This is a genomic window from Nitrobacter sp. CN101, assembly GCF_055390255.1.
Map to the genome: position 1 here is coordinate 1298198 of NZ_AP038833.1, position 56551 is coordinate 1354748.

Here is a 56551-nt window from a genome sequence, read left to right on the forward strand (position 1 = left end):
GGAGCGCGACCTGTTCTGGGCTGGCCGCAAGGCGGCGTTTCCGGCGGTTGGCCGCATCTCGCCCGACTATCTCTGCATGGACGGCACCATTCCGCGCGGCGCGCTGCCGCGGGCGCTGGCGCGCATTCGCGATCTCGGCGAGGAGTACGGCCTCGGCGTCGCCAACGTCTTCCATGCCGGCGACGGCAATCTTCATCCGCTCATCCTGTACGATGCCAACAAGCCCGGTGAGATGGACAAAGCGGAGGCGTTCGGCGCAGACATTCTGCGCTGCTGCGTCGAACTCGGCGGCGTTCTGACCGGCGAGCATGGCGTCGGCATCGAGAAGCGAGACTTGATGCCGCACATGTTCAGCGAAGTCGATCTCAACCAGCAGCAGCGGTTGAAATGCGCGTTCGACGCCCGGGGGCTTCTCAATCCAGGCAAGGTGTTTCCGACGCTGCACCGCTGCGCCGAACTCGGCCGCGTTCATGTGCACGGCGGCAAGCTGCCGTTTCCGGATCTGCCGAGATTTTGATGACAAGACGACGGTCTATCCGCATGCTCCGTCATGCCCGGCACTCAGGTCCGGCTTCGCCGGCCCGAGCACAGGCCCATTGTGCCGGGCATCCATGTTTTCCTGCGGACCAGGACGGGGATGGCTGGGAGCCCGGGCATGCCGGCCATGAAGGCTTCGCCGCATTGAGGCAGCCGTGAACATCCTGAAGATACGCGACGCCGCAGACGTTGAGGCCGCGGTGCGCACCGCCATTGCGGGCGAACAGCCGCTTGAGATCATCGGGCACGGATCGAAGCGGTCGATCGGCCATGTGATGACGACCAACGCGGTGCTCGATGTGTCGGCGCTGAACGCGGTGACGTGCTACGAGCCGAGCGAACTCATCATCACGGTGCAGGCCGGCGCACCGTTGGATGAGGTGCTGTCGCTGCTCGATTCCAAGAATCAGGAGTTTGCGTTTGAGCCGATGAATCCTGCCGTGTTGTTAGACTCCCGGTCTGGACGAGGGACCATCGGCGGCATGATTGGCGCCGGGTTAGCTGGACCGCGCCGTATCAAGGCCGGTGGCGTGCGGGACCATCTGCTCGGCGCTCACGCGGTTTCCGGCTTCGGCGACAGTTTCAAGGCCGGGGGCAGGGTGGTGAAGAACGTCACCGGCTATGATCTCTGCAAGTTGCTGGCCGGATCGTGGGGCACGCTGGCGATCATGACCGAGGTGACGCTCAAGGTGATGCCGAAGGCGGAGGCCGAGCGCACGTTGGTGTTGCGCGGGCTTGATGACCTCGCCGCCAACCGAGCAATGACGGCCGCGCTAGGTTCTCCTTACGACGTTTCGGGGGCGGCGCACGCGCCGCGCTCAGCTCTCAAGGCGGAGCGAGGCGCGCTGGCCGGTCTCGCATCCATGGGACAGGCTGCGACGCTGTTGCGGCTGGAGGGTATCGCCGCCTCCGTCGTTCATCGCGGAGCGGCGCTTGCAGTTGACCTTGCGTCCTTCGGCGCGGCCGAATTTGTTGAGAACGCTGAATCGGCGGCGCTGTGGCGCGAGATTCGGGACGTTGCGCCCTTCGCGGCGGATGGCCCACTGGGCGCTTGGCCGGTGTGGAGGATCGTCTGTCCTCCGGCATCCGGGGGAGTCTTCGGACAGACGTTGACGCGTGAGACCGGCGGCGAGGTGATCTACGACTGGGCTGGCGGATTGCTCTGGGCGACGCTGCCGCCCTCGGTCGATGCACATGCCGCATCGCTGCGTCGTCGGCTCGCTCCGCTCGGCGGGCACGCGACCCTGCTGCGGGCCGACGAGGGATTGCGCCGAGCTGTCGATGTATTTCATCCGCAGGCAAAAGGCGTCGCAGCGCTGGCCGAGCGGGTGCGGCAGAGCTTCGACCCCAAAAGCATTTTTAATCGCGGCAGGCTGACGCGGACGCCGATCTGATGAAAACCGAATTCACGCCCGCTCAACTGAGCGATTCCGATATTGCCGAGGCGGACAAGATCCTCCGTAAGTGCGTCCATTGCGGATTCTGCACGGCGACGTGCCCGACTTATGTGTTGCTCGGCGACGAACTCGATAGCCCGCGCGGCCGGATTTACCTGATCAAGCAGATGCTCGAAAAGAACGAGCCACCAACGGTTGAGGTCGTCAAACACATCGATCGCTGTCTATCGTGTCTTGCCTGTATGACGACCTGCCCCTCCGGGGTCAATTACATGCACCTGGTGGATCAGGCGCGTGTCAAAATCGAGAAGGAGTATGCGCGCCCGGTTTCCGAACGGCTGCTTCGAGCTGTTCTCGCTTTCGTGCTGCCGCGGCCGAGAATCTTTCGGGCCAGCATGACCCTTGCGCGCTTCGGACGGCCATTCGCAGCCCTGCTGCCGGGCTCGAAGGGGGGCGTGACGCCGACGTTGCTGCACAGGATCAAGGCGATGCTGGCGCTCGCGCCCGCGTCGCTGCCCTCTCCCGGAGCGGCTGCGGGAAGTGTGTTTCCAGCGACGGGTATGAGGCGTGGCCGCGTCGCTCTGCTGCAAGGCTGCGCCCAGCAGGTGCTGGCGCCGCGCATCAACGAGGCCGCGATCCGCCTGTTAACCCGTCACGGCGTCGAGGTGGTGCTGGTGGCGGACGAGCAGTGTTGTGGCGCGCTGACACATCACATGGGCGACGATCGGGACGCCCTGGCGCGTGCGCGGGCCAACATCAGAGCCTGGACCCGCGAAGCGGAACGGGATGGTCTCGATGCCATCCTGGTCACGACCTCTGGCTGCGGTACAGTCATCAAGGATTACGGTTACCTGCTGCGGGAGGACCGCGACTTCGCCGGGCCTGCCGCGAAGGTTTCAGGCTTGGCCAAGGATATCACGGAGTATGTCGCCAGCCTCGACCTGCCGCCGCCGCCGAGCCGCAGCGAGCTTGTCATCGCCTATCACTCCGCCTGTTCGCTTCAGCATGGCCAGAAAATCACGCAGCTTCCGAAAGATTTGCTTTTCAAGAATGGATTCATAGTGAAAGATATACCCGAGGGTCATTTGTGTTGCGGTTCGGCGGGGACATACAACATTCTCCAGCCTGACATTGCGGGCCGACTGCGCGACCGAAAGGTCGCCAACATCGCAAGCGTCAAGCCGGACATGATTGCTGCCGGAAACATCGGGTGCATGATTCAGATTGCCGGCGGAACGTCGGTCCCTGTTGTTCACACGATTGAACTTCTCGATTGGGCGACGGGCGGCCCCCGGCCAGGACTGAATTGATCGGCGGCAACAGGAGGATCACGATGGCTAAGAAAGCTAAGAAATCCAGCAAGGCGAAGGGCGTTAAGGCCAAGAAGAGCAAGAAGAAGGCTGTAGCGGCGAACAAGAAATCCACGAAGAAGTCCGCAAAGAAATCTGGCAAGAAGGCAGCGAAGACGGCTTCAAAAAAGAAGGCCGTGAAGAAGAAGTCGGCAAAGAAATCAGCGAAAAAATCCGCCAGAAAATCTCCAGGGAAATCCACCAAAAAATCCACCAAAAAATCTGCCAAGAGATCCACCGGTAAATCCGCAAGGAAACCGGCGGCGAAGCGCAGGGCCTCGACGAAAAAGGCAGTGGCCAAGCGCGCCGCGCCAAAGCCCACCCCTGTGCCGGACACGAGTTGGGCGATGGCTGAGCCTGCGGCTCCGTCCTATGGCCATACGGATCACCCCCCCGGGTCGGGAGAGGACGGCACTTAAAGCAGATGAGGTTGGTTGAACCGACCGCCTCGTCATTGCGAGCCGGAGACCGATTAATTGATTTGCGCCGGTTTGCGCGTGAAACGAGACAATCCAGAGGTTGAAGAAAGCTGGGTTGCTTCGTTGGCGTTGGGACGGCGCCACACGTCGCCATCGGCCGGCTCGCAATGACGTTGATCGAGCCTCAACGCACTATAGCGTTTTCGAGCGAAGTGGATGCCGGTTCGTGTGAAGAAAACGCGTCAAAGAGGCTCTTAGCATGATCCCAACCCGAAGAGCCGAGCAAAGTGGAAATCGGTTTCGAGAAGATCGCGCTCGATTCCAAAGATGACGAGAGGCTGATTCCAGTCCGTTCAACTTGCAGAACGGCGACTGGTTCTATCAGTCTCAGCTCGTTCAATGAGGGCAGATGGCTGCAAGGTTTGGGTTCGTGTTGGGTGCGGTCCTGGTCGCGCTGGGAGCCGCCGGCGCGTGGCCGGCGTCGGCGCAGGATGGATTTCCGTTCGGTTTCGAGATGACGCTGGATGCACCGCCGCAGCCCGGTTCAAAGCGGGTGCCATCGCTGGACATTGACGACAGTGGCGGGGTCAAGCTCGAATTGTGGTGCAAAGGCGGGCGAGGCCAGTTTTCGGTTGCCGGCAACACCGTCATCTTCGCCGCCGATCCGCTGGAGGATCGCTCCTGTCCGCCGGAGAAAGCTCAGGCCGATGACGATCTGGCTGCGGCGCTTTCCGCTGCCGTGACCTGGGAGCGACAGGACGATGAGATATCGTTTGTCGGACCGACCACGCTGCGCTTTCATCTCAATACCAACTAGAGCGCTTTCAAGCGAAGTGGATCCGGTTCGCGTGAAGAAAACGCGTCACAAAGGTAGAGTCCTTGCACCGTTTCCGTGAAGCGGTGGAGGATTCTAGATTGTGGGTTATTCCGGCGTGTACGGATCGCGATTCCTTTGCCGCGAAGACCGGATACCCGCTATTTCCAGGCCGATTTGTCGACGTCCCAGCGCTGGGCTTTGAACTGTTTCGCCAGCGCATCCAGCGTGCCGCTGTCATTGGTCTCGTTACTCTCGCCGTCGTCCGCTGACAGATCGTCGGTGAGACCGAGTCTCGGCCCATCGGTTTCGTCCGCAGTGCTAGTCGAGGGAGCGCCGACCCAGAGCATGATGCGATCGGATTCATCGGGCCTGTCAGGGCCTGGCAATGCTGTCACTTTGATGGTGTCGGTCAACCCGAGCGCCGGAACCAGCACGCTGGGGCGTTTGAAGGTCAACGTCAGTTTGCCGGTGTTGTCACTCCATTTTGCTGACGCCGGCTTTGCATTCAAAGTTTTTTCCAGCACACCGGAGACAGCGGTTGCGAGCTTGTCGCGATTGAGCTTGCCCTTGTCACGCCATTCCGCGGCCGGAAACCGGATGGTGCGCTCCATGTCGAACATCCCGGCGCTCCAGCCCGCGGCGACCACGCCGGGCGTTGCTTTCAACCGAGCGAGAAGGGAGGGCGCGCGCTCAGGATCGACGTTGATGTCGATGACCTGCGCTCCCGCCCGCAGCGCCTCGCAAGTCACCTCGAGGCTGTTCAGCAGCACCTCGACATTTTGTTCTCTCAAACTTTTGAGCAGGTCGATCGCGGTGTCGATCTTCACTTTCACGGCGATTGCTTCGGGAGATACCTCGGTGAAATCCTTCGGCGATGCGCTGATGCCGTCATCGGTCATCCGGGCATCGTTGAACTCAGCCTCGCTGAGGTCGGAATTGTCTGTTGAGGTCACGTCGGTAACTTTTTGGCCGACGCTGATCCTGCCCCCGAACTCGAAGGTATCGCCTGTGGGCTTGCGTGTGAGCTTCACCGTGACCGGTAGCTTGTCGGCGATGCTTTGGGTGCTGCCGGTCAGGGTCGAACCGTTCACCGCGAGGTTGGCGACGAAGCGGTCCTTGCGGCTCGAGCCTTTCTCCGCAGGGTAACACACATCGAGAACGGCGCCCGTGACCGTCTTGCCCTGGCGGGTCTCTTTAAGGATAACGTCCGCATTGCCCTCCATCAGTCCGTCGATGGAGGTGAAGTATCTCACCTCCGCGCCGGGCGTGGCTTTGGGAAGCGGCCGGTCTTGCGCCCGCAGAGGTCCCGGTAAAGCCATCGTTAGACTGATCAGGCACAGCCGCAGCGCGCGCATGGAGAATCCCCGCTTGTCGAATCGGCCCTTACCCTAAAACCCACTTCGCGAAAAAAGAAGGCCGCCCGGAGGCGGCCTTCTGACGAAGTCGTGCCGTTGAAGGAGCTCAAAAGCCCATGCCGCCCATACCACCCATTCCGCCGCCGCCCGGCTGCATAGCCGGAGGCTCTTCCTTGGGTAGTTCGGCGACCATGGCTTCGGTGGTCACGAGCAGTCCTGCGATCGACGAGGCATCCTGCAAGGCGGTGCGCACGACCTTGGCGGGATCGACGATGCCCTTGGCGATCATGTCGACATATTCTTCCTTTTGGGCGTCGAAGCCGAAGGTCTCGGTCTTGTTTTCGAGAACCTTGCCCACCACGATGGAGCCCTCGACGCCGGCGTTTTCCGCGATCTGACGGATCGGCGCTTCCAGCGCCTTCAGTACGATGTTGATGCCGGCCTGCACGTCCGAGTTGTCGTTGTTGATGCGGCCGACCGCCTTCTTGGCCCGCAGCAGCGCCGTGCCGCCGCCGGGCACGATGCCTTCCTCCACCGCGGCGCGCGTGGCGTTGAGCGCATCCTCGACGCGATCCTTCTTTTCCTTGACCTCGACCTCGGTCGCGCCTCCGACACGGATTACCGCGACGCCGCCGGCGAGCTTGGCCAGACGTTCTTGCAGCTTCTCGCGGTCATAGTCGGAGGTGGTCTCCTCTATCTGCGCCTTGATTTGTCCGACCCGTGCCTCGATGTCCTTTTTCTTGCCGGCGCCGTTGACGATGGTGGTGTTCTCTTTGTCGATCAGCACTTTCTTGGCGCGGCCCAGCATATTAACGGTGACGTTCTCGAGTTTCATGCCGAGCTCGTCGGAAATAAGCTGGCTGTTGGTCAGGATGGCGATGTCCTCCAGCATGGCCTTGCGGCGATCACCGAAGCCCGGTGCCTTCACTGCTGCCACTTTCAGGCCGCCACGAAGCCGATTGACCACCAGCGCGGCCAGCGCTTCGCCTTCGACATCTTCCGCGATGATCAGCAGCGGCTTGCCGGATTTCACGACCGCCTCGAGCACCGGCAGCAAAGTTTGGAGGCCGGTCAGCTTCTTCTCGTGCAGCAGGATGTAGGCGTCGTTGAGTTCGACCGCCATTTTCTCCGCATTGGTGATGAAGTAGGGGCTAAGATAGCCGCGGTCGAACTTCATGCCCTCCACGATATCGACGTCGGTCTCGAGCGACTTGTTCTCCTCGACGGTGATGACGCCATCATTGCCAACCTTCTGCATCGCTTGTGCGATCATCTTGCCGATCGAGGCGTCGCCATTGGACGAGATGGTGCCGACCTGAGCGACTTCGGCCGAGGACGCCACCGCCTTCGCGCGCTTCCCGATGTCCTTCACCACGGCGGCGACGGCGATGTCGATGCCGCGCTTGAGATCCATGGGGTTCATGCCGGCGGCAACTGCCTTCGCGCCCTCGCGGACGATGGCCTGTGCCAGCACCGTGGCGGTCGTGGTGCCGTCGCCGGCGAGATCGTTGGTCTTGGAGGCGACCTCGCGCACCATCTGAGCGCCCATGTTCTCGAACCTGTCCTCGAGTTCGATCTCTTTGGCAACGGTGACGCCGTCTTTGGTAATGCGGGGCGCGCCGAAGCTCTTTTCGATCACGACATTGCGGCCTTTCGGGCCGAGGGTCACCTTCACCGCGTCGGCGAGGATATCGACGCCGCGCAGCATGCGTTGGCGCGCGTCGCCGGAAAACTTGACGTCTTTGGCGGCCATTGAATGTTACTCCTGGTTTGTTGTGTGCCGCTTCCCTTGGGCGTCATTGCCGAGCATAGCCGTTCGAAGCACGGCGTCGCTTCGCGCCTATGCCGGCAATCCATCGTTTTGAAAGATGGATGCCGGGATCCAGTCCGGGCATGACGCTCCAATCGGAGCGGTTGATTGCGGAGGGACGCTAGCCGACGATGCCCATGAGGTCGGATTCCTTCATGACGAGGAGATCCTGGCCGTCGAGCTTGATCTCGGTGCCCGACCACTTGCCGAACAGCACCTTGTCGCCGACCTTGACATCGATCGGCGTGAGCTTTCCGGTTTCGTCGCGTCCGCCGGGACCAACGGCCACGACCTCACCCTGGGAGGGCTTTTCCTTTGCCGTTTCGGGAATGATGATGCCGCCTTTAGTTTTTTCCTCGGCATCAATCCGTTTGACCACAACACGGTCATGCAGCGGACGAAATTTGGTCTTAGCCATAACGCTCCTCCGGGGGGTTCGCAGGACTCTGAATTGCCATCGATGGATGCATGCGCTCTGAATTCAAGACGGCCGAGCGATTCGTATCTTTTTGGCAATCATATTCCGAGAGTGCTATTCGTGGGCGGGGATATGGCTTGGCAGCCATGCTGTCAAGCAAGCCTCTTAAGCCGTTGGTGAGGGCGTGTAGGATAGACGCAAGTATGTCGTAGCTTCTCCACCTTGGCGAGTGCGGGTGCTGCGATCTCATTTTTTAGGTCCGGCTGCTGGGGGCACAGCGGTCGGAAATTCGGTGGGGGTATTTATAATGGTCAAATCAGACGGCGGACGCGCGGCTTTGAACCTTGGGGCGGCCGCGGCCCTGGCGGTGTTTCTCGGCGGATGCGGGTCGTTCGGCTCGATCGGACTGTCGACGCAGCCGGCGCCCCCGCCGCCCGTCGAGCCAGAACTCCCGGCCACGGTCCGTGCCGAGGAACTGGTCGGACGGTGGGGTCTTGCGTCCTATCAAAATCCGAACGACCGGTCTCGGACCGAGGCCGCGGCCAGGGCGCAGTGCAAAAATCCTTACGTGATCAGCGCAGGCGGCAATGGCGGCGTCATCATGCATCTTGCCGACGAGGCGACGCCGCAGGAGTTGCGGCTCAAGGGTAGCCAGAGTGGCAAGAACTACATCGGGCCGGAAGGCCCCCCCGGCGGTCCAAAAGATCGCGAGATCGTCTCCTTCGACGGCCACGTGCTCATCACGCGCTTCATCGACTCGGATGCGGCGACGCGCTACGGCAACATGGTCTATATCCGCTGCACGCCTGCGGCCGCGTCGGCCCCCCGCCACACGGCGGCAAAGCCACAGGCCCATTAGCCGGGGCTACGCGCGATCGATTCAAACCAAATGCCCGGCGCGACGGCCGGGCATTCTCAATGAGGGATGTGACGCTTCCTGAGGCTAACCGAACAGCGCGTCGATATCGTCCTGGGACGCGTGTCCCTCGTCGCCTTCGAGCTTCGGACCGTTCAGCAGCTTCGCATCGCCGACGCGATCGTCGACGATCGGTGGAGCATGGGCACGGATGGCGTCCACACCTCCCCAGATATCCATCATGACATTGATATGATGCTCGATGAACTTCATCGTGCTCATCACCTTGGCAATGCGCTGGCCGGTGAGATCCTGGAAATTGCACGCCTCGAAAATCGAGATCACGCGCTCCTGGATCTCCTCGCTCAACAACCGAGCCTGCTCCGGCGATGCCGCCTTCGACAGCGCGCTGGCCGACTGATCGATCGCCTCAGCCGCCTCCAGGATTTGTTGGGTCGCTTGCTCGGTACCTCCTACCACGGCGCCAAGCTCGTCGGTCACCTTCGCCATCTCGTCGCCGCTGAAACTCTTGCCATGTAGAACCGCGATTTCCTGCTTGGTGCGGCTGATGGCGTCGTAGATCAGATCGAGTTCGGTCTTGAGCTTTTCGCATTGCTCGATTTGTGCGCGATAGGTTTGCAGCAGCATTTGTGCTTCGGCGACCTCGCGGCTGGTGGTCCCGTCATTGGCGGTTCCGGCCGCTTCGTCCGGGCCGTCGAGGCTCGGAGCTCCCATCTGTTGGCGGATCGCCCGCAACTCCGCCATGATTTCACGATGCACCGGCATTGGCGCATCGTCGACGACGGCTGTAATAACCGGCGTGCCGCCGTTCAGGATTTCCTCGACGCGGAAGCGCTTGCGTTGAACAGCCATCATATTCCCCGGCTTTTGGACTCGATTGGCTTTTACACCGGGGTGTTTTAACGCCCGGTTCATGCGGGAACTGTTCGCGACGAATCCGCACGAATCCGCAGCGCGCGGAGCGTTTTCGTTCATGGAAAATAAACGCTACGGGAAAGAACCCCGTTATATCGACGGCGTGGTGAATCAAGCCGCCGTTCCGTTTACCAAACCGACGCGGTTTTAATTCTTAATCGCTGTGCGGGAGGGATGCGCCATTGACGCGACTCCCAGCGACCATCCACGGCAAAACAGTGCAGAGTACGTCGATGTTCAGACACATATCCTTCGCGCTCCTTGCGGGCGTGTCGCTTGCCGGCCTCGGGATCCAGCAGGCTTTTGCAAGAGATCCACAGACCAGGTTCTTCACCCAGCCGACCGCCGTCTACGCCGATCAATCCACGCCGCAGCCGTCCGAGCAGCGCCTTGTATATGCCGAGCGGTCCAACATGGGCGGCGGCTTCATCGAGTCGCTGTTTGGAGATGTTCAGCAACAGGGATCGCGTTATCCGCAACAGCGCTATGATTCGCGCCCGCTCTATGCGCCGCAACCGCAGCGGATCATGCTGCAGCAGGACGCGAGCGAAGCCGCTCATCCCGCGTTCGATCCGAAATTCGAGAGGCAGCTCGTCGAATATCACGGCAAGGAAGCCGCCGGCACCATCATCATCGATACGTCGAGCAAGTTCCTTTACCTCGTGCAAGGCGGCGGCACGGCGCTTCGCTACGGAGTTGGCGTCGGCAAGCCCGGTTTTCTGTGGGCGGGCGTCAAGACGGTATCGGCGAAGAAGGAATGGCCCGCCTGGACCCCGCCTGCGGAGATGCTGAAGCGCCGCCCCGATCTTCCGCGCCACATGGAGGGCGGCCCCCAGAACCCGCTTGGCGCTCGCGCGATGTATCTCGGCTCATCGCTCTACCGCATCCACGGTTCCAACGAGCCGTGGACAATCGGCACCAATGTATCGTCCGGCTGCATCCGGATGCGCAACCAGGACGTCATCGATCTCTATGATCGGGTTCGGATCGGCGTCAGAGTGGTTGTGATCTGACGCCCGATCACCTTCCCAGATGACAACGGCCACCTAAGAGCCCGTTTCTGACGGAATCAGAAGCGGGGCTCTCAGATTTTGATCTGACGCGTTTTCTTCACACGAACCGGTATCCACATCGCTCGAAAAGGCTATAGGGAGCCGTTGTGCTGTTGAGGACCGGAGGCGTCAGATGTCCTCGCCTTCGTCGAAGTCATCGAAATCGTCGAAGTCTTCGGAATCGATATCGTCATGATCATGATCATGATCATGGTCGAGTGAGTCAGTCTGCGATGGGTTGCCGTGCCGTTGCGATCCGAGGTCGTTCACACCGGCATCGCGTGCCAGATTGCTTCCTGATTGATCGCCGGCGCCGCCCGACGGGTTGGACGACCTGCCGAGGCTGCCGGAATCGCCGAAGCTGCTGGCATGGGCTTCACCACCGCCCATCATGGAGCGGATGCTATTCAGAAGCAGACCGCCGCCCACGGCTCCCGCGGCGGCGGCCGCCGCCGTTCCGAGGAACGAACCGCCGCCTGCTTGCGGAGGCGGGGTGCCATAGGGTGAATGGCCAGGTCCCTGATCGTAGCGTCCGGCTTGTCCGGTCTGCTGCAACGCCTCACCGGTATTCCAGGCCGGGCGGCCAGAAGGCGCGGGGGGGACGTTCGGGACCGAGCCGCGCGGCGCGGGGCCGCCGAATAGGGTGTCGCGCATCTGATCGAGAAATCCGCCCCCCGAGACAGCCTGATTGCCGGCTCCGCCGGCCTCAAGCTGCTGAATGCGCTCGTCGGCGCGCTTCAGGGCTTCATCCTGCACCAAAGCCGTTTGCACCAGCGTGTAAAGCGCGTTGGGCGCGCGCCGCAGGCCCTCGGCGATAGCTGCCGCGGCGGCGGGATCGCGCGGCGTGTTTTCGACGCTGGCGAGGCGGGTGAAGAGGTCGTCAACCAACTGTCGTTCTTCCGGCGTCATGGCGCTCTCCCAAAAAGGTGGCTGTCGGGATGTAGTGGCATTCTGTGTCGCAAGTAGTGCCGCCGGAGAATATTTTCGCGGCGGACGGATCAGCCCAATGTCACCCGGTTGGCAACCAGCATATCCCCGAAGCTATCCCCGGCCAGGAATTCGTATTCCCGCTCGCGCTGGTCGGTGAGGGGATCGAGCGCGAGCAAGATTTCATCGACGAAGCCGGGGTGGCACATGATCAGACCACCATCCGGCAAACCGTTCAGAAATCCCTGCATCAGTGCGGCAAAGTCAGACTGCGCGAAGTCATAGGCGCCGGCGAAGGCCGGATTGAAGCGGATGCCGGCGCGCGCGGCATGGCGACGAAATCCGGCGCTTAAAAGATCCAGGAGCAACGCCTTCGGCGCGGCGAGTTGTTGCGTCAGCGGGTGTCGGCTGCGGCCACACTGCCGCACCCATGCGTCGGGTGTGGCAGTCTTGACGGCGGTCAGGAAGGCGCCGCGCACCTGAGGAAAAATCTGCACATGCTGATGGCCGTCGACATACTCGGGCGCGCGGCCGAATCGTTCCACAAACGCCCCGATCTGCGCCGTCACCTCGTCGAAAATCATCTCGGGCTCGAGCCGGCGCGACAGGCTGGCGCGCAGCATCTTCGAGAGCGGGAGAAACAGCCCCCCATCCAGCGGCCGGTAATGCAGGGTGAGCGGATGAAACGGCGCGGTCAAAGTGAGGTGCAGCCCGATCGCGCAATGCGGATGGCGCGCGCACGCCACCTTCAGCGCCTCCACCTCATCGCGTCCCGCGGCGGGGCCAACCACCATCACCGACGTCGCGTTGATACGCTCCCGCTCGATTAGATCGCGGATCGCGCGGTTGACGCCCGGACTGATTCCGTAATCGTCTGCGCACAGCCGAATCCGGCGTTGCGGTTCATCGCCGCTCATTCGGCGACGGTCCGGTGCGGCCCGCCGTCGGCCGGCTCGGGTTCGGCCTGCTTCATGCTTTGCTCGGCGACGACGTAGATCGGCCGTGCCTTCAGTTCCGAGAGAATCTTGCCGATGTATTCGCCGACGATGCCGATCATCAGGAGCTGCACGCCGCCGATCGTCATCATGCCGACGAATAATGACGGATAGCCGGGAACCGACTCGCCGTCGACCCAGGTTTCCCAAAGGATAGACAAACCGAACAGGAAGGCTGCAAGCGCCAGCAGCAGGCCGAGCAGGCTGGCCAGCCGCAGCGGCGCCACCGAAAATGATGTCAGCCCCTCGATCGACAGACCGAGCAGCCGCGCGGCATTGAAGGTGGTCATGCCGTGGGTCCGAACGTCGGGCTCGTAGTCGACGCGAAACTGGCGGAAACCGATCCAGCTCGCGAGGCCCTTGAAGAAGCGGTTTCGCTCCGGCATCCGGCGCAGCGCCGAAGCGGCGCGGGGCGATAACAGGCGAAAATCGCCGGCGTCTTCGGGAATCCGCTGGCGCGCGCCCCAGTTGATGATCGCATAAAAGCTGTGCACGCCGATTCGCCGCAGCAACGACTCGTTCGCCCGGTGCGCCTTCGCGGTGTAGATGACGTCGTAGCCGTCGTTGATCCAGTGATCCACCAGCCGTTCCACGAGATCGGGCGAATGCTGGCCGTCGCCGTCCATGAACAGCAGCGCGCCGCGCTGCGCGTGATCCAGGCCCGCCATCAAGGCGGCCTCCTTGCCGAAATTGCGCGACAGCGAAACCACCTGCACGTCCAGCGCGGTGGCGGGAAGCGCGCGGGCGAGGTCGAGCGTGTCATCGGCGCTGCCGTCATCGACATAAACGACTTCGCAGGCGAGGCCGAAGCGCTGCCTCAGCTTTACAGCAAGCGCACTGAGACGTTCGTGCAATTGCTGGAGCCCGGCGGCTTCGTTGTAAACGGGGACGACGATCGACAGACCTTGCGCGGACGCGGTGGTCTTATCTGCAGGCAGACCTGGAAGGCTGGTAGCTGGAGTCATCGGTCGGTTCCGACGGGGTCAATTCATTCCAGTTTGTATGGTAGTAAGTGCCAGCATGCGCTTCAACGGGCGGACGGCACGATTCTACGTCCGCAGGAACGCTTCCAGCTTCGCGAAAAGCGGGTTCTCGCGATCGAACACATAGTCAAGCGAGGCGATCGACACCGTTTCAGCACCGTGTTGCCTTAGAAAACCGGCGAGCGCGTAAAGCCGGTCCGGCGGGCAATGCAGCGTAACCATCCCGGAGGATGTTGGTCCTCCGAACGGGGAGACGACGCCGAAGCGATCATGTGCCTCTGTGAAGAGTGCAGTATCGCAGCCGGTGAAGCGGGTTCGCACCTCGCGGTATTGGCTCGCGCGGGCGCGGGCGGCGATGTGGTCGAGAATGATCCGCGTCGTTTCGCGTGCACCGCTGGACCAGTCCGCGTCGCGTGACGCGACCAGATTGGCCTGGCTGCGCAGGATCACGCCGTCGTCCAGCACCCTGAGGCCGTTGGCGGTGAGCGTTGCCCCGGTGGTCGTGATATCGACGATCATCTCGGCGGTGCCGACCGCTGGTGCGCCTTCGGTGGCGCCAGCGCTCTCGACGATGCGGTAATCCACCACGCCGTGCGAAGCGAAGAAGGCGCGGGTCAGGTTGATATATTTGGTTGCGATCCGCATCCTTCGGTTGTGCTGGGCGCGAAACCCGGTCGTCACGTCGTCGAGGTCGGCCATGGTACGCACATCGATCCAGGACTGCGGCACGGCGACAACCACGTTGGCGCTGCCGAAACCGAGGCCGTTGATCAGCGCCACCCGTTTGTCGGCGTCGACGATGCTTTCGCGGATCAGATCTTCGCCGGTGACGCCGAGATGCACCAGGCCGCGCGCGAGTTGTGACGCGATTTCGCTCGCAGAGAGATAGGCGATCTCGACGTTATCGAGCTCGGCGATAGTGCCGCGATAGTCACGTACGCCCCGCGGTTTCGAGAGCGTCAGCCCGGCGCGGGCGAAAAACGCCTCGGCATTTTCCTGCAAACGGCCCTTCGAAGGCACGGCTAGAACAAGTGGCGTGGTCATTGCGCGCTCCCGCCGATCCGGCTCGCGGAAGATACGTCTGCGGACCGCGTCAACGCCTCGATCCAGACCGCGAAGCCGACCGCCGGGATCGGTGCGGCTGCCCCAAGTCGCGTCATAAGGTCGTCGTAGCGCCCGCCCGCAACCAGTGGCTCGTCCTGGTCCTTGCGCTGCAGTTCGAATTCAAAACCGGTGTAGTAGTCGACACCGCGGCCGAAGGCGGTAGCGAAGCTGATTCTATCAGTTTCGACGCCCCGCGCGGCCATGAAGCCGGTACGGCTTTCGACTTGATCGATTGCACGGTGAATATCGAGCCCGGCGTCGGAGGCGAGCGCGCGCAATTGGTCGAGCGCGTCATCCGGATCGCCCGATATCGCAAGAAACCGCTTGATGATCGTCAACGCCTCGTGCGGCAGCGCGCCGCTCTTCAGGGTGGATTGTTCGAGGAAGCGGTCGGCGATCTCATCCAAAGAGCGGCCGCCGACAATGGTCGCGCCTGCGATCGACATCATGTCGGTCACCAGCGCTAAGGCCGCCTTGCGATCGGAGCCTGCGAGAGCCGCCAGCACGCCCTCGTATTCCTTGTGCCCCGGTCCGGACGCCAGCGTCAGTCGTTCAATATCCAGCGCGAGGCTGACCTTGCGGTTGAAATCCTTCATCAGCCGACGCCGCCATACCGGATAAAGGTCGAGCGAATCGATTAACGCGGTGAACAGCGCAACGTCGCCTGTACGGACGTCGACGTCGGCGATGCCGAAAGCTGCAACGGCTTCCAGACCGAGCGCGAGCATTTCGGCGTCGGCGGCGGCGCGGTCCTGGCGGCCGAATGATTCGATGCCGGCCTGCGGGAATTCGCTTGAGCGGCCGCCACGATAGCGAAACACGGGTCCGAGATAGCAGAAGCCCGCCGGCTTACCGGCCTTGCTGGACGCGAGATAGTCGCGCGCGACCGGGATGGTGAGGTCGGGACGAAGGCACAGTTCCTCGCTTCCCGAGTCGGATGTGAGGTAAAGGCTCTTGCGGATATCCTCGCCCGAGAGGTCCAAAAACGGTTCGGCCGGTTGAAGGATGGCTGGTTCGGCCTTGATATAGCCGGCCTGCATGAACGACGACAGCAGGGCCGCTGCCCGGGAGGCGGTTCCGGTCGCCCCAAAGGCGTGCGTGTCGGTCATCGGCATCGTCCAAGCTTGCGCGCCGCCCACGGGTGTCGCGCCTCCTGCCTAACATATTGAAATTCGATGTATATCGATGGCATGGCGAAGTCGCCGCGCCGCCGGTCAACATCATTGCGGCAGCCCATAGCACGGCGGGCGGTGAGTTTCGACCTCGTTCCGCCGGCTATTTGCCGAGAAGGTTGACGGCGACGGACGGCGCCTTGCGTCAGAATTTCATCGACGCGAACAGGCGTACGTTGCGGCCGGGCTGCAACACCTCGTCCTTTTTGTAGGACTGGTGGAAGCGGATGTCGTCGTTGAGCAGGTTCTCGCCCTTTAGGCCGACGGTGAGCGTCACCGGCCAGTCGCCGTTCGGCAACGTCGTGGTGTGATTGATTTCGGCGTTGAGCAGGTTGTAGCCCGGCGTCGGCGTTTCGAACGCGCCGAGGTTGTTTTGGGCGAAAGCGTGCAGCAAGTTGACGCGCGCGGTCCAGCTTGCGTCGCGATAATAGACCCCGCCACCGAGCCGCTGCGGCGGAATTTTCGGCACGAAACTGCCGTCGAGGAATACCGCGTGGACGATGTCGTATTGCGCCTCGACCCCGAACACGCCGTTCCACATCCGCGCCACGTCATGCTCGATCTGGATTTCGCCGCCGGTGAAGCGGGCGTCGCGCTGCGAATAGATGATCTGGTCGTAGGTCGCGCCCGGCTTGCCGCAGGATGCGAAACTCTCGCTACAGCGGACACCGGTGAAGTTCTTGAAGATGAAGTTCTGATAGCGGGTGTGATAGATCGACAGTTCGAAACGGGTATCGCCACGTGCGCGCTTGAAACCGAGTTCGACGGTGTTCGCCTTTTCCAGCGTCATGGTCGGATCGCCGATCTCGAACGTGCGCGGCGTATCGTGTGGTCCCTTGTAAAACAGCTCGATGGGATCGGGCGCGCGTTCGACATGCTGCACCGTGGCGCGCGCGACGATGTCGTGCGTTAGATCGTAGAGCAGCCCCGCGCTGGCGCTGACTGGCATGAAGCGTCGATCGACCGGAAACACCGTGGGTTGATTCGGCGGTGGCAGGAACGTCGGGGGAAACCGTGCGCCGGTGCCGTCGGTCTCGGTCTGCTCGATACGAAATGCCGCCTGTGTTCGCAGATTTCGCGTGACCTGCAATTCCTCGAACAGGAAGGCGGCGAGATTGGCATTCTGCGCCGGTGCGAGCAGGGGATCGGTCGCGCCGGCGACCGATAAATTGCGCCGGCTCCATTGCACGCCGCCGGAGCCACGCAATTCGCCCAGCATGGTGGCGAACGGCAGTTGCGTGACCTCGACGCGGGATTCCAACTCCTGGTTCTTGAATCGCGAACCGATCAGCGCGGCGGCGCCGACGCCGTTGATCTCGTTGTGCTTGTAGTCGGAGTAGCCGAGCCAATAGCGCACCGTATCGATGCCGCTTTCTCCCACGCGCCACTCGCCGCGGCTCGCCCATTTCTGCTGGTGCAGGTCGATGTGGTTCTTCACCCTGGCGGAATCGATGCCGGGGATGAAGTAGGTCATCGCCGTTTCCTGAAATGACATGCCGACGAAACCGCGATCGAAAATGTAGGAGCCGCCGACCGCGTGGCCATCGGAGCGATAGCTGGAATTGGCCTGAATGCCGCCGGGGATACGATAGTCGTTGGCCTGCCGGGCGTATGCGTCGGCATGGATCGCGACGTTGCTGCCGCCGGCATCGAGTTGTACCGCGCCGTCGCGGCCGGTGCTGACACTGTTGAGGCCGCCGCGTGCCTCGAATGCGATGCCGTTCTTCGGAATTGTCGTTGGGATGCGGTTGTTGCTGGCGCTGACCACACCGCCTGTCGCCTGCGAGCCAAAGCGCAACGTGCCGGGACCGCGAATGACCTCGACGTTCTGTGCCGATAGCGGATCAATCGTCACGGCGTGGTCTTCCCCGAGATTGGCCATGTCGCCGGAGCCGATGCCGTTTTCCTGGGTTCGCACCCGGAAACCGCCGAGGCCTCGGATCACCGGGCGGCTCGCCACCGGCGAGAACGACGTTGCCGAGACGCCGGGCGTGGTCCCGAGCGTGTCGCCGAGCGAAGCGGCGCCGCGCCCCAGCACCTGCTTCGCCGTGAGCAGGCTTGCTGAGGCGAGGGGCACGTCAGCGCGAGGTTGTTCCGGCACGGCGGGGAGCGGCGTCGGCGCCTGCACTGGCGTTCGCGTTCGAGTGACGCGCCGAACGGCGACGCGGACGCGGCGTTTGGCGCGCTTCGGCGCGTCGACGGTGATTCCGGGCAGCAGCTGCCCTTGTGCCCGCGCCTCCATGGTTGGGGAGCCGATCAGGCACACCATCCCCGCGACCACACCCAAAACTACCCCACGCATACTTTTACTTTTTCCTGCGATTAATTTGCAATTGCATATAAGATGCAGATGCAATTCACTTGCAAGTAGAAAAAATGGTCGGAAGCCGAGAGAGGCAGGAATACGTCATGGCAGGGGCTTGCTCCGACCATCGGCGGGACTGTCCAGTCGGGAGGGCCGAAATAGGCCGACCATTACGGGCGGCGGCCGAAGCAACCTGACTTTGTCTCGGTGCTTCCCTTATTCCGGCTGCCAGTCCCCCAGCACGGTCTGGACAAGGGCGAGGACGGCAACCGCGGCGGTATCCGCCCGCAGGATGCGCGGTCCGAGCGACAGGCGCAGAATATGGGGTTGGTTGAGGAGGCTTTCCCGCTCGTCTTCCGCGAAGCCGCCTTCGGGACCGACCAGAACGTCGATGCCTTGCGCGGCGCCGCGCATCGGCTCCAGGGTCCGCGCCGGATTTGCCGTCAGAGCGGCCTCGTCGCAGAATACCAGCAGGCGTTCGGGCGCGCGCCGGCCGAGCCAACGATCCAGGGACACCGGCTCCTCCACCGCAGCCAGGCTGAGGATGCCGCATTGCTCGGCCGCTTCGATGACATTGGCGCGCATCCGATCGCCGTTGACGCGCCCGACCTGCGTGAAGCGGGTCAGCAGGGGCTGCAGAGCGCAGACCCCCATCTCCACAGCTTTCTGAACCATGTAGTCGAGCCGGGCATGTTTCAGCGGCGCGAACGCGTAGCGCACGTCTGGCAGATGGTCCTGTTTCCTCGTCACGGCGACGATTTCAAGATTTTCCGGACGCTTGCGGCCTGAAATCGCTGCGTGCCACTCGCCGTCGTGGCCGTTGAAGACCAGAACGTTTGTCCCGGTCCCAAGGCGCAGGACGTTACCAAGATAGTTGCCCTGATTGCGGTTGAGCGGGATTCTGTTGCCCGCCGCAAGCGGTGCATCGACATAGAGCCGGGGACTGCGAAAGTCGGTATGAGGCATGCAAAGAATCCTGCGCGAGCACTTTACTAGAGCAGGGCGAGGAAAATTGCGTAGCGATTTCCGTTCCCATCAAACCCGATGAACAATTTGCCTTGAACAAAGCGGGCTGCGGCATCATTCCGATGGAAATGTGCGATATTGGGGACATTGCTGATTGCGGCGCGACCAAGCGTCGCGCTCTCGCCCAATTCGTCGGGTTGTTAGGAATCGGCCGCGATCGTACAAATCGGACATCAAGGCAGGTCGTTTGTTGGTAAAGGTTGGCTTGGGCGTTTGACCCTGCCGGAGGAATGCTGTGATCATTCTGCGCATGATCGTTCCGCTGACGCTCGCGGTTTTCGCCATCGGCACCACGGGAGCGCTCGGTCAGACACCGTTTCCGGCACCATTGCCTAATAGCGCAACCGGAACGGTCAACGATCCGGCTTTTCCGCCGGTCAACGGGGCGCCCGCGCAAAAGACTGCCGCGCCTCAGGACTCGCCGTTTCCCCCCGTCAACGGGGCGCCCGCGCAAAAGACTGCTGCGCCTCAGGACTCGCCGTTTCCTCCCGTCAACGGAACCTCTGCGACGGCAGGCGCGCCCGCTTCGTTTCCGTCCGGAGGCGCGGCGCCGATGGGTAGTTTTGGAGCGCCTGCGCGCCAGCAGGCGGGCCCGCCCGGTGGCGAGGATTGCATGAAGGAATTCATGCCGCTGCGTGACGCGGCTGAGAAACGCGGCAAGTTGATCCAGACCGCCAGCGCCCGTAAGGCGCCGCCCGACGAAGCCTGCAAATTGATCGGGCAATATTCGCAGGCGGAAGCCAAGATGATCAAATTCATCGATACGAATTCCCGGAGATGTGGAATTCCCGATAATGTCGGGACGCAGATGCGCAACAACCACAAGGCGACCGAGACGATGGAGCAGAAGGTTTGCGACGTGGCGAAGCAGGCGCAGATGCGCGGCCCGGCCGGCCCGAGCCTCAGCGAGGCTCTAGGGTCGGCATCCGGCGGATTGCCTGAGGCAACCACGCCGAAGAAGGGCGGCAGCACGTTCGATACCTTGAGCGGCAACGCTCTCACACGATGACGGGATTTTGATGAGCGATGCGGCTGCGCGCGTCGCGGACTCGGTCGGCAATTGGGTCGACAGCCGCGCGCCGTTGTGGGCGCGCCCCTATCTCAGGCTGTCGCGGCTGGACCGTCCGATCGGGTCGTGGCTGCTGTTGATGCCGTGCCTATGGTCGACGGCGCTGGCTTCGCACCTCGCCCGTGACGTGAGCCAGCTTCCTCTCACGATCGCGCTGTTTCTCATCGGCGCGTTTGCGATGCGCGGCGCTGGCTGCACCTGGAACGATATCACTGACCGCGATCTCGATGCGCGCGTGGAGCGTACGCAGTCGCGCCCTATTCCGGCGGGGCAGGTTACGGTGACGCAGGCGCTCGTGTTTCTCGTTGTGCAGGCGCTGGTCGGGCTGGTGGTGCTGCTGCAGTTCAACCACTTTGCCATTGCAACGGGAATTGCCTCGCTCCTCATTGTTGCGGCCTATCCTTTCATGAAGCGCATTACCTATTGGCCGCAGGTCGTACTCGGCCTCGCGTTCTCCTGGGGCGCACTGATGGGATTCGCCGTGGTGCTGGGCCACATCGATGCGGCCGCGCTGGCGCTGTATGCGGGGACGGTCGCATGGGTGATCGGCTATGACACGATCTATGCACATCAGGACGCAGACGACGACGCGTTCATAGGCATCAAGTCCACCGCACTGCTGTTTGGTGAGCGCACGCGCTTAGCGCTGGCGATCTTCTACGGGCTGGCCGTTGTTCTGATCGGCGTTGCCATGCATCTTGGGGGCGCGCACTGGCCGGCATGGATCGGCCTTGCGGCCTTTGCCGCGCATCTCGCTTGGCAGATCGCCCGGATCGAGATCGGCGACTCCCGGCTCTGCCTGTGGATTTTCAAGTCCAACCGCGATGCAGGACTGTTGTTGTTCGCAGGGTTGCTGGCCAGCGCGTGGCTATAGCCGGGACATGATCCCGAAGCGGTTCTAACGCCCTGCAATGAACGAATAGCCGAGGATGCTTTCTCGAACGTTTAGTGTCGCGCGATGATCTCGCGTTCGTCCCGATAGATTGCTGCGGGGTTGAGCAGATTACCGCTGCGACGCCGCATCAGGAAGGTCGGGCGTCGCCCGCTGATGGTATTGCTCCGTCGCCGACGTGGCGCAGGATCGCGCCTGTCGTCGGCCAACTGAGGAAGCGCGAGGATTTCGCTCCAGGCTTGCCACGCCACGGCACGTTCATTGGCGTCCTCGGTCACAAGAAGGGGAATGACAAGCGACGGATCGCGGTGAAGCAGCACGAGCGCTCGGCCGTCGGCCGTCTCGCGCACGGTGACGCCGATGAATTCGCTGACGCGTACGCTGATTGTCATTTTCATGCCGCGCACCGCGCGGTGCAGCGTCACGCACTCGCGATGAAGTTCGATCTGCCGGATGCCGCCGTCGGCTCGGCTGTCGCGCGCGGCGAAACTGACAGGCAGTGAAAGAGGGTCGAGCCGCAGGCTACGGCTCGACCCAGCGGGATTGATCCCGCCTGTTGCTGTTTGACGCCTCACGGCTTCACTCTCCCCGCCGGAATTATGTTTCCGGTCGATGGGCGAGAGCTTGCCAGAGCGCGGTCCGGATTTGCTTAAAAAGGCTGGTTAATCGAAGGTAGCCCGCCTACCATTCGCGCGCATGATTGACAGACCGTTGGTCGACATGCTTGACGGGTTCTTGCCGGGGCGCGGATAATCTTTAATACCCGCTTCATTGAATGCTTGAAGTCCGCGTAGAATAAGCACATCTCATGACCGACCCGCTTGCGCGCCGGTCTTGTCGAAGACCCGGGATTTTATTCGTGATATCTTCACCAAATTCATCGACGGAATCCGTCGTATCCGAACTGTTCGATCAATCCGCCCTCAGTGAACTCGCCGGGCGGCTGGTCGAGGCGGCGAAGCGCGCAGGCGCTGATGATGCGGATGCGATTGCCGTGCGGGGCGTCTCACAAGGTGTCGAGGTTCGCGACGGCCGCGTCGAGGAATCGGAGCGGTCGGAGGGCGATGACGTTGGACTGCGTGTGCTGGTTGGCAGGCGGCAGGCCACCGTCTCGACCAACGATGTCGGCGGCGACAATGTTGCGAAGCTCGCCGAACGCGCTGTCGCGATGGCGCGTGTCGCGCCCGAGGATCGCTATGTCGGACTCGCCGACCCGTCATTGCTGGCACAAAATTTCCCCGATCTCGATCTGCTCGATCGTGTGATGCCGTCGACGGCGGAACTCGAGCGCCGAGCGGTCGTAGCTGAGGCGGCAGGTCTTGCGGTCAAGGGCGTGACCAAATCCGGCGGTGCGTCGGCGTCCACCGGCATCAGCGGCATGGTGCTGGTGACGAGCACCGGTTTTCACGGAAGCTATCTGCGTTCGAGCCAGGGCATCTCGATGATGGCGATCGTCGGCGACGGCACCGGCATGGAACGCGATTACGATTTCAGTTCCGCGCTTCATGGATCTGATCTCATGTCTCCGGCCAGCATCGGCCGCAGCGCGGGCGAACGCGCGGTAGCGCGCGCCAATCCGCGCAAGGTTGCGACCTGCAAGGTGCCGGTGGTGTTCGATCCTCGCGTCGCGGGCTCGCTGGTCGGCCATGTCGTGAGCGCTGCCAATGGTGCGGCGGTCGCGCGCAAGACCAGTTTCCTGAAAGATCGGCTTGGCCAGCAGTTGTTCGCGAAAGGAATCCGGATCGTCGACGATCCATTGCGGATGCGTGGTTTGCGCTCGCAATCCTTCGACGCCGAAGGGGTCGCGACCAAGAAGCTCGCGGTGATCGACGACGGCGTTCTGACGTCATGGCTATTGGATTCAGCGACCGCGCGGGAGCTTGGACTGACCACGACCGGTCACGCCCACCGTGGCGTCTCATCGTCGCCGTCGCCGGGATCGTATAACCTGCATCTTGAGGCGGGAGAACTGACGCCGCGCGAATTGATTGCGGACGTCGAACAGGGTTTCTACGTTACCGACCTGATCGGCTCCGGCGTCAACGGCGTGACCGGCGACTATAGTCGCGGCGCTTCCGGATTCTGGATCGAGAATGGCGAGATCACTTATCCAGTCAGTGAGATCACCATTGCCGGGCATCTGATCGAGATGTTCAAATCGCTGACACCTGCCAACGATCTCGCGTTTCGCTACGGCACCAACGCACCGACCGTCCGCATCGAAGGGTTGACTGTTGGTGGGTTCTAGGGGGCCGATTCTGAACATTCGCATCGCGTTTCAGCGAGCGTCCTTGCGAATGTTGGAGTCAGAGAACCACTAGAAATTATAAGGTTCAAGCGGGATTCTGAATTTGACATTCGTATCGGGAGATTGCGGTTCAGGTGAGTAGCGAGTGTCAAATCCACTCCACTAGCTCCGACGGCCGCGCCGACCTTCTAGCGCGGGACCGCGCCTTACTGATCGAGACGGTGCGCGAGGCGGGATTGCTGGCGCTTGCGATGCGTCGCACCCAGCTGCGAACCTGGACCAAGGGAGTGTCGTCCCCGGTTTCGGAAGCGGACATCGCCGTTAATGACCTCATTGCCAGCAAGCTGCGCGCGCTTCCGGATTACGGCTGGTTGTCCGAGGAAAGCGCCGACGATCTCTTGCGGCTCGGCAAGAGGAGGGTGTGGATCGTCGATCCGATTGACGGCACGCGCGGCTATCTCGCCGGCCATGACGAATGGTGCGTCAGCGTCGCGCTGGTGGAGAATGTCTCGCCGCTGCTCGCGGCTGTGTTCGCGCCGGCTACGGACGAGTTTTTTCTTGCCGAGCGCGGGCAGGGCACGACCTGCAACGGTCTCCCGGTTCGGGCGACCCCCGGCGACGATCTGGATTTTTCAAGAATCGCAGGGCCGAAGCCGCTTCTGGAAAAACTGGACCTGCGGCCGAACGATGCCGCCCTTTGTCCGAGGATCAGTTCGCTGGCGTTACGACTATGCCGCGTGGCGAACGGCAGAATCGACGCGGCGTTTGCCGGCGGCCAGAGCCACGATTGGGATCTCGCCGCGGCCGATTTGATCGTGCATGAGGCGAATGGTAAAATGACCTCGCTCGGGGGCGAGCCGATCCTCTATAATCGTGCCGAGGTGACGCACGGCGTGTTGGTCGCGGCCGGCCATTCTCGCCACGCGCGCATTCTCGCGCATGTTCGGGAGCGTCCGCTGGCATAGGTTGGCTGCTTTGATGGTATTTGCCTGACGGCCGGCGACATAGTAGGACAACGGGCAATGCAGCCAGACAGTCCGCCCCAGCAGTTGCTCCATCTCGTGATCGGAGGCGAACTGACCGATCTCGCGCAAACGACCTTCAAGGACCTCGACGAGGTCGAGATCGTCGGCCTTTATCCGAATTACGCATCGGCCCATGTCGCTTGGAAGGCGAAGGCGCAGCAGACGGTCGATAACGCCCACATGCGGTATTTCATCGTGCACCTTCATCGGCTGCTCGATCCTGGTCAAGATACGAAGCCCGCCCGTTGAGAAAACTGCTTCGCAATTTGCTGCGCTCCCGCGGGTTTCAGCAGTTCGCAGGCCTTCTGGCCGCGGGCTTTTTATGGCTGGTTTGGCGAACCAACAGGTTCAGCTATGATCCCGAGGATGTTTACGACATAGTCGAGCCGCAGATGCCGGTGATCCTCGCGTTCTGGCATGGACAGCATTTCATGACGCCGTTCATCAAGCGGGCGGGGCATCGCGGCAAAGTTCTGATCTCGCGTCACCGCGACGGCGAGTTTAACGCGCTCGCTGCGGAGAGGCTGGGGATTGAGACCATTCGCGGCTCCGGCGACCACGGCTCCGCATTCAATCGCAAGGGTGGCGTCGGCGCCTTCAAGGAAATGGTCCGTGCACTCGATGAGGGCTACAACATGGCCCTGACCGCCGATGTGCCGAAGCGCTCGCGGATCGCCGGTCTCGGCATCATCATGCTGGCGCGTGAATCGGGGCGGACTATCATGCCGTTTGCAATGGCGACGAGCCGCTTCATCCGCCTGAATAACTGGGATCGCACGACGATTAACCTGCCGTTCGGACGCGGCGCCTTGGTTGGCGGGGAGCCGATTGCGGTTCCTGCCGACGCCGATGCGCAGACGATGGAGATGCTGAGGGCGCGGCTGGAGGCGACATTGAACGATGCGACGCGCCGCGCTTACGCGAGAGTCGGCCGGCCCGAACTCGAGGCTGGTCCCGAATACGAGGCGGGTCATGCCTAGTACCGCCGATTTGAAATTCCTGCACCATTTCATCTTCGGGAATTTCGAATCGAAAGCGGTACTAGAATCATAAAGTTGCTGGTACCCTTTGCTTTCCGAGGTTCGTTAAGGGGGTGTTGTGATGTCTCACGAACTTCGGAAAGCTGGTACCAGCCCGATGCCGGCGACGCTGCGCTTCTATCGCAGGCTGTCCGCCGCTGCCGGGCCGCTGACGCCCATTCTTCTGAAACGGCGTTTGAAACAGGGCAAGGAAGACCCGGCGCGCATCAATGAGCGTCGTGGCATCGCCCGACAGCCCCGCCCCGCAGGCCCGCTGGTCTGGATCCACGGGGCCAGCGTTGGCGAAGTGCTGGCGGCAGCGGCGTTGATTGAGCGGCTACGCGCGCTCGGAATGGGCATTTTGGTCACGTCGGGCACGGTCACGTCGGCGGCCGTCGCCGCGAAGCGGTTCCCGCCGGATATCATTCACCAGTATATCCCCTACGACTCGCCCCGCTTCGTGGAGCGTTTTCTCGATCACTGGCAACCCGGCCTTGCGCTCTTTGTCGAATCGGACTTGTGGCCCAATCTGATTCTGGCTGGTGCGAGGCGCCATATACCGATTGTGCTGATCAACGGGCGGATGTCGCGCCGCTCGTTCCCGCGCTGGCGGCGTGCGTCCCGAACAATCGCGGCGCTGTTGAGTCGGTTCGATATCTGCTTGGTCCAGTCCGAAATCGACGCGGAGCGCTTCACAACACTCGGGGGGCGCAACGTCGTCATCACCGGCAATCTCAAGCTCGACGTACAGGCACCGCCGGCCGACGAGGCCAAGCTGGAGCGACTGCTGTTCGTCACCCGCGGCCGTCCGGTGGTGGTGGCGGCTTCGACCCATCCGGGCGAGGAAGAGATGCTGCTCAACGCGCATCGAAACTTGGCCAATCATTTTCCATCGCTGCTGACGGTGATCGTTCCACGCCACCCGGATCGGGGCGAGGCCATCGCCCGAATGGTGGTGGCGTCCGGTGCGCAAGGGACGCGGCGCTCGCTGGAGCAATTGCCGACGGCGAGAACGGACATCTATATCGCCGATACCATCGGCGAACTGGGATTGTTCTACCGGCTGGCGCCAATCGTTTTCATGGGGGGGTCGCTGGTGCCGCATGGCGGACAGAATCCGATTGAGGCCGTCAAGCTCAATGCATCCATCGTGCATGGGCCGCACGTCTTCAACTTCCCAGATGTTTATTACGCGCTCGACCGCGCGGGTGGCGCATGGCGGGTTGACGACGGCGATGCGCTGACGAAGCAGTTTGGCTACCTTCTCAACGATTCCGCGGCCCGCGATGCGGCGGCGGCCGCCGCGGCTCAGGTGGTGGAAAGGCTCGGCGGGGCACTGGATCGCACGCTGACCGCGCTCGAGCCGTATCTTCTGCAGTTGCAATTTGAACGACGGGCGGCCGATGCGTGAGCCGGCCTTTTGGCACAGGCAATCATCATTGCTTTCGCGGTTGCTCATGCCCGTTGGCGCGCTTTACGGCGCGATCGCCGCGCGGCGGCTCACACGGACGGGTCTGCGCGCGGGGGTGCCGGTGATCTGTGTCGGAAACTATCATGTCGGCGGCGCGGGCAAGACGCCGACCGTGATGGCGTTGACTGGCATTCTCCGCTCGCTCGGTGAAACGCCGGTGGTGCTCAGCCGCGGCTATGGCGGACGGCTGCGCGGCCCGGTGCGCGTCGATCCGCACCGGCACGCGGCTGCCGATGTCGGCGATGAGCCGTTGATGATGGCACGGACGATCCCTGTGATCGTGTCACGGCAACGGAGGGCGGGCGTCGCGCCGGCCCGCGCGCTGGCGGCCAGCGTGATCTTGATGGACGATGGCTTTCAGAACCCGGCGCTCGCGAAGGATATCTCGCTGATCGTGATCGATGGGGATCGCGGCCTCGGTAACGGCCAGGTTTTTCCGGCCGGACCGTTGCGGGTACCGCTGCCGCCCCAACTGGCCCGCACCGATGCGCTGGTGATCGTCGGCATTGGTGTCGCCGCAGACGAAGTTGCAGCACGTGTGAAGGCGCGGGGAGGACCTGTATTTCGGGCACGGGTTGTCCCGGATGACGCTTCGGTTGCGGCCCTTTGCGGCAGACGTGTCCTAGCCTTTGCTGGAATCGGCGATCCCTCGCGGTTCTTCCGCAGTCTGCGGGACTGCGGCATCGATGTGGTGGCAGAGCGCGCATTCGCGGACCATTATCCGTTTTCGCAACGCGACGTGGCCGAGCTACAAGCCGCTGGCGAGCAGGATAGTTTAACGTTGGTGACGACGGAAAAAGATCTGGCGCGGCTGCGCAATAGTGAAAGTCTGGCCCCGTTCGCGCAGACAGTCGTGCCCTTCGCAGTCAGGCTAGCCTTTGACGATGAACCGGTGTTGCGGTCGTTCCTGACCGACAGGCTCAACCTTGCGCGGCGATAGAGCGTTTTCGAGCGAAGTGAATACCGGTTTGCGTGAAGAAAACGCGTCGAACGCAAATTATAGAGACCGCTTCTGATTCCATCAGAAGCGGGTTCTAGAGTTATGAGGACGTCTTGAATGCGCCCGGGTAATGGCGCTGCAAGACTGCGCTCGGGAGAGCGTAGGCTTCCTGCAAGTCGACGCTCCAGTATTTCAGCTCGTCGAGTGGAATGCGAGCGTCGGTGACAGCGCAACGGACGTAGGTTCCCGGCGAAATCACCCGGAAATCGCCATCGAGATACTGCACACGCGCTTCGCTCTGACTGGATTGACCAAATTTATTCAGCACTGCTTCTCTCCAGGATCACAATAATTCATTGCCATCCGGCCGCCTTTCGAAGTTAGGTCTCATCAGTAGCATATTGGACCATGCGGCAACATACACCAGCCTGCTGCCGGCGCTCACGCTTCAATTTGGCGAATGATCCTTTTAGAAAAGATTTCCTTGATCGGCAGGCTTGGTCGCGCGCCTGCCGGATGCCGGTTTGGGCTGGCTCTTGGGGCTCGACCCTGGACTGGATGATGTCGCTGCGGTTCGATCGGCGTCGGAGGTTGCGTTCACCTGTCCGTCAGCGAATTCCAGCGTGAGTCGTGCGCCGGAACCGACCGCCGCTGCGGACCGCAGGGCACGTCCGGCGTCGTCGCGAACCAGTGCGAAGCCCCGCGTGAGCACGCCCCGATAGGAGACCGCCGCCAGCAACTTGGCCGAATGCGTCATGCGTGTCTCATGCCGCTGTAGCAAGGTGACGACCGCCCGTCTCGCGCGCTCGAAAAGCCGCCGGGTGCGCTCGTCGTCGCGCGTGATCCGATCGCGCTGCGCTTGGGCGTTGGCGAATCTCGATGCCCTGAGCCGGACGGCCAGTCCCGCAAAGCGGTCGCGGCGGTGACGCAGCCCGACCTGCGTGCAGTGTGAGAGTCTCGCGCCGGTTGCGGCGACGGATTGTTTTGCGTGGGCGACCTGAGCGCGCAGCACGCGCAGCGTGAGTCCGCCAGAAATCCGCGTGAAGTGGCGATGATGCACGTGCGTGCTTGCGCGCAAGGCGCGCGGTAGCGCTGCCGCGGCGCTGTCAACCTTCTGGCGGGGAATGGCGAGCAGCTCGCTCGCCCCTGGTAGCGCGCGGGCGGCGGAGCGCAATTCGGTGCGCCGGTCGTCGTGACCTCGTTTCCACGCGACGAGGGCGCGGGCCGCGAGGCTAGAGACTTCGACCACCAGATCGGACCGGACCGGCACGGCCATTTCGGCGGCCGCGGTCGGTGTCGGCGCCCGCTGATCGGCGGCGAAGTCGATCAGCGTCACGTCGGTCTCGTGACCCACCGCCGAGATCAGCGGGATCATGCTGCCGGCTGCGGCGCGGACCACGATTTCCTCGTTGAACGACCAGAGATCTTCGAGCGAGCCGCCGCCGCGCGCGACGATCAGGAGATCGGGGCGCGGGATGTGTCCGCCGTCCGGCAGCGCATTGAATCCGTCGATGGCGGCGGCAATCTGTTCCGCCGAGCCTTCACCCTGCACCCGCACCGGCCATACCAGCACGCGGCGAGGAAAACGATCCTCCAGTCGGTGCAGGATGTCGCGGATCACTGCGCCGGTTGGGGAGGTCACCACGCCAATGACCTCAGGCAGCCAGGGAAGCAGCTGCTTGCGGGCTTCATCGAATAGTCCTTCCGCCGCGAGCTTCTTCTTGCGCTCCTCCATCAGCGCCATCAGCGCGCCGATTCCGGCAGGCTCGATCGCCTCGATCACGATCTGGTATTTCGACGAGCCTGGATAGGTGGTCAGCTTGCCGGTGGCGATGACTTCTAGACCCTCCTGCGGCTTGAACCGCATTCGGCCGTGGACACCTTTCCAGATCACCGCCTCGATCTTGGCGCTTTCGTCCTTCAGCGCGAAATAGCAATGGCCCGAAGCGTGCGGCCCGCGAAAGCCGGATATCTCACCGCGAACCCGCACATGGCCGTAGGTGTCCTCCACGGTGCGTTTCAGCGCCGAGGACAACTCGGAGACGGTATATTCCGGCGAGTTCGCCAAAAGCTGTGCTGGGTTTGCGGGCATCAGGCTCACTTCTGTTGCTCGTCCGCATTACCATGCTAAACCGCTTCGAAACCACACGAAAGGCTGGATCGGCGGTCGTTCATGAACATTCTTCTGCTTGGTTCCGGCGGCCGCGAACATGCGCTGGCCTGGAAAATCGCCGGTTCGCCGCTGCTGACGAAACTCTGGTGCGCGCCGGGGAATGCCGGGATCGCGCGCGAGGCCGAATGCGTGGTGCTCGATATCGCAGACCATGCCGCGGTGATCGCGTTCTGCAAAACCAACAAGGTTGATCTGGTGGTGGTCGGTCCGGAAGCGCCGCTCGCTGCAGGTATTGTCGACGATCTCGCGACTGCGGGCATCAAGGCGTTCGGCCCCTGCAAAGCCGCCGCGCAGCTCGAAAGCTCGAAGGGCTTCACCAAGGATATCTGCAACGCCAACAGCATTCCGACAGCGGCCTATGGACGCTTCAACGATGCCGCGGCGGCGAAGAGCTATATCCACGCGCAGGGCGCACCGGTCGTCATCAAGGCCGACGGGCTTGCAGCCGGCAAGGGTGTCGTGGTTGCGACGACGCTGGACGAGGCGCTGGCGGCGGTCGACATGATGTTCGAGGGCGGCTTCGGCGACGCCGGCGCCCAGATCGTGGTCGAGGAGTTCCTGCGTGGCGAGGAGGCTTCGTTCTTCGCGCTGTGCGACGGCGAACACGCGCTGGCGCTGGCGACGGCGCAGGACCACAAGCGTGCGTTCGATGGCGACCAAGGGCCGAACACCGGCGGGATGGGCGCTTATTCGCCGGCGCCCGTGATGACCACCGAGATGTGCCGTCGCACCATGGATGAGATCATCGTTCCAACATTGCGCGCCATGCGGGAAAAAGGCGCGCCCTTCAAGGGCGTGCTGTTTGCCGGCCTGATGATCACGGAACAGGGACCGAAACTGATCGAGTACAACGTCCGTTTCGGCGATCCGGAATGTCAGGTGCTGATGCTGCGGATGATGTCGGACATCGTGCCGGCGCTATTCGCGGTCTGTGACGGACAGTTGAAGCATTTCGATCTGCGCTGGTTTCCCGATCCGGCATTGACGGTGGTGATGGCGGCGAAGGGTTATCCCGGCAATTACGCGAAGGGAACGCGCATTGAGGGACTCGACGATGCCGCCAAAGTTGAGGGCGTGGAGATTTTTCACGCGGGAACCAAGGAGGAGGGCGAGCACATTCTCGCGAGTGGCGGTCGCGTCCTGAACGTCTGCGCGTCAGGCAAGACCGTCGCGGAGGCGCAAGCCCATGCTTATGAGGCGGTCGATCGCATCAAATGGTCTGAGGGTTTCTGCCGCCGTGATATCGGCCTTCGGGCGGTGGCGCGGGAGAGGGGCTGATAGATGCGAATCTTTACCGCCGCGCCTTAAAGAAATCCCGCAGCAGCGCCGCCGCCTGGTTTTCGCCGACGGACGGATACACCTCCGGCCGATGATGGCAGGTCGGTGCGGCAAAGAATCGGACGCCGGACTCCACCGCGCCGCCTTTCGGGTCTCCTGCGCCGTAATAGAGCCGCCGAATCCGCGCGAACGAGATCGCCGCCGCGCACATCGTGCAGGGTTCCAGCGTCACATAGAGATCGCAGTCCGTCAGTCGTTCGCTGCCAAGAACCTGTGCGGCGGCCCGGAGGGCCAGAACTTCGGCATGGGCGGTGGGGTCGCGATCGATCAGGGTGCGGTTTCCTGCCGATGCAATGACTTCATTTCCCCGTACGATCACGCAGCCGATCGGCACTTCCCCTGCTTTGCCCGCCTTTTCGGCGGCTCCGAGCGCTATGTCCATGAAAGATGGTGCGGTCATGCCTCGTATCCCGCCGCGAACCCTGTTAAGAGGCGCTCTCACTCAGTCGGACCTTGTGCCCGTAGCGAGATCATTCATGCCCCGCGATAACGATAAAGACAATGCGCGCCCGCGCGGCCGGCGTGATCGGCCCTCCGGCGGCAAGGACAAGCCCAAGAGCCGATCCGGCGTGGCGCGAGGTCCGGAAAAGAAGCTCGCCAAGCGCGGCTTGGCTGGCAAGTCCGACAGAGGCGATGGTGACAAGCGGCCTTATGCCGGTAAATCCGATGGCGCGAAGCCTTCTGGCAAGAAGCCCTATGCCAGGAAGCCGTATGCGGGTGCGGGCAAACCCTACGCGGGCAAGCGTGAGGATGGCGAGACCGCGCGGCCTCGGTTCAATCGCGACGACGGCGGCGCGAAGCGTCCCTACACGCCGCGCGGGGATTCACCTCGCGGCGAGCGCTCAGCCTTCAAACGTGACGATCGCGCGCGTGACAGTGGCGACACACGTCCTGCAGGGCGTTTTGCCGATAAGAAATTTGGCGAGAAGCGTCCCTACACCCCACGCGGTGAGGGGTTTCGGAAAGACGGCGACCGTCCGCAGCGTGCGCGGCCGCAAGGTGATCGGCCTTATAGCGCGCGTCCGCCGCGCGAGGGTGGCGGCGAGAAGCGTCCGTATACGCCGCGCGGAGATCGCCCCTTCGGCGACAAGAAGTTTTCACGTGGGACACCCGACCGCGGCCCGCGTGGACCGCGCAAAGAGTTTGGCGATCGTGAGGGCCGCGACAGGGGCGACGAAAAGCCGTGGCAGAAGCGCGACGCTGGCCCGCGTGATGATCGCGGCGGCGCAGGGCGTCCACGATTTTCGAAACCACGCGAGGATCGCCCTGAGCGCGCTGCGGGTGCCGATCGCGGCCCCCGCAAGTTTGATCGTCCGCAAGGCGACCGTCCGCGTTATGATCGTCGCTCCGATGATCGTCCTCGCTTCGATCGCCCGCGGCAGGATCGTCCCGATGGCGACCGTCCTCGTGGTGCCCGCAATGCTTGGCAGGAGCGGCCACGCCGCGACGATGGCGAGGATCGTCCCCGTCGCAATGATCGCGACGATCGCCCGCGTCGTGACAATGAGGACGACAGCAAGGTTTTCGCAAAACGTCCGGCGTTCGGGGGACGCGGCGCCTATCGCGAACGCAAGCCCGACGACGAGCGGCGCGGCGCGCGACCCGAGCCGAAGCCGAAGAAGGCCGGCGAACGCATCGCCAAGGTGATCTCGCGCGTGGGTCTCGCCTCGCGCCGCGACGCCGAGGAGTGGGTCACGCAAGGTCGCGTCGCCGTCAACGGCCGCATCATCAATTCGCCAGCGCTTGATGTGACCTCGCGCGATGTCATCACGGTCGATGGCCAGCCGTTGCCGGAGCGCGAGCGCACGCGGCTGTTCCTGTATCACAAGCCGCGTGGCCTGATGACGACCCACGCCGATCCCGAAGGTCGGCCGACCGTATTCGACAACCTGCCCGAGGGTTTGCCGCGTCTGATCAGTGTTGGCCGGCTCGATTTCAACACCGAAGGACTGCTGCTGCTGACGAACGACGGCGGTCTGGCGCGCGCGTTGGAACTGCCCGACACCGGCTGGCTGCGGCGCTATCGTGTTCGCGCCCATGGTGAGGTGACGCAGGCTCAGCTTGATCAGTTGAAAAACGGCGTTGAGGTCGATGGCGTCAAGTATGGTTCAATCGACGCCACGCTGGAACGCGATCAGGGCGCCAACGTGTGGCTGACCTTTGCGATCCGCGAGGGCAAGAATCGTGAAGTGCGTAACGTGATGGCGCATCTCGGGCTTGAAGTGAACCGGCTGATCCGTATCTCCTACGGGCCGTTCCAGCTTGCCGAGATCGCGGAAGGTGAGGTCGAGGAGGTCAAGACCCGCGTGCTGCGCGAACAGCTTGGTGAGAAGATTGCCGCGCTCGCCAACGCGAATTTCGCGGGCGCGGCCGCCGAAGCCGACACCGAACCAAAGCTCGGCCGCGACGGTACACCGTTGCGCAGCAAGAAAGACAACAAGGCAAGAACCAAGCGCGCGGTGATCGCGGATCGCAAGGGCCGCAGCGTCGTGGTGCAACGGACCGGCAGCGATGAGGCGCGGGCGCGCAACGAAGCTGAGGCCAATGGCTACGGTCCGCCTCGCCGGCCGAAGCGTGGCTATCACGGCAAGCGCGATCTGACGCCGCGGGACTGATCGATGCGCGTCGTCGGCGGGCGGCTGAAAGGCCGCAATCTCGCATCGCCATCAACACAACAGATCCGGCCAACGGCCGATCGGCTGCGCGAGTCGCTGTTTAACATCCTCGTTCATGCCTATGACGATCCGGTCGCGGATGCGCGCGTGCTCGATCTGTTTGCGGGCACCGGTGCGCTCGGCATCGAAGCGGCGTCGCGAGGAGCGAAGTTCACGCTGTTCGTTGATAACGGCGCCGAGGCGCGCGCGCTGCTCCGCAACAACGTCGAGGCGCTCGGGCTCGGTGGCGTGACGAAGGTCTATCGCCGCGATGCGACCAATCTCGGGCCTGCGCATCCCCTCACACCGTTCTCGCTTGTGTTTCTCGATCCCCCGTACCGGATGCAGCTTGCCGACAAGGCGCTCGCCTCGCTGCGCGATGGTGGCTGGCTGACCGACAAGGCGCTGCTCGTTGTCGAGGAAGCCAAGGCCGCGGGCTTCGCAGCGCCAGAGGGATTCGAGCAACTCGAGCGGCGCGCCTATGACGACACGGAGTTCGTTTTTTTGCGGAGCACATGACTGTTGCCCGAAGCGCAGGCTTGGTCGGATGTGCAGTCCGCCCGCCGCATCGCTATATTCTTATCGCCGTCCGAAAAGCTTCTCGATATCGGCGAGCTTCAGCTCCACATAGGTCGGGCGGCCGTGGTTGCACTGACCTGAATTGGGCGTGGCCTCCATCTCGCGCAGCAGCGCGTTCATTTCCTCCGGCTTGAGGATTCGTCCAGCGCGCACCGAACCGTGACAGGCCATCGTGGCCGCGACATGCATCAGCCGCCGTTCAAGTGGAAGCGCCTCATCCCATTCCGCCATGTGTTCGGCGAGATCGCGCAGCAACGCGGCCGCATTGGTCTTGCCGAGCAGCGACGGCGTCTCGCGCACGGCAACCGCGCCGGGTCCGAAGGACTCGATGGCGAGCCCGAACTTTTTCAGCTCAGTTGCACGGTCGATAAGCTTTTCGACGGTTGCCTCATCCAGTTCGATGATATCGGGAATGAGAAGGATCTGTCGCTGCACGCCGTCCCGCTCCAGCGCTGCCTTCAGCCGCTCGTAAACGATGCGTTCGTGCGCGGCATGCTGGTCCACGACCATCAGGCCGTCGCGGGTTTGCGACACGATATAAGTTTCGTGAATCTGGGTGCGCGCCGCGCCGAGCGGCCGATCGATCAGATCAAGCGGAAGATGAGCGTCAAAGCGCACGTCCGCGCTGGGCGCGCCCACATCAAACGCGGTTTGGCCAGCCTCGGCGAAGGTGGTTGCAGGCGGTCCGCCCATCCATGGCCGCGCCCCGGCAGGCGAGGCAGGCGATTGCCGCCAATCCCAATCGGCAGGGCGCGGGGACGTCGCGGGACGAAAAGCCGTGAGCACCGCGCCGTCGCTGTTCGCGGCCGTGCGCCGTCCTTCGCGCGCCAGACCTTCCTTCAGCGCATGCACGATCAGCGCGCGCACCAGCCCGGCGTTTCGGAATCGCACTTCCGTCTTCGCGGGATGGACATTGGCGTCGACCTCTTGCGGGTCTGTTGTGACGAACAACGCCACCACCGGATGACGGTCGCGCGGCAGGTAATCGGAATAGGCCGCGCGCACCGCGCCCAGAATCAGCTTGTCACGCACCGGACGGCCGTTGACGAACAGATACTGGCCGAGCGCATTCGCGCGCGTCAGCGACGGCGCGGCAGCGAACCCCTCGACGAGCACGCCCTCGCGTTCGGCGCGCACCGCGATGGCGGCGGAACGGAAGTCTCCGCCGAGAATGTCGCCCAGTCGCGTCAATCGTCCAGCCGCTCCCGGCAGCGCCGCCGTCCAGGTCGCTGGCGCACGCCCTTCGCCTGCGAGGGTAAATCCGATATCAGGCCGCGCCATTGCCAGCCGCCGGACCACCTCGCGGATCGCCTCGGCTTCCGTCCGATCGGTCTTGAGGAATTTCAGCCGCGCGGGTGTGGCATAAAAGAGATCGGCGACTTCAACGCGCGTGCCTTGTGTCAGTGCGGCCGGCGTAATCGCGGATTTTCGTCCACCTTCGACGGTGAGCGACCACGCATGCGGCTCGCGGGCGTCGCGTGTGGTGATGCAGAGCCTGGCTACCGCTCCGATTGACGGCAGCGCCTCGCCGCGAAATCCCAGCGTGCGGATGCCCAACAGATCTTCGTCATCCAGTTTCGAAGTGGCATGGCGATTGACCGCAAGTGCGAGGTCGTCCTTCGCCATGCCGGCGCCGTCGTCGGTGACGCCGATCCGTCGCTTACCGCCGCCGTCGGTGAAGACGTCGATGCGGGCCGCGCCGGCGTCAATCGCGTTCTCAACCAACTCCTTGACGACGCTTGCCGGACGCTCGACCACTTCGCCCGCGGCGATGCGGTTGACGACAGTCTCAGGAAGCTGGCGGACGGGCATGGTGTGGCTCGGTTCTGGTTGCGAGCGAGTTTAGGCGTTCGCAGCGCCGATTGCATGGGGGCAAATCCGGATGTCCCGGGTTGATTGAGGGGCTGCGTTCGGAGCGCGGCGGTCGCGTGCAACGCGCGTTGCTTCGCTTCCGCCGCATGGGTCGGCGGTACGACTGCGCGGGGTTAGAGCGTTTTCGAGCGAAGTGGAATCCGGTTCGCGTGAAGAAAACGCGTCAATCAAAAAGCTAGAGTCTTTCACCGTTTCTGTGCAACGGTGAAAGACTCTAGTCCTCGGAAGACGTCCGTCCACGCCTCGCCTTCACATCGCCGCGGCGCTTCTTGCTCTCAAGCCGGCGTTGCTTCGAGCCGAGAGTTGGCTTGGTAGCGCGGCGCGGGGTCGGTCGAATCGCAGCCTGGCGCAGCAATTCGATCAGGCGGTCGGTGGCGTCCGCGCGGTTGCGCTCCTGGGTCCGAAAGCGCTGGGCATGGATCACGATCACGCCATCCTTGGTCAGACGCTGCCCGGCGAGCCGGACGAGCCGCGCGGCGATGTCTGGGTCGAGCGCCAAGCGGCGAGTGTCGTAGCGCAACTGCGCCGCAGTCGAGAGCTTGTTGACGTTTTGGCCGCCAGGGCCAGAAGCGCGAATGAAGCTGATCTCAACGTCGTTTTCGTCGATGGCGATATTGCGGGTGATCCGCAGCATGGTACTCACCTGGATTCGCCTGTCCGACGGCAGGAATCAGGCGGCGGCACCATACCCCGTTTGTTGCCTGCCTGCGCAGTCAATGCGCGGCGGGTTGAGGCGCGGGCTGAGCTGCAGTCGGCTGCGCCGCTGCGGGTTGCGCTTCCGTCTGAGGTGAGCGTCCCACGATCACGGTGAGAAGCCCCTGTCCCCACAGCCTCTTCGCGACTGCTCTCGCCTGGTCGAGGGTGACGGCATCGACGATGGAATTGCGCTTCTCAATGTAGTCGATCGGCAGATTATCCGTCTGATATTGCAACAGACCTGTAGCGAGCTTCGAAGAGGTATCGAGCTCCAGCATCTGCGATCCCTTCAGATAGGATTTGGCTTCGTCGAGCTCCTTCGGCGTCGGTCCGTTTTCGGCAAAGCGCTGGATTTCCTTGTTAACGGCCTCGATGCTCTCGCCGGCGCGGTCCGCGCGGGTCCCGGTGGTGCCCGCGAACAGCGCTGAATGGTCCATCCACAAAAGAGATTGCGAGATGGAATAGGCGAGGCCGCGCTTTTCGCGCACCGCGCGATACAGCCGCGACGACAGCGAGCCGCCGCCGAGAATGTGGTTATCAATGTAGGCGGCCATGAAATCGGGGTCGTGACGCATGACGCCGGGGCCTCCGAACATGACCACGGTTTGCGGCACGTCGAGCGGAACGAATGCACTTTGCGGCGGCTTCGCGGCGAGGATGTCAGGAACGGGTGTGAGATCGCCCTTCGCGGGTAGACCTCCGAAAGTTTGATCCAGCATCTTTGCAAGAGTCGCCGACTCGATGTCGCCCACCACCGCGATCTTCAACTTGTCTCTCGCCAGCACCCGCCGCACGTAATTTCTGAGATCGTCGGTCTTGATCGTTGGAATGCTTTCGAGCGTGCCGTGCGAGGGATGACCGTAGGGATGATCGCCGAATGCGAGCTTGGAAAAATTGAGGCCGGCAAGTGCATTCGGATTGGTTGAGTTGTGGCGCAGGTGGGACAGGACCTGCGCACCGATGCGCTCGACGTCATCAGCGTCAAAGCGCGGCGAGGTTAAAGCGAGCTGCAGCAGGCCAAATGCTTCGCCACTGTGTTCCTTGAGCATTCGCAACGAGCCGCGGAGCTCGTCGCGCTGGATCGTAAAGCTGAGCTCGATGGCGCGGCGATCGAGCTGTTCACGAAAGGTCTTGGAGGGGAGATCCCCGGCGCCCTCGTCGAGCAGGCTGGCGACCATGTGGCCGACGCCCGGTTTGTCGGGCGGGTCCTGCGCCGAGCCGCCAGAGAACGCATATTCCATTGCCACCAGAGGTACGGTGGCGTCCTGAACGAACCAGGCCTCGATACCTCCCGGCGTCACCAGATGCTGGATTTTCGTCCCGGCGAACGAGGGACCAGCAGCAAAGCAGATCCATGCGAAACATACGGTGGCGAGCAGGCTGCGCCCCGCTCCTGTCCGGGGGCGTCTCACGATCGTTTCTCCTCGTGCGCCGGCGTCGAGTCCTTGATGAGGTACCCGGTGACCGAGCGCGTTTTTACCAGCCACTTCTGCGCGACGTCCCGAACCTGCGCGGCGGTCACCGCACGGATGCGGTCCGGCCAGTTCCTGATCTCGTCGACGCTCAATCCAACGGTTATGCCCGTGCCGTACCAGCGTGCCAGTGTCGTTTGGCTATCTTGAGCGTAGACGGCCTGCGCGATCAACTGAGTCTTGACGCGCTCGAGATCCTCCGCGGGGATCGGGTTTTTGATGAGATTCTCGATTACGGTATCGATGGCCTGCTCGACCTTGGCAAAATCGGCACCCGGTTTCGGCGCCACCGCGATCGAGAACTGACCCGGATCGAGCGCGGTGCCCTGATAGGTCGCGTTGGTGGCGACAGCCAGCTGTTTGTCGACAACGAGCGCGCGGTAGAGATAGGCGTTGCTGCCGTCGCCGATCAATTGCGCAAGCACATCCAGCGCGGGACTTTCTCCCGCCGCAGCGGTGGTCACGGAGGGCACGAGGTAGTACCGCCGTAGCATCGGCTGCTCGACGCGCGCGTCCGCAAGCGTGACCGTCCGCGGCGCGACCGGCAGCGGCTCCTGCGGACGGATACGAGCGCTCGGAATAGCGGGCTGCGGCGGCACATGGCCAAACGTCTTTTCGATTTCAGGACGAATGTTCTGTGCGTCCACGTCGCCCGCGATCACCAGCGTTGCGTTGTTCGGGGCGTAAAATCGTTTGTAGAAGGCAAGCGCATCCTCGCGGGTGAGCTTCTCGATTTCATGACGCCAGCCGATCACGGGGCGGCCATACGGATGGTTGAGATACAGCGCGGCCATGATCTGTTCGGTGAGCCGCGCGTCCGGATTGTTGGCGACGCGCATGTTGTATTCCTCGAGCACGACGTCGCGCTCGGGCAGCACGTTTTCATCCTTCAGCACCAGGCCGGTCATGCGGTCGGCCTCGAACGCCATCATGGTCGCGAGTTGATCGCGGGTTACGCGCTGATAGTAGCCGGTGTAATCGAAGTTGGTGAAAGCATTCTCCTCGCCGCCGACGCGCAGCACGGTCTGGGAAAACTCGCCGGCCGGATATTTCGCGGTGCCCTTGAACATCAGATGCTCGAGGAAATGCGCGAGTCCCGATTTACCGGGCGTTTCGTCCGCCGAACCGACCTTGTACCAGATCATCTGAGTGACCACCGGCGTCCGGTGATCGGGAATGATGACGACCGCGAGCCCGTTGGCCAGGGTAAACGTGACGGGAGGTTGGGAGGTGACGGTCTGCGCCATTGCTGCCGGCACGGCCAGAAGGACCGCAAGGCACACCGCCAGTGCCGCGAAAGCGGGGATGGCCACTCGTCGCGCTGCCATCATGGCGCATCTCCGGCGATTTGTCTGAGGGATCACGTTATCGTCAGTCCTTTGCTGGAGCGTTTTACGAAGTGCATATGGTTGGCATGGAGAAACACGTCAAATCGAAAACGGAGATATCGCTTCAGATCCCATCAAAAGGGGACGCTTTGGTGGGAGGGAATTTGACATTAGCGCCCCACGAGCCGCGCGTCTTGGACGCGATATCGATTCAAACTCCACTGGCGACGTGCATTACGAGCGGTCCGTCGACTCTGACATTCGTGAGAAGGCTCGCTTAAACGAAATGCAATGTCAGGATCGGACGATGTCAGGATCGGACTACGGCAGCGAATGTAGTTATTCCGGTGGAGTGTCGTCCGCTCCTGCCTAACGCCGAAGACGGCCTGCATCATGTTCTGCGATCGGCAGGAAAACGTGGGCCGTCCGGTCGCGTGATCCGCTGCCGGCCGCGATCGGTTAGTAAGTCCGTTCTTTGCCGCTGTTGACGTCGATATAGGTGTTGCCGAGAGCTTCCTTGGGTCCTGTGCCGTAAGCGAAGTTCGGCGACGGAGTCTGATAGCCCACCGGCGGTTGCGTCAGTTTTTCACGATCAGGCTCGCCCGTGAACGGGGCAGTCTCCGTTTTGTTGCCGCCGAATAGATTGCTGAACTTGCTCGCGAAGCCAAGTTGCGTGGGGCTGAGTGATGGATTCACATTATCCGCCGTGCCCAAGTGACGCGTCTCAGCCTGTTGTGTGGCGGTGGCCGCCGAACCATTCGTCGCGAGCTTGCTCGGCAGAATCGAATGTCCGCCTTCCGATTGTCCGCCTTGCCAAGGCGATGGCTTGCGGTCCTTCTTGGCTGCTGCTGCTTCCCTGCGACGCTCAACGTCGGGATCCTTGGGCCAGTTCGGGTCCCCGGCTTCAGCCACGCCCGAGCCGGGCTGAGGCAATTCGGTGCTGGGTGGAATCACCAGCGGCGACCGCTCGCGATACTCGATGCTTGAGTTTTCCATATTGGTGGCGCCGAGGCCGTGCATGATTTTCGTGATGATTTTGTCTTCGAAGCTGGCGTTTTCATCGTCTTGGGCACGGGCCATGCCCGCCGACAGCACGATGGCAACGCCCGTGGCGACCGCGGCCAGACGAACGCCGCGCAGCAGTGTTGCCGTGGCCCCGAGCACGTCCCAACCGTTTCGTTCGGTGTTGCGCATCACGTTCATCCTGTTCAGCTTCTCAGCGGATCGCAGCAAAAGCCGCTATCACCCCGAGTAAGCCCTAATCGTCCGTGATCAGGGCGCTTTTGCGGCGGAAGTCCCGAGGAAAGAATCATACAACAGGGCTACCACCCCGACAACGATCGCCACATCGGCAAGGTTGAATACGTACCAGTTATAGGTTTTACCTGCGACCTGGACGTGGAACAGGGCGAAATCCACCACTGCGCCATAGGCGAAGCGGTCGATAGCGTTGCCGATAGCTCCGCCGATAATAAGGCCGAGGCCAATTGTCGCCATACGGGTATGCGACCGCGCCATCCAGACCGCCAGCAAGACCACTGCGACAGCCTTGATCGCGAGCAGGATTGCGGCAGCCGCCGGACTTTCGGTTTGGAACCAGCCATAGCTGATGCCGGTGTTCCAGGCCAGCACGAGGTCGAAGAACGGCGTGACGCTGACGGCGCCACGGCGGCCGATATCAAACGCAAACAGAAGCCAGAGCTTGGACGCCTGATCGGCAATCAGCGCCGCGATGGCCGCAACGATGCCGGAGCGAACTGCTGGCGTCACACAGTTACTCCCAGCACCTTCCATTCCCGCAGCGCCTGCGCGTCGCGTGGCGATACGTCGGGATACTCCCTGTCGCTGCCGACGGTCGGCAGGATCTTCCACGATCGGGCGCACTTGGCCCCGGCAGCTTTCTCGATCACCACGGCCACGCCGGGGACGCTCGGCAAACGGAACGCGTCGGCCGGGGCGTTACCCTCGCGCACTTCAAAATTTGAAGTGATGCAGACCTCTGCGAGATCGACGTCGAACAACACGCCAAGCATCGCGCGGTCGGCGACATAGACAATCGGCGAGGCTTCGAGCGAGGAGCCGATCCGCTTGGCGGCACGCTCAAGCTCCAGCGCGCCGGTGACGACGCTGCGCACCGCGCGGACGGTCTCCCATTTCGTAGCCAGGGCGTCGTCGCGAAAGTTGTCGAAGCTCCCCGGGAACAGCGTTAAATGCACCGACGGTTCTGCATCCGGCCGATAGAGCCGCCACGCCTCTTCGGTCGTGAACGAGAGCACCGGCGCCAGCCATTTCAGGATTGAATCGCAAAGTTTGTCGATCACGGTCAGCGCGGCCTTGCGCGCCGTCGATGACGGCGGTTCGCAATAAAGCGTATCCTTTCGGATATCGAAATAGAACGCCGACAGTTCGGTGTTCATGAAAGCCGCGAGACTTGCGACCACCGTCTTGTAGTCGAATTCCGCATAGGCCTTGCGCACCACGGCGCTCTGTTCTGCAAGCTGGTGCAGCATCAAGCGCTCAAGTTCGGGCATGTCGGAGATCGCAACCGCCTCGCCGCGATTGAAATGATGCAGCGTGCCGAGCATCCAGCGAATTGTGTTGCGCAGCTTGCGATAGGTCTCAATGGTGTTCTTGAGAATTTCCGGACCGATGCGCTGATCGTCGGCATAATCCGTTGCGCAGACCCACAGCCGCAGGATGTCGGCGCCGGAATCCTTGATGACTTTCTGAGGATCGACGGTGTTGCCGAGAGATTTCGACATCTTGCGGCCGTTCTCGTCGAGCGTGAAGCCGTGGGTTAGCACCACATCGTAAGGCGCGCGGCCGCGGGTGCCGCAGCTTTCCAAGAGCGATGAGTGAAACCAGCCGCGATGCTGGTCACTGCCTTCCAGATACATCACGGTATCCTGGCCGCCGTCGGCCTTGCGTTTGATGTCCTTCAGGCCGGGGAAGTGCAGGGGATCTTCCAGCACGAAAGCGTGGGTCGAGCCGGAGTCGAACCAGACGTCGAGAATGTCGTCGACCTTGCGCCAGTCCTCGTTGGCGCGCGATCCCAGAAAACGCTCGCGCGCGCCATCGGTGTACCAGGCGTCCGCGCCTTCCGTTTCGAAGGCGTTGGTGATGCGCTGGTTGACGGCGTCGTCGATCAGGATTTCGGCGGAGCCATCGCCCGTCTCGCGCACGAACACCGCGATCGGCACGCCCCATGCGCGCTGGCGCGAGATCACCCAGTCGGGACGGTTCGCGATCATGCCGGTGATGCGATTTTGCCCGGCTGGCGGTACCCATTGGGTGACGCTGATTGCTTGCAATGCGCGGGCGCGGAGGGTGTCGCCGTGCTTCGCCTTGCCGTTGTCGGCAATATCCCGGTCCATCGCGATGAACCACTGCGGCGTGTTGCGGAAGATCACCGGCTTCTTCGAGCGCCACGAATGCGGATATTGATGTTTTAAACGGCCACGGGCGAGCAGCATGCCGCGTTCGACCAGCGCCTTGATGACCGCTTCGTTGGCGTCGCCCTTGTTGCCCTTGTCGTCGATGACGCGCTTGCCTTCGAAACCCGGCGCCTGCGCGGTCAGCGCGCCGTTCTCGTCGACGGTATAAGGAATTGTCGAAATGATTCCGCGCGTCTCAAGCTCGCGCGCGTTGTGAGTCCAGATGTCGAAATCCTCGCGACCGTGGCCGGGCGCGGTGTGGACGAAGCCGGTGCCGGTATCGTCGGTGACGTGATCGCCTTCCAGCAGCGGCACGATGAATTCGTAGCCGCCGGAAAAGCTTTTCAGCGGATGCGCGCACTCCACCGCATCTAACGTGTCGGCGGGAATGTCGCGAATCTTCTCGAATGCGGTAACGCGCGCCTGCTTGAACACGTCCTCGGCAAGTTTGTCCGCGAGGATCAGAAGATCGCCGGTTTTCGCCCAGTTGTCGGCGGGGGCGTCGGTGACCTTGTAAAGACCATAGGCGATCTTGTTCGAGAAGCTGATGGCGCGGTTACCCGGCAGCGTCCACGGCGTCGTGGTCCAGATCACCACACTCGCCTGTGCCAGCGCGCCGTGCGCCGGCGAGGTCACCGGAAACTTCACCCACACCGTATCGCTGGTGTGGTCCTCATACTCGACCTCGGCTTCTGCCAGCGCCGTTTTTTCCACCACGCTCCACATCACCGGCTTGGAGCCGCGATAGAGTGTGCCATTAGCGGCGAACTTCATCAGTTCGCGCGCGATCTGCGCCTCGGCCGGATAGGTCATGGTGGCGTAGGGATGATCCCAGTCGCCGATGATGCCGAGACGCTTGAACTGCTGGCGCTGTTCGCTCAGCCAGTGTTCGGCATAGGCGCGGCATTCCTTGCGAAACGCCACCATCGCTGCGGGGTCTTTGAAGTTCGGCTTCGTCTTTCCCTTGGAGCGGTAGTTCTCTTCCTCGATCTTCCACTCGATCGGCAGGCCGTGACAATCCCATCCAGGCACGTAGTTGGAATCATGCCCCAGCATCTGCTGGCTCTTGGTCACGACGTCCTTGAGGATCTTGTTGAGCGCGTGGCCGATATGGATGTTGCCGTTGGCGTAGGGCGGGCCATCGTGCAGCACGAATTTGGCGCGGTCCTTTGCGGTCTTGCGGAGCTGTCCGTAAAGGTCAATGTCTTTCCAGCGCGCCAGGATCTCCGGCTCGCGTTGCGGCAATCCCGCACGCATCGGAAATTCCGTCTGCGGCAAAAAGAGGGTTTTGGCGTAATCGGGGGCGTCGGCTTTTGCGGCGGATTTCTGCGACTTGTCGGACATATGGCTAGGCTTCTGGCTTTGGCTGAATGGCGCGGAAAGTGGGGTGGTCCCGGTCTTGCGCCGAGCGAAGCTCAGGCGAAAGCCGGGCCGCTAATGCTTGGAATGGTGCGCCGCGCAAACATGGGAATGTCCATAGCAGTCAGCCGAGGGAATGGCAAAGCGCTGGGTCGTGATTCAACTTCCGCTCCGGAGACGACGCGCAGGATTTCCCGCCACCGTAACGCCTGCTGCGACATCCCGCGTCACCACGCTGCCGGCGCCTATGACCGCTCCGTCGCCGATAGCGACGCCTGGAAGGATGATCGCGCCTCCGCCGATCCAGACATCGGAGCCAATTCGAACAGGCCTGCCGAACTCGAGCCCTTCGTGTCTTGTCTGAGCGTCACGGGGATGGTCGGCGGCATAAATCTGGGTCGCTGGACCGATCTGGGTGCGGTCACCGACCGTGACATGGACCACGTCGAGGATAACGCAGTTGAAATTGAGAAATACGCCGTCGCCCAGAAAGATATTATAGCCGAAATCGCAGGAGAACGGAGGCCGGATCACGACGCCTGCGCCGACGCGGCCAAGGTGCTGCGTGAGCATTGCGTAGCGTTGGGTTTCCGGAAGCCCCATCGCCGCGTTATAGCGCGCGAGCCATACGCTGTTCGCATCTTGCTCGGCCTGTATCTCCGGGTCGCCGGGGCGATACAGTTCGCCCGCAAGCATCTTCTGTTTTTCGGTCTTCAGCCGATCTCTCCCAGCTTCGGAAATGCATCAGGCGCGGCGGCGAGCTGGGTTTTGGCACGGATGGCGTCATCGTCCATTTGACGAACCAGTGCCTCGACACCATCAAACTTCAGTTCGTCGCGGATGAAGCCGATGAAGGCGACGTCCAGTATGGTCCCGTAGAGGTCGCCCTGGAAGTCGAACACGAATACCTCGAGCAGTGGCGCGCCATTGTCGAATGTCGGACGGCGGCCGAAGCTCGCGACGCCGTCCAAGCGGTGGAGATCCTTTCCCTTGCTGCGGCCGACGCGCACGGCATAGATACCATGTTTGAGGCCGCAATCCTGATCGAGGCGGATGTTGGCGGTGGGATAGCCGAGGCTGCGACCTCGCTTCTCGCCGTGGATCACCTCGCCGGTCACGAACCATGGCCCATCGAGCATCGCGGTGGCGTCCGCGATCCGGCCTTCCGTAAGCGCCATGCGGACGGCGCTGGACGAGACCGCGCGTTCGTCGATGTCGACAGGAGGCTGCACGTCCACCTCGATCCCGAGGTGCGGGGCTTCGCTAACAAGCAGGCTCGGCGATCCCACCCGGCCCTTGCCGAAACGGAAGTCGTATCCGACGGCGATGCCGCTGACTCCAAGGCGTTCGATCAGATCATGGTGAATGAAATCTTGCGCTGTCGTGCCGGCCCGCGCGGCGTCGAAGGTCATGACCACGGCGCCGTCGAGACCTGTGCCCGCCAAAAGCCGCAGCTTGTTGGTTTCGTCGGTCAGGCGAAACTGCGAGGCATTCGGACTGAAGAACTTCCGCGGGTGTGGCTCGAAGGTCACCGCGAAGGCAGGCTTTCCGCGGGAGCGGGCCATTTCGAACGCAGCCGCGATGACCGCGCGGTGGCCGAGGTGCACCCCATCGAAATTTCCCATTGCCACCACTCCTCCTTTAGGAATAGCGGCAGCGGGAGCGATATCGCGGATAATCGTGAATCCCGAGGCCATTATCGCGTTCATTGAAGGGTTTCAGTGGCGGACCGTGACGTTGCGGCCGGATCGAAGTCAAGTCGGCTTGGCGTCCGACGGCACCTTTCGGCGGCCGGTTAACGCGCTGTTTAAGGGCTGGTGGTAATCATGCAACTCTACCCGCGAGGCGAGTGACCGGCGGAAAATACCGGTATTTGCTTCGAGGATGGTCCGCTTCAGCGGGCCTTTGGCGATTTCGGCGCACATAGAAAATCTGACGCAGGGGGCTCGAGATGGCGGTTGATTTGGCGATGTCTGTTCTGGTGGTGGATGATTACAACACCATGATCCGCATCATCCGGAATCTGCTCAAGCAGCTTGGTTTTGAGAATATCGACGACGCCAGCGACGGTTCGGCGGCGCTGAACAAGATGCGCACCAAGAAGTACGGTCTCGTGATCTCCGACTGGAACATGGAGCCGATGACCGGCTACGACCTGCTCAAGGAAGTCCGTGCCGATGCCAATCTTGCGATGACGCCGTTTATCATGATCACGGCCGAGTCCAAGACCGAGAACGTCATCGCCGCCAAAAAGGCCGGTGTGAACAACTACATCGTCAAACCGTTCAACGCCGCGACGCTGAAGAACAAGATCGAAGCGGTATTTCCCGACAACGTCCCGGCGTAGCGTTTCCGGCGAGCCCAGGTTTGCGATCAGAATACGTGCGACGCAACGGCTTCGCCGCGTCCTGTTCGTCTACCATCTCAGCTCGCGCATCAGCGCCAGAGGCGGATGGCCGAATAGTTCCTTGACCGAGGCCGGATCGAGCTGGTCGATGCCGGCGAATTGCTCGGAATGGATGCCGCGCGTCAGAAACAGCAGGTCGATGCCGAAGGCGTGCGCACCCATGAGGTCGGTGCGTACGGAATCGCCAATGGCCAGCACCCGGTTTAACGGCGTGTCTTTGCCGCGCTGCTCGCGCGCCAAGGCCATGGCGCGCTCGTAGATCGGCCGGTGCGGTTTGCCGTAGAAGACCACCTCGCCACCGAGTTCGCGATAAAGTTCTGCGATGGCGCCGGCGCAATAAAGCAGCCGGTCGCCGCTTTGAACGACAATATCGGGATTGGCGCAGATCAGCGGCAGCTTGCGCTCGCGCGCTTGCATCATAAGGGCACGATAGTCCTCCGCGGTTTCGGTCTCGTCGTCGAAGGGGCCGGTACAGACGATGTAATCAGCGTGCTCGATCGGCGCGAATACCGGATCGAGGCCTTGGTGGATCGCGCTGTCGCGCTCAGGCCCCAGCCAGAAAATCGCCTTGGCCGGATGCTCTGCGATGAAGTTGCGCGTTAGGTCGCCGGAGGAAGCAATGCCATCGTAAGCATCGTCCGGAACTCCGAACTTGCGCAACTGCCGCTGCACTGCGTCGGCCGGGCGCGGCGCATTGGTGATGAAAATGACGGTGCCGCCCCGGCTGCGGAACGTTTTCAGCGCGGAGCAGGCCTCCGAAAACGACATGACACCGTTGTGGACGACGCCCCAGACGTCGCAGAGCACGACATCCCTTTCGGCGGCGGGTTCGCGCAGATGATCGATAAAACGAAGGGCAGTCATTCAGTCGGATGCTTTCAGGCAGCGCCGCCAGCGCGACGTGCCAGGGCAGCGTTGCCGGTCACGCGAGACGAACGTTCGGGCTTGATCGCGTCAGTTTTCAGGGTTCCGGCTTCACCCGGTCTGGCTGCGCTGTTGGCGCGCGACTTTGCCTTGTCAGTTGTGTCCTCCGCCGCATCCTGGCGTAGCGGCCGCGGCGCGGCGAATAGGAAACCCTGGCCAAAGCGAACGTTGTAGTCGAGCAAATCGACGACCGCCGCTTCTTCTTCGATCCGCTCCGCGATCAGGTCGATGCCGAAGCGTCCCAGCAGATCGGATATGTCGGCCGGATGGATATCGGAGGTCGACGTTTGTTTCTGGTCCAGCAGGAGCGAGGCGGGCACCTTGATGAAGCGGACGCCGCGGTCGGCCAGTTCGCGCGGTTCAATTCGCAGATTCGCTACATGGTCGACCGAGAACCTGTAGCCGAGCTGCGTCATCGCGGCCAGGCGTTTGCTTCCGGTGATGTCCAGAGCGCGCAGCGTATCGTGCTTGAATTCGAGAATCAGCGAGGGGGCCAACGCACGATTGGCTTCGAGAATGTCGAGGCACTGCGCGAATGTGGTGGGGTTTCCGAGCGTCGCCAAGGCGACGTTGCAGAACAGGCCGGCATCCTTGTTGCGCGATTGAAGCCGCTGCAGAACTTGCATGCAGCGGAACAAGATCGTGTTGTCCAGTTGCCCCATCAAGCCCACAGATTCGGCGGCTGGAATGAACTCGCCGGCTGCGAGGTATGCGCCACGGGCATTGCGCAGCCGCGTCATCGCTTCGTAGTAGCGTATCTTGCGCTGCGGAAGCGTAACGATCGGTTGCAGGAAGGTATCAATGCTGCCGGTCTCAATGGCGTTTTGGATGGCCAGGATCTGTAGGTCGGTGTCGGTCCGTGCGGAATTGATGGCCGTCCGAGTCAATGCCGGTGCAATCGCCCTCGCGGGGGGCTCACGGTGGGCGGGTCTCTCCGGTGTCACCGGTTCGAACGCGGGCGCGGAAGCGGCTGATGGCAAGTCGGTCAGCTTGTCGTCATGGGCGGCGACCGTGGCGGCGAGCTGCTTGACCAGCCCGCCGAGTTCGTTGATTTCACCAAGCGCGGATTGAAGTCCGGATTGCGTGCGGTCCGAACCAGCGGAATTCGCCGAGGCAATCTTGCTTTCGGCTGCCGCGAGGCGGCGCCCGAAATCGGAGACCTGGCGGGCAAGGTCGGCGACGCCCTGCGACAGGTCCGCGATCTGGCCTTCGGCGTTGTTGTCGCCGCGTAACCGCATGGACACTGCATTGTAGAGAATAAGGAATGCCAGGACCGTCAGCGCTACGATGGCTGACTCCGACGCGCGCAGGGCCGTAACGGTGTAGAGCACGATGCCCACCGAGGCGGAGACCAGCACCATGCAGAGAGCAATGAATATCGTGGAAATACGAATCATCTGGCGTAAATGCTTCCGGCGTGGAGCGATCTGCGGCGCTTCCGATCCCCCGCACTACCATTGTTGCTGATTCGGCGGATGGGTCTTTCTGAAGTTGTCCGCCGAAAATCGGGCCGATGGTTCAGGTGACGGCGCGAATCACCTTGGCGGTCTTTTCGATGATTTCGCCGACCTGATCGTCGCTGACGATCAACGGCGGGGTAAGTGCCAGCGTGTCGCCTGCGACGCGCATCATCAGATCGTAATCGTGGAACGCGGATCTCAGGGCCGCAAAGCCGCGGTCGCCCGGCCCGTTTTCGTTGGGGGCGAGCTCGATGCCCGCCGTGATGCCGACGGTGCGGATGTCCACCACGTTAGGTTCGTCGCGCAGGCTCATCATCGCGTCCGCGAACTTCGGTTCCAGGCTGCGAGCACGCTCGAAAAGCTTTTCGTCGCGGTAAATATCGAGCGTGGCAAGCCCTGCGGCGCAGGCCAGCGGGTGTGCTGAATAGGTATAGCCGTGGAACAGTTCCACGGCATTCGCCGGGCCGGTCATGAAGGCATCGTGGATGGTGTCGCGCACCAGTACGCCGCCCATCGGGGCCGCGCCGTTCGTCACTCCCTTTGCAAAGGTGATCATGTCGGGGAGCACGCCATAGCGCTCGGCGGCGAAGGCGTAACCGAGGCGTCCGAAGCCGGTGATGACTTCGTCGAAGATAAGGAGGATGCCGTGCTTCTGCGTGATCTCGCGCAGCCGCTTAAGATAGCCTTTCGGCGCGGGTAGCACGCCCGTCGACCCGGCCATCGGCTCCACGATCACGGCGGCGATGGTTTGGGCGCCGTGCAGATTGACGAGGCGCTCCAGCTCGTCGGCAAGTTCCGCTCCCCATTGCGGTTCGCCTTTGCTGAACGCCTGCTTGTCGCGGTTGTAGGTGGATTGCAGATGGTCGACACCGGTGAGCAGCGCGCCGAACATTTTGCGGTTGCTGACGATGCCGCCGACCGCAGTGCCGCCGAAGCCGACGCCATGATAGGCCCGCTCGCGGCCAATCAGGCGGATGCGGTTCCCCTGACCGTTGAGCTGGTGATAGGCCAGCGCGAGCTTCAACGCGGTGTCCGCGGCCTCCGATCCGGAATTGCAGAAGAATACGTGATCGAGCCCTTCCGGCGCGAGCTCGGCGATGCGGCTTGCCAGTTCAAAGGCTTGCGGAATGCCGAACTGGAACGGCGGTGCGAAATCCAGCGCCTCGGCCTGTCTGGCGATCGCCGCCGCGATCTCGGCGCGGCCGTGACCGGCGTTGCAGCACCACATACCGGCAGCGCCGTCGAGGATTTTTCGGCCGTCGGTGGTGATGTAGTGCATGCCTTTTGCGCCGGCGAGCAGCCGTGGCGCTTTTTTGAAGGCGCGGTTGGCGGTGAAGGGCATCCAGAACGCAGCAAGATCGTTCGGCACGTTGAGGGCAAGGCTCTTGTCTAACATCGGGGATCCCTCATTTTTTCAGCGCGTTGCAGATGATGTTCGGACCCCCGCCGCGCAACATCAGCGTTGGTGGACACTTCAACTACGCTGCGCCTTCGGTGCCGACTCAGGATTTGAAAGGACTAGAGCCAACTCAACGATTCCAGCGTGTTCGGGTTCAGAAATTTGCTTGCCTACAGCGAAAATGAACCGAACTTCTGAGCTTGAACCACCCTAGAACTTTTTACGCGCCTGCGAAACGCAGTTTGCGTGATCGATCGCGTGCTGAAAATGCCGGGACATCTGCGGCGTCGTCAGGTGGCGGACGCGCGCTCACCTTACGGTCGAGACATAATATACTACTATTGGTTGATTTATTATTAATACACACTTAATAGCTGTGTGGCTCAATAAACCGCATGACAGACTTGCCACGCCACGCCTTGTGCCTTCCGCGCTTCGCCCGCTGCATCCGCGCCGCGTCCGCGGTCGAATTCGCGATACTTCTGCCGCTGTTCCTGGTGCTGGTATTCGGCATCGTCGTGTTCGGCGCCTACTTCACCATGGTGCATGGTGTGCAGCAACTTGCCGCGGAAGCGGCGCGTTCGTCGGTCGCGGGCTTGAGCGAGACAGAGCGCATCAGCCTTGCCGAAAACTACGTCACGACGAATGCCGGGTCGTATCCTCTGCTGCAGCCCGGACATCTCACCGTCAACGCGGCGACCTCCGGCAGCGACGTCTTCGTCGTCACTGTCAATTACGACGCCTCCGACAACCTCATTTTCACGTTGCCGTTCGTGCCGACGCCGCCTTCGACCATCATCCGCTCAGCGGCGATTCCGTTCGGCGGCTTTTGAGGAGACGCATGATGCGGAACCTGCTTCGGCGCTTCATTTCGGATACGCGCGGCAATTTCGCGATCATGGGGGCCGGGTGCATGGTGCTGGTGCTCGGCTGCACCGCGCTCGGCGTGGATGTCGGGTCGATCTACGCCGACCGCCGTAAGGCGCAGAGCGCCGCCGACCTTGCGGCTATCGTCGCCGCAGGCAACCTTGGCAAAGCCACGAGTGCGGCCGCCGCCACCGTGATGGCCAACGACTATCCGGCGAACGCGCTGCTTTCCGTCGAACTCGGCACGTTCACCGCGAATGCAGCGCTGGCGCCGCAGGCGCGCTTCGTCACCCCCGCGACCAGCGCGCCCAACGCGGCGCGGGTCACGCTGCGTACCGAGACGCCGCTTTATTTCGCGCGCATGTTCACCGGCGGCAGCAGCCACTTCGATATCACCAGCAGGGCAACGGCCGCGAGCACGGCGCTTGCCTCGTTCGCGATCGGCTCACGGCTGGTCTCGCTCAATGGCGGCCTGCTCAATGCAATGCTTGGCCGAATGCTCGGCACGACGCTGTCGCTTTCGGCGATGGACTATCAGGCGCTGATCGACGCTCACATCGACGCCTTTGATTTCATCAACGCACTGGCGACGCGGCTCGACCTGACCGGCGTCACTTACGACTCCGTGCTGTCCGGCGACGTGAAGGTCGGCGACATCGTGGCGGCGATGCTGAGCGCGCAGCAGGCGGCGAACGGCATGAACGCCGCGACCACGGCGCTGTCGAACGTCTCGCTGGCGCTTGCCGGGCTAACCACCACCATCGTGCCGGGGAAGCTGATCGACGTTGGCCCCTATGCGGCGATGACGGTCGGCTCGAAACCGAAAACAGGCGTCAGCGTCTCGGCGTTCGATCTGCTTTCGGCGACCGGTGCGATCGCCAATGGCAGCAACCAGATCGCGGCCTCCGTCAATCTCGGACTACCCGGCATCGCCAGCGTCACCGTGATGGCGACGGTCGGTGAGCGCCCGCAAGGGACAAGCTGGATGACGGTCGGGACTGAAGGCGCGAGCGTGCACACCGCACAGACCCGCGTGCTGGTATCGATCAAGTTGCTTGGCAGCGGCCCGGTCGCGGCCGTCAATCTTCCGGTCTATGTCGAGGTCGCCTCTGGCACGGCCACGCTGAACGCTGTGAGCTGCGGCCGTCCCGATATCAGCACATCCAACGTTACGCTGGGCGTCACGCCCGGCATCGTCGACGCCTGGATCGGCAACGTGTCGGCGGCCGAGATGACCAACTTCACCAGCAAGCCGGACCCAGGCGCGGCGATGCTGGTCAATCTCGGCGCAGTCACCGTGACAGGCCGCGCTCATGCCGGCATGGGCAACACCGCGCCGACGCCGGTGTCCTTCAGCTACGCAGACATTGCCGCGCAGACGAAGAAGACCGTGACCACAACCGATTTCACCTCGTCATTGACCGCGAGCTTGCTCGGCGATCTCTCGCTCAAGATCAATGTGGGGCCGCTGGGCCTGCCCATCCCCGGTCTCGGGCCCGCCGTGACGGGCATCATCAGCGGCGCCACCGCGTCGATCGATCAGGTGCTGGCGCAGGTTTTGGCGACGCTCGGCGTCGGCATCGGGCAGGCGGATGTCTGGGTCTCCGGCATCCGCTGCGACGGGGCTGTGCTGGTGAATTGATCTCCCGCAAGGGGAGAGGGATAACGAGTTCGCCTTGCCCGCTTGCCCGTCGGCTGGTAACCCGACGCTGATTTTGTAGACGACGGAAATCTACAAACACAGCAGCGAGTCCCATGTCCGACAAGAAACCGAAAAAGCCGCAAAAACTCCGCGCCCGCCTGCCGCGCGGGCTGGAGGATCGCGGGCCCGCCGCTATCGCCGCCACGCGGCAGATGGTGGAAAAAATCCGCGCGGTCTACGAGCGCTACGGCTTCGAGCCGGTCGAAACGCCCGCTTTTGAATACACCGACGCGCTCGGAAAATTCCTGCCGGACCAGGATCGCCCCAATGAGGGTGTGTTCTCGTTTCAGGATGACGACGAGCAGTGGATCAGCTTGCGCTATGATCTCACCGCGCCGCTGGCGCGTTATGTGGCTGAAAATTTTCAGAACCTCGCGCTGCCCTATCGCAGCTATCGCGCCGGCTATGTGTTCCGCAACGAGAAGCCGGGACCGGGACGCTTCCGGCAGTTCATGCAGTTCGATGCCGATACGGTCGGCAGCGCGTCGCCCGCCGCCGACGCCGAGATGTGCATGATGGCCGCGGACACCATGGAAGCGCTCGGCATCCCGCGTGGGCAATACGTGGTGAAGGTGAATAACCGCAAGGTGCTCGATGGCGTGATGGAAAGCATCGGGCTTGGTGGCGACGAGAACGCAGGACGCAGACTCACGGTGCTGCGCGCGATCGATAAACTGGACAAGTTTCCGATCGGGGAGGTCGAGAAACTGCTCGGCGACGGTCGGTGGGACGGGGGCGAGGAAGGCAAGGGCGATTTCACCAAGGGTGCGGGTCTAGATGTTATCGGGATTTCTCGAGTCGTGAATTTTACCGGATGGCACGGTGAAACGTCAGGCTCTAAAAGCACCGTCGGCTCAAACGAAGTAACGATCGCTAATTTCGAAGATGCCGTTGAAGGTAATGCTCTGGGAAAAGAAGGCGTCGCCGAGCTAACGCAAATCAAGAATTTGGTTGCTGCTTCCGGCTATGACGATGGCCGCGTTTTGATTGATCCCTCCGTCGTGCGCGGTCTCGAATATTACACCGGTCCGGTCTACGAAGTAGAATTGCTGCTCGAAACCAAGGACGAAAAGGGTCGCCCGGTGCGCTTCGGCTCGGTCGGCGGCGGTGGGCGTTACGACGGTCTCGTCTCGCGCTTCCGCGGCGAGCCGGTGCCGGCGACCGGTTTCTCCATCGGCGTCTCGCGTCTGCAAGCCGCGCTGACCATGCTCGGAAAGCTCGACACAAAACCGCAGCCGGGTCCGGTGGTCGTCACCGTGTTCGGCGGCGACCTCGCGGGTTACCAGAAAATGGTCGCGGCGCTGCGTAACGCGGGAATTCGTGCTGAGCTGTATCTCGGCAATCCCAAACATTCGCTCGGCCAGCAGATGAAATACGCAGACAAGCGAAATTCGCCGTGCGCGATCATTCAGGGCAGCGACGAGAAGGCCAACGGCAAGGTGCAGATCAAGGACTTGATCGCGGGCGCCGGGCTGACCTCGATCGAGGACCGAGCTGAGTATCTGAAGAAGCAGGCTGAGGCGCAGATTGAAGTCAGCGAGAGTGATCTCGTCGCCGAAGTGCGGAAGCTGCTCACGCGTCACGGCGTGAGGTGGGATTAGCCATCGTCTTGCCTGCGCAGGCTCGCGCGTTTTTCGAGCGAAGCGGATACCGCTTCGCGTCAAGAAAGATCCGGGTTTCTGATTCTGTCCCGCAGCAGAAAGGCTCTAGTGCGGCACCATCGACTTGTATTTTTCAAAGTCGCGCACGTTCATCTTGAAGCCGCCGGGCATCACGACATCGCCGGGTTTCTGGCCCTCCTTGCAAGGGCCGGCCCATTTCGCCGCTATGGTGACCTTGTTGTCTTGGCTTCCGAGCTTGCCGCCTTGGCTGTGCGAGGTGACGTTCACCGTGTAGGCGGAGTTGAAATCGCCTGAGGTTTCGGCGTGCGATGTCACGGTCGTGCCGGCCATGGTGCAGACCGAATCCATCACGTAGCCGGTTGCGGCTTTCTGGATGTCGGTCTTGGAGCAGTTCTGCTTGGCGGAGGGGGCGAAATCCGACATGAACTCGCGGTCCACGGCCTCGCTGGTGCATTGCTGAACCACAACCGCCGGCATTCTGCCGCCCTCGTGGTCCAGCTTGATGTCCCAAAGCCCGGCCTTGCGCAGCGGCAGTTGCACCTCCGCCAGCGCTGGTGCTGCGGAGAGAAGAAGTAGCGGCAGGAGAGAAATCGAGAGCCGAAGAGACCGTCGCATCGCAAGCTCCGTCGGTGGGATGTCGTGGCGCGGACCTGCCATTCGTATCCCCTTTGAATAGCCGGGGACAGCCACACTAAAAAGTTTTTGATTGGGAGTCGCTTGCAGCGTTTGCTGTAAAATTGGCAGCGAACGCCGAATTCACTCCACAAGGGTGCAGGCTCAGTAGCGCGTCTGCAGCGGAGGCTGATCCGGACCATAGGGCACCCAGCGGCAAGCGAACGAGATGTAGCCGCCGGGATAGGCCTGGACGCCGAGGAACTTCGCCACTTTGCCGTAGCGCGCACAGTGATCGACCGCAATCACGCGAAAATCTGCCTGATGCGCCAGCGAATAGGAGATAATACCGCCGGTGTCGTTGCCTTTGAGCGGCGGCACCCAGTCGGCCTGCGCTGATCCGCAAACCAGCGCGCTGGTCATCGCCGCCAGCAAAGCCGCTCCGAACAATCTCATCCTCATCTCCATCGTTGCGACTCGAACCTTAGAACGCGGAGCGGGCTGTGGAAAGAACAGCGAGCCGTTCCTCAT

Annotated in this window: 53 protein-coding genes (1 of these 53 only partly in view); 23 read left to right on the forward strand and 30 right to left on the reverse strand. The window is 62.5% G+C overall.

Features of this window, described 5'->3' with window-relative positions; genetic code table 11:
* The 5 genes from ACZ5IL_RS06295 to ACZ5IL_RS06315 all read left to right on the forward strand — a co-directional run.
* Window positions 1-517 carry the 3' end of an FAD-linked oxidase C-terminal domain-containing protein gene (locus tag ACZ5IL_RS06295; RefSeq protein ID WP_464595820.1) on the forward strand. It extends 977 nt beyond the left edge of the window, so only the last 517 of its 1494 coding nucleotides appear in the window; its start codon lies off the left edge, out of view; the stop codon is at window positions 515-517.
* A gap of 175 nt (window positions 518-692) precedes the next feature.
* Complete coding sequence (locus ACZ5IL_RS06300) at window positions 693-1931, forward strand: FAD-binding protein (RefSeq protein ID WP_464595822.1); 1239 nt, start codon at window positions 693-695, stop codon at window positions 1929-1931.
* Complete coding sequence (glcF, locus tag ACZ5IL_RS06305; protein WP_464595823.1) at window positions 1931-3244, forward strand: glycolate oxidase subunit GlcF; 1314 nt, start codon at window positions 1931-1933, stop codon at window positions 3242-3244. The genes ACZ5IL_RS06300 and glcF overlap by 1 nt, the downstream gene beginning before the upstream one ends.
* Window positions 3245-3267: 23 nt before the next feature.
* Complete coding sequence (locus ACZ5IL_RS06310) at window positions 3268-3702, forward strand: hypothetical protein (RefSeq protein WP_464596849.1); 435 nt, start codon at window positions 3268-3270, stop codon at window positions 3700-3702.
* Between the two features lie 409 nt (window positions 3703-4111).
* Window positions 4112-4519, forward strand: coding sequence for an META domain-containing protein (locus tag ACZ5IL_RS06315; RefSeq protein ID WP_464595824.1), 408 nt, complete (start codon window positions 4112-4114; stop codon window positions 4517-4519).
* A 158-nt stretch (window positions 4520-4677) separates the two neighbouring features.
* On the opposite strand, the gene ACZ5IL_RS06320 is transcribed toward ACZ5IL_RS06315, so the two are convergent.
* The 3 genes from ACZ5IL_RS06320 to ACZ5IL_RS06330 all read right to left on the reverse strand — a co-directional run bounded on the left by ACZ5IL_RS06320 (window position 4678) and on the right by ACZ5IL_RS06330 (window position 8102).
* Window positions 4678-5874: a hypothetical protein gene (locus ACZ5IL_RS06320; protein ID WP_464595825.1), complete on the reverse strand. Its 1197-nt coding sequence runs from the start codon at window positions 5872-5874 to the stop codon at window positions 4678-4680.
* Window positions 5875-5980: 106 nt separating this feature from the next.
* The gene (gene groL, locus ACZ5IL_RS06325; protein WP_464595826.1) at window positions 5981-7627 is read right to left on the reverse strand and encodes a chaperonin GroEL; all 1647 of its coding nucleotides are present in this window, start codon (window positions 7625-7627) and stop codon (window positions 5981-5983) included.
* 178 nt (window positions 7628-7805) lie between these two features.
* Window positions 7806-8102 carry a co-chaperone GroES gene (locus ACZ5IL_RS06330; protein ID WP_464595827.1) on the reverse strand — a complete coding sequence of 99 codons (297 nt, stop codon included), beginning with the start codon at window positions 8100-8102 and terminating at the stop codon, window positions 7806-7808.
* Between the two features lie 307 nt (window positions 8103-8409).
* Between ACZ5IL_RS06330 and ACZ5IL_RS06335 the strand changes: the two genes are divergently transcribed.
* Window positions 8410-8961 carry a hypothetical protein gene (locus ACZ5IL_RS06335; RefSeq protein ID WP_464595828.1) on the forward strand — a complete coding sequence of 184 codons (552 nt, stop codon included), beginning with the start codon at window positions 8410-8412 and terminating at the stop codon, window positions 8959-8961.
* A gap of 84 nt (window positions 8962-9045) precedes the next feature.
* On the opposite strand, the gene ACZ5IL_RS06340 is transcribed toward ACZ5IL_RS06335, so the two are convergent.
* Window positions 9046-9831: a protein phosphatase CheZ gene (locus tag ACZ5IL_RS06340; RefSeq protein WP_464595829.1), complete on the reverse strand. Its 786-nt coding sequence runs from the start codon at window positions 9829-9831 to the stop codon at window positions 9046-9048.
* A 61-nt stretch (window positions 9832-9892) separates the two neighbouring features.
* Here ACZ5IL_RS06340 and ACZ5IL_RS06345 point away from each other — a divergent pair, with 61 nt between their 5' ends.
* On the forward strand, window positions 9893-10045 hold the full coding sequence (locus ACZ5IL_RS06345) for a hypothetical protein (protein ID WP_464595830.1): 153 nt from the start codon (window positions 9893-9895) through the stop codon (window positions 10043-10045).
* An 82-nt stretch (window positions 10046-10127) separates the two neighbouring features.
* Complete coding sequence (locus ACZ5IL_RS06350) at window positions 10128-10907, forward strand: L,D-transpeptidase (protein WP_464596851.1); 780 nt, start codon at window positions 10128-10130, stop codon at window positions 10905-10907.
* Between the two features lie 168 nt (window positions 10908-11075).
* Here ACZ5IL_RS06350 and ACZ5IL_RS06355 read toward each other — a convergent pair whose 3' ends face one another.
* The 7 genes from ACZ5IL_RS06355 to ACZ5IL_RS06385 all read right to left on the reverse strand — a co-directional run bounded on the left by ACZ5IL_RS06355 (window position 11076) and on the right by ACZ5IL_RS06385 (window position 19398).
* Complete coding sequence (locus ACZ5IL_RS06355; RefSeq protein WP_464595831.1) at window positions 11076-11855, reverse strand: DUF2076 domain-containing protein; 780 nt, start codon at window positions 11853-11855, stop codon at window positions 11076-11078.
* 89 nt (window positions 11856-11944) lie between these two features.
* A complete protein-coding gene (locus tag ACZ5IL_RS06360) occupies window positions 11945-12790 on the reverse strand; it encodes a ChbG/HpnK family deacetylase (protein WP_464595832.1) in 846 nt (281 codons plus the stop codon).
* Window positions 12787-13833, reverse strand: a complete 1047-nt coding sequence (locus ACZ5IL_RS06365) for a glycosyltransferase family 2 protein (protein ID WP_464595834.1) — start codon at window positions 13831-13833, stop codon at window positions 12787-12789. Before ACZ5IL_RS06365 ends, ACZ5IL_RS06360 begins: the two co-directional genes overlap by 4 nt.
* Before the next feature lie 84 nt (window positions 13834-13917).
* Window positions 13918-14895 (reverse strand): ATP phosphoribosyltransferase, encoded by a 978-nt coding sequence (gene hisG, locus ACZ5IL_RS06370; protein WP_079447586.1) that lies wholly within the window; start codon window positions 14893-14895, stop codon window positions 13918-13920.
* Window positions 14892-16064: an ATP phosphoribosyltransferase regulatory subunit gene (locus ACZ5IL_RS06375; RefSeq protein WP_464595835.1), complete on the reverse strand. Its 1173-nt coding sequence runs from the start codon at window positions 16062-16064 to the stop codon at window positions 14892-14894. The genes hisG and ACZ5IL_RS06375 overlap by 4 nt, the downstream gene beginning before the upstream one ends.
* A 208-nt stretch (window positions 16065-16272) precedes the next feature.
* Entirely contained in the window at window positions 16273-18429 is a 2157-nt protein-coding gene (locus ACZ5IL_RS06380) for a TonB-dependent receptor (protein WP_464595837.1), read from the reverse strand.
* A 219-nt stretch (window positions 18430-18648) separates the two neighbouring features.
* Window positions 18649-19398: a 16S rRNA (uracil(1498)-N(3))-methyltransferase gene (locus ACZ5IL_RS06385; protein WP_464595839.1), complete on the reverse strand. Its 750-nt coding sequence runs from the start codon at window positions 19396-19398 to the stop codon at window positions 18649-18651.
* A 295-nt stretch (window positions 19399-19693) separates the two neighbouring features.
* Between ACZ5IL_RS06385 and ACZ5IL_RS06390 the strand changes: the two genes are divergently transcribed.
* A complete protein-coding gene (locus ACZ5IL_RS06390) occupies window positions 19694-20467 on the forward strand; it encodes a hypothetical protein (RefSeq protein WP_464595840.1) in 774 nt (257 codons plus the stop codon).
* Window positions 20468-20477: 10 nt separating this feature from the next.
* The gene (gene ubiA / locus ACZ5IL_RS06395; protein WP_464595841.1) at window positions 20478-21401 is read left to right on the forward strand and encodes a 4-hydroxybenzoate octaprenyltransferase; all 924 of its coding nucleotides are present in this window, start codon (window positions 20478-20480) and stop codon (window positions 21399-21401) included.
* A 71-nt stretch (window positions 21402-21472) separates the two neighbouring features.
* Here ubiA and ACZ5IL_RS06400 read toward each other — a convergent pair whose 3' ends face one another.
* Complete coding sequence (locus ACZ5IL_RS06400; RefSeq protein WP_464595842.1) at window positions 21473-21994, reverse strand: DUF6101 family protein; 522 nt, start codon at window positions 21992-21994, stop codon at window positions 21473-21475.
* Window positions 21995-22278: 284 nt separating this feature from the next.
* Between ACZ5IL_RS06400 and ACZ5IL_RS06405 the strand changes: the two genes are divergently transcribed.
* The 6 genes from ACZ5IL_RS06405 to lpxK all read left to right on the forward strand — a co-directional run bounded on the left by ACZ5IL_RS06405 (window position 22279) and on the right by lpxK (window position 28122).
* Window positions 22279-23667 carry a TldD/PmbA family protein gene (locus ACZ5IL_RS06405; RefSeq protein WP_464595843.1) on the forward strand — a complete coding sequence of 463 codons (1389 nt, stop codon included), beginning with the start codon at window positions 22279-22281 and terminating at the stop codon, window positions 23665-23667.
* 134 nt (window positions 23668-23801) lie between these two features.
* Window positions 23802-24632: a 3'(2'),5'-bisphosphate nucleotidase CysQ gene (locus ACZ5IL_RS06410; RefSeq protein ID WP_464595844.1), complete on the forward strand. Its 831-nt coding sequence runs from the start codon at window positions 23802-23804 to the stop codon at window positions 24630-24632.
* Between the two features lie 57 nt (window positions 24633-24689).
* The gene (locus ACZ5IL_RS06415) at window positions 24690-24941 is read left to right on the forward strand and encodes a DUF4170 domain-containing protein (RefSeq protein WP_464595845.1); all 252 of its coding nucleotides are present in this window, start codon (window positions 24690-24692) and stop codon (window positions 24939-24941) included.
* Window positions 24938-25672, forward strand: a complete 735-nt coding sequence (locus ACZ5IL_RS06420) for a lysophospholipid acyltransferase family protein (RefSeq protein ID WP_464595847.1) — start codon at window positions 24938-24940, stop codon at window positions 25670-25672. Before ACZ5IL_RS06415 ends, ACZ5IL_RS06420 begins: the two co-directional genes overlap by 4 nt.
* A gap of 121 nt (window positions 25673-25793) precedes the next feature.
* Window positions 25794-27122, forward strand: a complete 1329-nt coding sequence (locus ACZ5IL_RS06425; protein WP_464595848.1) for a 3-deoxy-D-manno-octulosonic acid transferase — start codon at window positions 25794-25796, stop codon at window positions 27120-27122.
* Window positions 27115-28122 (forward strand): tetraacyldisaccharide 4'-kinase, encoded by a 1008-nt coding sequence (gene lpxK / locus ACZ5IL_RS06430; RefSeq protein WP_464595849.1) that lies wholly within the window; start codon window positions 27115-27117, stop codon window positions 28120-28122. Before ACZ5IL_RS06425 ends, lpxK begins: the two co-directional genes overlap by 8 nt.
* A 100-nt stretch (window positions 28123-28222) precedes the next feature.
* On the opposite strand, the gene ACZ5IL_RS06435 is transcribed toward lpxK, so the two are convergent.
* Window positions 28223-28450 carry a DUF2093 domain-containing protein gene (locus ACZ5IL_RS06435; protein WP_079447577.1) on the reverse strand — a complete coding sequence of 76 codons (228 nt, stop codon included), beginning with the start codon at window positions 28448-28450 and terminating at the stop codon, window positions 28223-28225.
* Window positions 28451-28591: 141 nt separating this feature from the next.
* Window positions 28592-30214, reverse strand: a complete 1623-nt coding sequence (gene xseA / locus ACZ5IL_RS06440; RefSeq protein ID WP_464595851.1) for an exodeoxyribonuclease VII large subunit — start codon at window positions 30212-30214, stop codon at window positions 28592-28594.
* Between the two features lie 81 nt (window positions 30215-30295).
* On the opposite strand from xseA, the gene purD reads away from it, so the two are divergent.
* The gene (purD, locus tag ACZ5IL_RS06445) at window positions 30296-31573 is read left to right on the forward strand and encodes a phosphoribosylamine--glycine ligase (protein ID WP_464595852.1); all 1278 of its coding nucleotides are present in this window, start codon (window positions 30296-30298) and stop codon (window positions 31571-31573) included.
* A 13-nt stretch (window positions 31574-31586) separates the two neighbouring features.
* On the opposite strand, the gene ACZ5IL_RS06450 is transcribed toward purD, so the two are convergent.
* Window positions 31587-32033: a nucleoside deaminase gene (locus ACZ5IL_RS06450; protein WP_464595854.1), complete on the reverse strand. Its 447-nt coding sequence runs from the start codon at window positions 32031-32033 to the stop codon at window positions 31587-31589.
* 76 nt (window positions 32034-32109) lie between these two features.
* Here ACZ5IL_RS06450 and ACZ5IL_RS06455 point away from each other — a divergent pair, with 76 nt between their 5' ends.
* Window positions 32110-34248, forward strand: a complete 2139-nt coding sequence (locus ACZ5IL_RS06455; RefSeq protein ID WP_464595855.1) for a pseudouridine synthase — start codon at window positions 32110-32112, stop codon at window positions 34246-34248.
* Window positions 34249-34251: 3 nt separating this feature from the next.
* Window positions 34252-34806, forward strand: coding sequence for a 16S rRNA (guanine(966)-N(2))-methyltransferase RsmD (gene rsmD, locus ACZ5IL_RS06460; RefSeq protein WP_464595856.1), 555 nt, complete (start codon window positions 34252-34254; stop codon window positions 34804-34806).
* A 60-nt stretch (window positions 34807-34866) separates the two neighbouring features.
* Here the strand turns inward: rsmD and mutL are convergent, their stop codons facing one another.
* From mutL to ACZ5IL_RS06510, 10 genes are all read right to left on the reverse strand, one after another.
* Window positions 34867-36678, reverse strand: a complete 1812-nt coding sequence (gene mutL, locus ACZ5IL_RS06465; RefSeq protein ID WP_464595857.1) for a DNA mismatch repair endonuclease MutL — start codon at window positions 36676-36678, stop codon at window positions 34867-34869.
* Window positions 36679-36952: 274 nt separating this feature from the next.
* On the reverse strand, window positions 36953-37372 hold the full coding sequence (gene arfB / locus ACZ5IL_RS06470) for an alternative ribosome rescue aminoacyl-tRNA hydrolase ArfB (RefSeq protein WP_464596853.1): 420 nt from the start codon (window positions 37370-37372) through the stop codon (window positions 36953-36955).
* Window positions 37373-37451: 79 nt separating this feature from the next.
* The gene (locus ACZ5IL_RS06475) at window positions 37452-38846 is read right to left on the reverse strand and encodes a M16 family metallopeptidase (protein WP_464595859.1); all 1395 of its coding nucleotides are present in this window, start codon (window positions 38844-38846) and stop codon (window positions 37452-37454) included.
* Window positions 38843-40237, reverse strand: coding sequence for a M16 family metallopeptidase (locus tag ACZ5IL_RS06480; RefSeq protein WP_464595861.1), 1395 nt, complete (start codon window positions 40235-40237; stop codon window positions 38843-38845). Before ACZ5IL_RS06480 ends, ACZ5IL_RS06475 begins: the two co-directional genes overlap by 4 nt.
* Before the next feature lie 456 nt (window positions 40238-40693).
* Window positions 40694-41428: a hypothetical protein gene (locus ACZ5IL_RS06485; protein ID WP_464595862.1), complete on the reverse strand. Its 735-nt coding sequence runs from the start codon at window positions 41426-41428 to the stop codon at window positions 40694-40696.
* A gap of 78 nt (window positions 41429-41506) precedes the next feature.
* Window positions 41507-42004 carry a signal peptidase II gene (gene lspA / locus ACZ5IL_RS06490; RefSeq protein ID WP_464595863.1) on the reverse strand — a complete coding sequence of 166 codons (498 nt, stop codon included), beginning with the start codon at window positions 42002-42004 and terminating at the stop codon, window positions 41507-41509.
* Window positions 42001-45012, reverse strand: a complete 3012-nt coding sequence (gene ileS / locus ACZ5IL_RS06495; protein WP_464595865.1) for an isoleucine--tRNA ligase — start codon at window positions 45010-45012, stop codon at window positions 42001-42003. The genes lspA and ileS overlap by 4 nt, the downstream gene beginning before the upstream one ends.
* A 174-nt stretch (window positions 45013-45186) precedes the next feature.
* Window positions 45187-45723 (reverse strand): sugar O-acetyltransferase, encoded by a 537-nt coding sequence (locus ACZ5IL_RS06500; RefSeq protein ID WP_464595866.1) that lies wholly within the window; start codon window positions 45721-45723, stop codon window positions 45187-45189.
* A gap of 17 nt (window positions 45724-45740) precedes the next feature.
* Complete coding sequence (locus tag ACZ5IL_RS06505) at window positions 45741-46724, reverse strand: bifunctional riboflavin kinase/FAD synthetase (RefSeq protein WP_464596854.1); 984 nt, start codon at window positions 46722-46724, stop codon at window positions 45741-45743.
* Between the two features lie 57 nt (window positions 46725-46781).
* Window positions 46782-46952 carry a hypothetical protein gene (locus ACZ5IL_RS06510; protein ID WP_464595868.1) on the reverse strand — a complete coding sequence of 57 codons (171 nt, stop codon included), beginning with the start codon at window positions 46950-46952 and terminating at the stop codon, window positions 46782-46784.
* A 26-nt stretch (window positions 46953-46978) separates the two neighbouring features.
* On the opposite strand from ACZ5IL_RS06510, the gene ACZ5IL_RS06515 reads away from it, so the two are divergent.
* A complete protein-coding gene (locus tag ACZ5IL_RS06515) occupies window positions 46979-47374 on the forward strand; it encodes a response regulator (RefSeq protein ID WP_425906049.1) in 396 nt (131 codons plus the stop codon).
* Between the two features lie 69 nt (window positions 47375-47443).
* Here ACZ5IL_RS06515 and ACZ5IL_RS06520 read toward each other — a convergent pair whose 3' ends face one another.
* The 3 genes from ACZ5IL_RS06520 to aptA form a co-directional block, all read right to left on the reverse strand.
* Entirely contained in the window at window positions 47444-48298 is an 855-nt protein-coding gene (locus tag ACZ5IL_RS06520; RefSeq protein WP_464595870.1) for a TIGR01459 family HAD-type hydrolase, read from the reverse strand.
* A gap of 14 nt (window positions 48299-48312) precedes the next feature.
* A complete protein-coding gene (locus tag ACZ5IL_RS06525; protein ID WP_464595872.1) occupies window positions 48313-49755 on the reverse strand; it encodes an EAL domain-containing protein in 1443 nt (480 codons plus the stop codon).
* A 121-nt stretch (window positions 49756-49876) separates the two neighbouring features.
* A complete protein-coding gene (gene aptA, locus ACZ5IL_RS06530; RefSeq protein WP_464595874.1) occupies window positions 49877-51214 on the reverse strand; it encodes an omega-aminotransferase AptA in 1338 nt (445 codons plus the stop codon).
* Window positions 51215-51612: 398 nt separating this feature from the next.
* Between aptA and ACZ5IL_RS06535 the strand changes: the two genes are divergently transcribed.
* The 3 genes from ACZ5IL_RS06535 to hisS all read left to right on the forward strand — a co-directional run bounded on the left by ACZ5IL_RS06535 (window position 51613) and on the right by hisS (window position 55387).
* Window positions 51613-52050 carry a TadE/TadG family type IV pilus assembly protein gene (locus ACZ5IL_RS06535; protein WP_464595875.1) on the forward strand — a complete coding sequence of 146 codons (438 nt, stop codon included), beginning with the start codon at window positions 51613-51615 and terminating at the stop codon, window positions 52048-52050.
* Window positions 52051-52061: 11 nt separating this feature from the next.
* Window positions 52062-53726: a pilus assembly protein TadG-related protein gene (locus ACZ5IL_RS06540; protein ID WP_464595876.1), complete on the forward strand. Its 1665-nt coding sequence runs from the start codon at window positions 52062-52064 to the stop codon at window positions 53724-53726.
* A gap of 113 nt (window positions 53727-53839) precedes the next feature.
* Window positions 53840-55387 carry a histidine--tRNA ligase gene (gene hisS, locus ACZ5IL_RS06545; RefSeq protein ID WP_464595878.1) on the forward strand — a complete coding sequence of 516 codons (1548 nt, stop codon included), beginning with the start codon at window positions 53840-53842 and terminating at the stop codon, window positions 55385-55387.
* A 105-nt stretch (window positions 55388-55492) separates the two neighbouring features.
* On the opposite strand, the gene ACZ5IL_RS06550 is transcribed toward hisS, so the two are convergent.
* Window positions 55493-56023, reverse strand: coding sequence for a DUF3617 domain-containing protein (locus ACZ5IL_RS06550; RefSeq protein ID WP_464595879.1), 531 nt, complete (start codon window positions 56021-56023; stop codon window positions 55493-55495).
* 162 nt (window positions 56024-56185) lie between these two features.
* The gene (locus ACZ5IL_RS06555) at window positions 56186-56476 is read right to left on the reverse strand and encodes a hypothetical protein (RefSeq protein ID WP_464595881.1); all 291 of its coding nucleotides are present in this window, start codon (window positions 56474-56476) and stop codon (window positions 56186-56188) included.
* Between the last annotated feature and the right edge of the window lie 75 nt (window positions 56477-56551).

Bases quoted from the DNA above. Each gene is read 5' to 3' on its own strand.
- xseA (WP_464595851.1), bottom strand. From the start codon at position 30,214: ATGCCCGCAAACCCAGCACAGCTTTTGGCGAACTCGCCGGAATATACC.
- ACZ5IL_RS06500 (WP_464595866.1), bottom strand. From the start codon at position 45,723: ATGCTTGCGGGCGAACTGTATCGCCCCGGCGACCCGGAGATACAGGCC.
- ACZ5IL_RS06450 (WP_464595854.1), bottom strand. From the start codon at position 32,033: ATGACCGCACCATCTTTCATGGACATAGCGCTCGGAGCCGCCGAAAAG.
- aptA (WP_464595874.1), bottom strand. From the start codon at position 51,214: ATGTTAGACAAGAGCCTTGCCCTCAACGTGCCGAACGATCTTGCTGCG.
- ACZ5IL_RS06505 (WP_464596854.1), bottom strand. From the start codon at position 46,724: ATGGCCTCGGGATTCACGATTATCCGCGATATCGCTCCCGCTGCCGCT.
- lpxK (WP_464595849.1), top strand. From the start codon at position 27,115: ATGCGTGAGCCGGCCTTTTGGCACAGGCAATCATCATTGCTTTCGCGG.
- ACZ5IL_RS06315 (WP_464595824.1), top strand. From the start codon at position 4,112: ATGGCTGCAAGGTTTGGGTTCGTGTTGGGTGCGGTCCTGGTCGCGCTG.
- ACZ5IL_RS06355 (WP_464595831.1), bottom strand. From the start codon at position 11,855: ATGACGCCGGAAGAACGACAGTTGGTTGACGACCTCTTCACCCGCCTC.
- hisG (WP_079447586.1), bottom strand. From the start codon at position 14,895: ATGACCACGCCACTTGTTCTAGCCGTGCCTTCGAAGGGCCGTTTGCAG.
- ACZ5IL_RS06335 (WP_464595828.1), top strand. From the start codon at position 8,410: ATGGTCAAATCAGACGGCGGACGCGCGGCTTTGAACCTTGGGGCGGCC.
- hisS (WP_464595878.1), top strand. From the start codon at position 53,840: ATGTCCGACAAGAAACCGAAAAAGCCGCAAAAACTCCGCGCCCGCCTG.
- purD (WP_464595852.1), top strand. From the start codon at position 30,296: ATGAACATTCTTCTGCTTGGTTCCGGCGGCCGCGAACATGCGCTGGCC.
- rsmD (WP_464595856.1), top strand. From the start codon at position 34,252: ATGCGCGTCGTCGGCGGGCGGCTGAAAGGCCGCAATCTCGCATCGCCA.
- ubiA (WP_464595841.1), top strand. From the start codon at position 20,478: ATGAGCGATGCGGCTGCGCGCGTCGCGGACTCGGTCGGCAATTGGGTC.
- ACZ5IL_RS06480 (WP_464595861.1), bottom strand. From the start codon at position 40,237: ATGATGGCAGCGCGACGAGTGGCCATCCCCGCTTTCGCGGCACTGGCG.
- ACZ5IL_RS06455 (WP_464595855.1), top strand. From the start codon at position 32,110: ATGCCCCGCGATAACGATAAAGACAATGCGCGCCCGCGCGGCCGGCGT.
- ACZ5IL_RS06520 (WP_464595870.1), bottom strand. From the start codon at position 48,298: ATGACTGCCCTTCGTTTTATCGATCATCTGCGCGAACCCGCCGCCGAA.
- ileS (WP_464595865.1), bottom strand. From the start codon at position 45,012: ATGTCCGACAAGTCGCAGAAATCCGCCGCAAAAGCCGACGCCCCCGAT.
- ACZ5IL_RS06350 (WP_464596851.1), top strand. From the start codon at position 10,128: ATGTTCAGACACATATCCTTCGCGCTCCTTGCGGGCGTGTCGCTTGCC.
- ACZ5IL_RS06540 (WP_464595876.1), top strand. From the start codon at position 52,062: ATGCGGAACCTGCTTCGGCGCTTCATTTCGGATACGCGCGGCAATTTC.
- ACZ5IL_RS06385 (WP_464595839.1), bottom strand. From the start codon at position 19,398: ATGCCTCATACCGACTTTCGCAGTCCCCGGCTCTATGTCGATGCACCG.
- ACZ5IL_RS06425 (WP_464595848.1), top strand. From the start codon at position 25,794: ATGTCTCACGAACTTCGGAAAGCTGGTACCAGCCCGATGCCGGCGACG.
- ACZ5IL_RS06375 (WP_464595835.1), bottom strand. From the start codon at position 16,064: ATGACCGACACGCACGCCTTTGGGGCGACCGGAACCGCCTCCCGGGCA.
- ACZ5IL_RS06340 (WP_464595829.1), bottom strand. From the start codon at position 9,831: ATGGCTGTTCAACGCAAGCGCTTCCGCGTCGAGGAAATCCTGAACGGC.
- ACZ5IL_RS06555 (WP_464595881.1), bottom strand. From the start codon at position 56,476: ATGAGATTGTTCGGAGCGGCTTTGCTGGCGGCGATGACCAGCGCGCTG.
- ACZ5IL_RS06380 (WP_464595837.1), bottom strand. From the start codon at position 18,429: ATGCGTGGGGTAGTTTTGGGTGTGGTCGCGGGGATGGTGTGCCTGATC.
- ACZ5IL_RS06550 (WP_464595879.1), bottom strand. From the start codon at position 56,023: ATGCGACGGTCTCTTCGGCTCTCGATTTCTCTCCTGCCGCTACTTCTT.
- ACZ5IL_RS06360 (WP_464595832.1), bottom strand. From the start codon at position 12,790: ATGAGCGGCGATGAACCGCAACGCCGGATTCGGCTGTGCGCAGACGAT.
- ACZ5IL_RS06330 (WP_464595827.1), bottom strand. From the start codon at position 8,102: ATGGCTAAGACCAAATTTCGTCCGCTGCATGACCGTGTTGTGGTCAAA.
- ACZ5IL_RS06415 (WP_464595845.1), top strand. From the start codon at position 24,690: ATGCAGCCAGACAGTCCGCCCCAGCAGTTGCTCCATCTCGTGATCGGA.
- mutL (WP_464595857.1), bottom strand. From the start codon at position 36,678: ATGCCCGTCCGCCAGCTTCCTGAGACTGTCGTCAACCGCATCGCCGCG.
- glcF (WP_464595823.1), top strand. From the start codon at position 1,931: ATGAAAACCGAATTCACGCCCGCTCAACTGAGCGATTCCGATATTGCC.
- ACZ5IL_RS06515 (WP_425906049.1), top strand. From the start codon at position 46,979: ATGGCGGTTGATTTGGCGATGTCTGTTCTGGTGGTGGATGATTACAAC.
- ACZ5IL_RS06525 (WP_464595872.1), bottom strand. From the start codon at position 49,755: ATGATTCGTATTTCCACGATATTCATTGCTCTCTGCATGGTGCTGGTC.
- ACZ5IL_RS06485 (WP_464595862.1), bottom strand. From the start codon at position 41,428: ATGCGCAACACCGAACGAAACGGTTGGGACGTGCTCGGGGCCACGGCA.
- groL (WP_464595826.1), bottom strand. From the start codon at position 7,627: ATGGCCGCCAAAGACGTCAAGTTTTCCGGCGACGCGCGCCAACGCATG.
- ACZ5IL_RS06310 (WP_464596849.1), top strand. From the start codon at position 3,268: ATGGCTAAGAAAGCTAAGAAATCCAGCAAGGCGAAGGGCGTTAAGGCC.
- ACZ5IL_RS06510 (WP_464595868.1), bottom strand. From the start codon at position 46,952: ATGTGCGCCGAAATCGCCAAAGGCCCGCTGAAGCGGACCATCCTCGAA.
- ACZ5IL_RS06320 (WP_464595825.1), bottom strand. From the start codon at position 5,874: ATGCGCGCGCTGCGGCTGTGCCTGATCAGTCTAACGATGGCTTTACCG.
- ACZ5IL_RS06535 (WP_464595875.1), top strand. From the start codon at position 51,613: ATGACAGACTTGCCACGCCACGCCTTGTGCCTTCCGCGCTTCGCCCGC.
- arfB (WP_464596853.1), bottom strand. From the start codon at position 37,372: ATGCTGCGGATCACCCGCAATATCGCCATCGACGAAAACGACGTTGAG.
- ACZ5IL_RS06365 (WP_464595834.1), bottom strand. From the start codon at position 13,833: ATGACTCCAGCTACCAGCCTTCCAGGTCTGCCTGCAGATAAGACCACC.
- ACZ5IL_RS06345 (WP_464595830.1), top strand. From the start codon at position 9,893: ATGCGGGAACTGTTCGCGACGAATCCGCACGAATCCGCAGCGCGCGGA.